Genomic DNA, 57671 nt, shown 5'->3' on the forward strand with positions numbered 1-57671 from the left:
CAGCTGTCCGAAAACAGATTTACTAGAAAAATAATTACTTTTACTCATCGTTATTTGAATTTTTGCAACTCTAAATTACGATTTTAATTGAGAAGCCATTTTTATGGCTTCTTTTTTATTTACTTTTATCGGACAACAATGCAAAATTATATGTCTTAATTGCTTTCGAAATGTTACAAAGAAAGACTTGCTTTTGTACTTTTGCAAAAAAATGCGCGATTTTATCAAGAAATATAGGATTTTCATTGGGACTATGGTGATTTTTTCTATCATAACTATCACGTTGTTTTACAATGTTTTAAACCCAAGTAAAACGCTACCTATTTATAATCCTGCGGATGTCAATCCGGAGTTGGTGGATTCAACTGTACAATATATTGCCCGTGAACACAAAATCGGCAATTTTTCTTTTATCAATCAAAATGGAAAAGTGATTACGCAAAAAGATTACGAAGGCAAAATTTATGTTGCCGATTTTTTCTTCACTACCTGTCGATCCATTTGCCCAATTATGACCACGAATATGGTTGATGTGCAAAACGCCATTTTAAATAATCCAAAAGTGATGTTGCTTTCACATACGGTAACTCCGGAAATTGACAGCGTTCCTGTTTTGAAAAAGTATGCTCATGAAAAAGGCGTCGTTGATAGTAAGTGGAACCTCGTTACCGGCGATAAAAAAGACATTTACAGCATGGCACGAAAATCCTATTTGGCAGTAAAATTGGGCAAACCAAATGAATTATACGATATGGTTCATACCGAAAATTTTGTGCTGGTTGATGCTCAAAAACGTGTTCGTGGTTTTTATGATGGTACAAAAAAAGAAGAAATCAATCGCTTGATTGACGATATCAATTGGCTTTGTGAGAATGACAAAAAGTAGTTAACCGATAATTATCATTCAAAATTCTTTTTTTATGTTACTTTTGCAATCTTAATTCAATCTAAATAAGCATTGAGAACTACTATTGATTTATTGCAAATTGGAGACATTGCCACAATTATTAATGTTGATTTGGACAAAATTCCACTTAAGCTTTTAGAAATGGGTTGTTTCCCGGACAACACCGTAGAAATAATCCAAATTGCACCACTCGGTGATCCAATTTATCTAAATGTAAATAATGGCTCTCATTTGGCTATCAGAAAGGAAACTGCTCGTGAGATTGAAGTTGAAATCCTGAAGAAATAAGTAAACATGAGCATCGAAAATATCAATGTTGCTTTAATTGGAAATCCAAATACCGGAAAAACTTCGGTGTTTAATCAATTGACAGGATTGAAGCAACAGGTTGGAAATTATCCCGGAATAACGGTGGAAAAAAAATTGGGCTTTTGTAAATTAACCAATACAATCAAAGCCAATATTCTGGATTTACCCGGAACTTATAGCCTGAATGCAAGTTCAATTGACGAAAATGTTGTCATCGAATTGCTTCTCAATAAAAACGACAAACTCTTTCCCGATGTCGCGGTTGTAATTACAGATATTGAAAATTTCAAGCGAAATCTTTTACTTTTTACACAAATAAAAGATTTGGAAATTCCGACGATTCTTGTCATTAATATGGCGGATAGAATGAAACCAAAAGGAATTTCACTCAATATTACCCACCTTGAAGAAGAATTAAAAACTAAAATTGTTTTAGTTAGTACCCGAAAAGGATATGGAATTGATGACCTAAAAAATCAAATCGTCGCATATAAATCATTATCAACAGAACCTTGCATGAATGCGTCGAGCATTGATGAAGAGTATTTCAACAAACTACGCCATGCTTTTCCAAATCAATTGTTATATAAACTTTGGCTGGTGATTACGCAAGATGTGAATTTTTTAAATTTGGAACGGAATGAAATCCGGAATTCTTTCACAAAATCGCATTCCGATTTAAAGCGTTTGCAACAAAAGGAAACCATAAAACGATACCAATTTATCAATGACACATTGAAGATTGGTCAAACCATTGACGCGACTAACGCCACCGATTTGCGGTCAAAACTAGATAAAGTGCTGACCCATAAAATCTTTGGTTATGCTATTTTCTTTGGGATTTTACTTTTGATTTTTCAGTCTATTTTTGATTGGTCAAGTATTCCGATGGATTTTATTGATGCCACTTTTGCTGATTTGGCAAATTTTGTAAAAACCCATCTTCCGGCGGGAGAATTAACCAATTTAATTAGTGAAGGGATTATTCCCGGGATTGGCGGGATTGTAATTTTTATTCCACAAATTGCGTTTCTTTTTCTCTTTATTTCTGTGCTTGAAGAAAGCGGTTATATGAGTCGGGTTGTGTTTTTGATGGATAAAATCATGCGCCGTTACGGACTTTCAGGAAAAAGTGTCGTGCCCCTAATTTCGGGAACAGCTTGTGCGATTCCGGCGATTATGAGTGCACGAAACATTGAAAATTGGAAGGAACGATTGATTACAATTTTGGTTACGCCTTTTATAACATGTTCTGCGCGTTTACCGGTTTATGCTATCTTGATTTCTTTGATAATTCCCAATAAACGATTATTAGGGTTTTTCAGTCTTCAGGGCGCAACCTTGATGATTCTGTATCTTTTAGGTTTTGGAATGGCAATTTTTTCGGCCTATATTTTAAATAAAATTTTGAAGGTTAAAACCAAATCCTATTTTGTTGTTGAAATGCCTAATTATAAATTGCCGCTTTTAAAAAATGTAGCGATTAATGTAATTGAAAAAACCAAATCCTTTGTTTTTGGAGCCGGGAAAATTATCTTGGCGATATCAGTAATTCTTTGGTTTTTAGGTTCTCATAGTCCAAATACATCTTTTAAAAATGCAGAAAAAATAGTAATTGACAACGCAAAGAGCGAAGGTAGAAACCTTAATAAAGGTGAGATTGGAAACCTTACAAGCACCTATAAATTGGAGAATTCATACATTGGAATAATTGGAAAATCTATTGAGCCAGCAATAAAACCTTTAGGCTACGATTGGAAAATTGGCATTGCCGTAATTACATCCTTTGCTGCCCGTGAAGTTTTTGTTGGTACATTGGCAACCATTTATAGTGTTGGAAATAATAACGATGACACCACTATAAAAAGTAAAATGCAAGCCGATGTTCGCGCCGATGGAACCAAGATATTTAATTTTGCATCGGGCGTTTCCTTATTGCTTTTTTATGCGTTTGCGATGCAATGTGCCAGCACGCTAGCAGTAACCAAAAAGGAAACCAACACTTGGAAATGGCCAATGGTTCAGCTAATTTTTATGAGTGGATTTGCTTATATAACTGCGTTAATTGCGTATCAATTCCTCAAATAATGGATACACAACACTTTCTTGTTTATCTAGTCGTTGCTGTAGCATTTGTTTTTTTAATCCGAAAGTTTTTTTGGAAGAAAAAGTCAGATAAAAACTGTGGTGATGATGATTGTGGTTGTCACTGAATAATTTTTACAAAGAGATTATTGGCTATCATATTTGAAACTGTAACCAGTTTTTCTTCCACTTTTATTTTTAATGACTGATCAAATTCTTCTTTAGCTAAAACCTGAATTTTAGAACCTAATGTTATTTGATTTTTATCCAAATACTTCAAAAATTGTGTGGACGAATCTTTTACCCCAATGCAAATTCCAATTTGGTTTTCGTGCAGTTCAGACAATACTAATTTCTCTACTTTATTGATTTTACCGCTAGCATCAGGAATTGGATCTCCATGCGGGTCTTCAGTTGGGTTGCCTAAAAAATCATCCAATTTATTGATAAGTTGTTCCGATTTTATGTGTTCCAATTGTTCGGCAATATCGTGGACTTCGTCCCAAGAAAAGTGCAGTTTATCTACCAAAAAAACTTCCCATAAGCGATGCTTTCTAACAATCATCTTAGCCGAAAGTTTTCCTTTTTCTGTTAATAAAACACCTTGGTATTTTTTGTGAATTATTAATTCCTTTTCAGCCAGCTTCCTTAGCATATCAGTTACTGATGAAGCCTTGGTTTCCATTTTTTCAGCAATGGCATTCGTGCTTACCTCAACTCCGGAAGCAGCGGTTATATGGTAAATGGTTTTTAAATAATTTTCTTCTGAAAAAGTCATTTTGCTTTTATGATATTTGTCTTAGATACTCGAATTCTAGCCCAGATAGTAGTGGAAATCCTTTTTGAATTTGTTTTTACAAATTTAAAAAGATTGTAACGAATAGCTGGAAATAGCTTCAAAAAAATTAATTTTTTACAATAAACAAAGGTATGGCGATTTTATGTCGGACGTTGTTCACTGTCGTGCCAAATAACAAATCTTTGAAACCGGTGTGGCCATGAGTTCCCATAATTAATAAATCGTAATTGCCTTCATTAATTATTTTTGGAATAATTTTTCCCGGTTTTCCGAATCCTAATTTGACTTCTATTTGAAATCCTTTTTCTTCCAATAGCTTTTTATAATCCAATAATAATTTCTCGTCTATTGTTGTTTCAAGGTCACTGGTTTTATTCCCATAAACCATTGCTCCCACAGTTTCTACAACATGTATTAATGTATATTTTGTTTCTTTGCTACCTATGTCAAAGGCATGATTTAGTGCTTTTTCATCGGCTAAAGAAAAATCTACTGTAATAGCAATGTTTTTCTTTTCATAATTTCTTTTCGGACTAAGTTTTACAATCATATTGTGAGGTGAATGATTTCCGATTACCTCTTTTGCATCAGTAACAAATGGTTTGAAAACAATATATAAAAGCAAAATTAAGAATCCAAACGCAATGGGAACAACGGTAAACCATAAAACAATTGGGTTTTCTGAAGTTTCGAGCCAACCTTGAATTTCGTTAAAAACTAGCTTGGCATTTAAAGAAACAATTATAATGGCAACAATCCATGAGAAAATTTGAGTAATTGTACTAATTTGAAATCCTTTCATTTTGGTTTTATCACTCACAAAATGAATAAGCGGAATGATGGCAAAACCCAATTGTAGGCTCAAAATCACCTGACTAAAAATCAGCATTTTCCCTGTTACGCTTTCACCATAAACCAAAATGACAATTACAGCAGGAATAATAGCTATCAATCGGGTGATTATTCGTCTTACCCAAGGTTGAATTCTCAAGTTAAGATATCCTTCCATAACGATTTGACCTGCCAAGGTTCCTGTAATTGTGGAGCTTTGTCCTGCCGCAATTAAGGCAACCGCAAATAATATTGGCGCCCACTTTGTACCTAACATTGGTTCCAAAAATTTATGCGCATCCTGAATCTCGGCAACATCAAACATTCCGTTTTGATAAAATACGGCTGCACCGAGGATCAAAATAGCAGCGTTTACAAAAAAAGCCAGGTTCAGGGCAATCGTCGAATCTATAAAATTATATTTCAATGCCTGCTTAATACCCGTTTTACTTCTGTCAAATTTTCGGGTTTGAACTAATGAGGAATGCAGATACAAGTTATGAGGCATAACCGTGGCGCCAATGATCCCAATAGCAATATACAATGCATTTTCATTAGGCAGTGACGGGATTAATCCTGTAAATACTTTGCTCATTTCGGGTTGGGCAAAAATCATTTCAATAATAAAGGAAATCCCAATAATCAGTACTAACGCGATAATAAAAGCTTCCATTTTTCGAATCCCTTTGTTGATTAAAAAAAGTAGTAGGAATGTATCCAAAACGGTTATCATAACGCCCTGAATCAAAGAGATGTCAAAGAGTAAATTTAAACCAATTGCCATTCCCAGAACTTCTGCCAAGTCACAAGCAGCAATGGCAATTTCTGCTAAAAAATATAATATATAATTGATAAAGGGAGAATACGTTTCACGTGATGCCTGCGCCAAATCGCGTTGGGTAACAATGCCTAATCGTGCGCTCAAACTTTGAAGCAGCAATGCCATTATGTTACTCATCAATAAAACCCAAAGCAGCGCATAACCAAACTGACTTCCGCCTGCAATATCGGTTGCCCAGTTTCCCGGATCCATATAACCAACACTAATTAAATATGCCGGTCCAAGAAATGCTAAAATTTTTCTAAAACCGGTTTTTTTATTTTCTGTAGCAACTGATTGATTTACTTCCTCTAAAGACTTGCTCATTTTTTTAAAATATTTACACAAAGATAAAAATATATTTGATTAGAGTAAATAATTTTTTAGTTTTGTCTAAAAATAAACATGAGAAATATTATACTTTGGTTTTGTATTTTAGGATACTCAACAAGTCAGGCACAAACAGAACCTATTCAAGCCGACCGACCGGATCAAACTGAAACGCCGGCGATTGTACCAAAAGGAATGTTTCAAGTAGAAACTGGTTTTACATTTCAAAAAAATGACGAAAATAGTACTTCCATTAGCGTGCCAACCGTGTTATGGAAATATGGTGTAAACGAAAACTTTGAATTGCGGTTGATTACGGAATTCATCTCAGAAAAAATAGATGGTGAAAAGAAATCTGGTCTCACTCCGGTTTTAGTCGGACTAAAAGTCAAACTATGCGATGAAAAAGGAATTATTCCGAAAACTTCTTTTATTGGCCATATTGGGTTGCCAAATGCGGCATCTTCAGGATACAAATCTGATTTCGTGGCGCCGGAATTTAGATTTACCATGCAGCATACGCTTTCAGATAAAATTTCTATAGGCTATAATTTAGGCTGTGAGTGGGATGGAATGACGCCCGAGACTACTTTTGTTTACACTTTGACTACAGGATACTCTATTAGTAAAAAACTTGGCTGTTACGCTGAATTGTTTGGCTTTGCGCCCGAAAAGGATAAGCCCAATCACAATTTTGATGCTGGTTTAACCTATTTGATAAACAACAATTTTATGGTAGATTTGTCTTCAGGAATTGGCATTACGGATAATGCACCGGAGCATTATTTTGCTTTTGGTTTTTCATTCCGGATATAAATGAAACATTATCATTACATTTTTACGGGTTCGGGTTTATCTGCTTTGATGACCGTATATGAAATGGTACTTTCAGGAAAATTTCAAGATAAAACTATTTTATTGATTGATGAGGATTCCAAAAAAAAAAATGACCGAACCTGGTGTTTTTGGGATGAAGATAATCCATTCGATCAAATCGTTTCGAAAAAATGGCAAACGGCACTTTTTGCTGATAAAAACTTCAAAAGAAAATTAGAACTTGAACCTTATCAATACCAAATGATTAAGGGTTTTGATTTTTATACGTTTGTTTTTGAAATGATTTCGAAGCATCCGAACATTCATTTTGCCAAGCAAAAAGTAATTGATTTTCAGGAACTGGGAAATCATTGTGTAGTAAAAACCGATGCCGAAAATTTTACCTGTAACAAAGTTTTCAACTCAATTTTCAATCCCGAAATTGTAAAAAATCAAACAAGATATCCTTTTTTGCACCAGCATTTTATTGGTTGGTTTATCAAAAGCCAAGAAGTTGTTTTCAATCCGGATTGTGCTACGTTCATGGATTTTTCTGTTGAACAGAAAGACAACACTCGATTTATGTATGTCTTGCCAACTTCAGAAACTGAAGCTTTGATTGAGTATACGTTATTTTCCAAAGATTTGTTGCCAAAAGAAGAATACGAAACTGAAATCAAAAACTACATCAATCAATTAGGAATTACAAATTACGAATTACGAGAGAAAGAACACGGAAACATACCAATGACTTGTTATCCATTTTGGAAACACAACACTAAAAACATTATAAATATTGGCTCTGCCGGCGGTTGGACGAAAGCAAGTACAGGCTTTACTTTTAAAAAAACAAGGGGAAAATCAAAAGCTTTGGTTAAATTTCTAAAATACGAAAGCGATTTTAAAAAATTCCACAAAAAAGACAAATTCTGGTTTTATGATTTGTTGTTTTTGGATGTTTTGAATCGAAGAAATGATTTGGGTGCCGAAATTTTTTCATCACTTTTCAAAAAAGGAAACCCAACCTTAATCTTCAAATTCCTTGATGAGGAAACTTCCTTTTTTGAAGATTTACATGTAATCCGGAAATTCCCAAAAGGGCTTTTTATCAGAGCATTATTCCGCAGGATTTTCATTGTTTAAATTTAATGATAAGAAAACTTTATAGTTTCTTTAAAACTTAGCACTGCAATTCTCATTATCTTTGTGTCTGATTTCAATATTATAATATTCTACATCTAATTATTTAAAATTCAAAATATGTATCCAGAACAAATGGTATTACCAATGCGTGCTGAATTAACTGCCGCAGGTTTTCAAGATTTATATAATGCAGAAGCAGTAGAAAACGCCATCAAAGCAGAAGGAACAACACTTGTAGTTGTCAATTCGGTGTGTGGTTGTGCTGCTCGAAACGCCCGCCCGGGAGCAAAAATGAGTTTAGATGGTGCCAAAAAACCTGATCATTTGGTAACGGTTTTTGCCGGTGTTGACAAAGAAGCCGTTGATGCAGCGCGTCAGCATATGTTTCCTTTCCCTCCATCATCGCCAAGTATGGCTTTGTTCAAAAATGGCGAATTGGTTCATATGTTAGAACGTCACCATATTGAGGGCCGACCGGCAGAAATGATTGCTGAAAACCTAAAAGACGCTTACGCGGAATTCTGTTAAAAAGTAATAGCAAGAATCAATAATAGATTTTACCGCAAATTCGCAAATTATAATGGGAAATTAAATTTTCGAATTTGCGGTCCTTTTTTATAAATTTACCCTCAAATTCTTCCACTTAGAATTTACACATATTTCTCACTTAAACGTTTATAGCATGCAACTGTATAACACCTTAAGCGCAGAAGAAAGAGCCGAACTTATTGATCAGGCTGGCAAACAACGACTGACGTTGTCTTTCTATGCGTATGCCAAAATTGAAAACCCTCAACAATTTCGAAACGATTTATTCATTGCTTGGAATGCACTCGATGCGCTTGGCCGAATTTATGTTGCACATGAAGGAATCAATGCCCAAATGAGTGTCCCTGCTGAAAACTTTGAGACTTTCCGAAACACGTTGGAAGTTTATGATTTTATGAAAAGCATCCGATTAAATGTGGCTGTTGAACAAGACGACCATTCCTTTTTGAAGCTGACCATAAAAGTACGTGATAAAATTGTAGCCGATGGATTGAACGATGAAACTTTTGATGTAACAAATATCGGAATTCATTTAAAAGCCAAAGAATTCAACCAAATTCTAGATGATCCAAATACTATTGTAGTCGATTTCAGGAATCATTACGAAAGCGAAATTGGCCATTTCAAAGGCGCGATAACTCCGGATGTGGAAACCTTTAGGGAAAGCTTGCCTATTATCAACGAACACCTTAAAAATCACAAAAACGATAAAAATCTCGTAATGTATTGCACCGGTGGTATTCGTTGCGAAAAAGCTAGTGCGTATTTCAAACATCAGGGTTTTAAAAATGTTTACCAGCTTGAAGGTGGCATTATTCAATACGCCAAGCAAATAAAAGAAGAAGGCTTGGAAAGTAAATTCATCGGTAAAAATTTCGTTTTTGACCATCGTCTTGGCGAAAGAATTACGGATGATATCGTTTCGCAATGCCATCAATGTGGAAAACCGTGCGATAACCACACCAATTGTGAAAACGAAGGCTGTCATTTATTATTTATTCAATGTGACGATTGTAAGGCCGCAATGGAAAACTGCTGTTCGGCCGAATGTCAGGAAATAATCCACATGTCGTTGGTTGATCAGGTGAAATTGCGTCGTGGTGTAAAAAACGGGAATATGATTTTCCGAAAAGGGAAATCGGAAAAACTATTGTTCAAGCATTCGGGTGAACTATCTGATAAATCATTGGCTACAGCCGAAAAGTCGAAAAACATCCGTCAGAAAATAAAAGTCAAAAAAATTCTCATTGGCAAAGCCGAACATTATTACGCAAAACCACAAGTCGGCCTTTTTATTATCGAAAATCAAGAGCTGAATATTGGTGATAAAATATTGATTACGTGACCAACAACAGGAAATCAGGAAATTATTATCGAAAAAATGTTCGTCAACGGAAGCGAAAATAGTGTTGCTAAAGTCGGTGATAAAATCACTATGAACTTACCTTTCAGAATTCGTTTATCTGATAAACTGTATAAAATTTTATCCTGAAATTTTCGAAATTCAATAGTTAAAATCCAAAATCCAAAAAAATAAAGTGGTTTGGAATTTGGAATTTTTTTATTGTAATTTATTTTTTTAAAATACTATCTTTACCAATTAATCGTTTTATGAATTATAAGTTGCTCTTTGCAACACTCTATATATAATTATGGCTTGTCAAAGTTGTTCAACAGCTGATGGTAGTGCACCAAAGGGTTGTAAAAATAATGGGACTTGCGGCACCGATAGCTGCAATAAATTAACGGTTTTTGATTGGTTGGCCAATATGAGTTTGCCCAATGGAGAAACTGCTTTCGACTGCGTTGAAGTTCGCTTCAAAAACGGAAGGAAAGAATTTTTTCGCAATACCGAAAAACTCACGCTCAGTATCGGCGATGTTATAGCTACTGAAGCTTCACCCGGACACGATGTTGGCATTGTGACACTTACTGGCGAATTGGTAAGGATTCAAATGAAGAAAAAAGGTGTAAATCACACCAGCAGCGAAATCCCAAAAATATACCGAAAAGCTTCCCAAAAAGACATCGATATCTGGAGCGATTCCCGCGACAAAGAAGAACCAATGAAGGTGAAAGCGCGTGAATTAGCAATTATTCACAAATTGGAAATGAAAATTTCCGATATCGAATTTCAAGGCGATGGTTCCAAAGTTACTTTCTATTACACTGCAAACGACAGGGTTGATTTCCGGCTTTTAATAAAAGATTATTCTCGTGTATTCAGTACCCGAATTGAGATGAAACAAGTTGGCTTACGACAGGAGGCGTCTCGCCTTGGCGGAATTGGTTCCTGCGGAAGGGAATTATGCTGTTCGACTTGGTTAACTGATTTCCGCAGCGTAAATACTTCTGCAGCGCGTTACCAACAATTGTCCTTAAATCCACAAAAATTGGCCGGGCAATGCGGTAAATTAAAATGCTGTTTGAACTATGAATTGGACACTTATCTAGATGCCTTAAAAGGTTTTCCTGATTTTGAAACCAAATTAAAAACAGAAAAAGGCGACGCCATTTGTCAAAAACAAGATATTTTTAAAGGATTAATGTGGTTTGCTTACATTGATAATTTTGCGAATTGGCACGTTTTAAAGATAGACCAGGTCAAGGAAATAATCGCTGAAAACAAACAAAACAAAAAAGTAAGTTCTCTTGAAGATTTTGCTATTGAAACGGTTGCTGAACCTGAAAAAGATTTTAATAATGCTATGGGGCAAGAAAGCCTGACTCGTTTTGACCAACCTAAGAAGAGCAAAAACAAAAACAGGAACAAAAACAAAAATAAGGTTTCAAGTCTACCGGACCCACAGGCAAACAAGGCGAAGTCAAATCAAAACCAGGCTAAAATTCAGGGTAATGGACAACCTGAGGCAAAGCCGAGCGGAACTAAGCTAAATCCAAATAAAGGACCAAACCAACAACAAAATCAACCCGAGGCGAAGCTAAACCAGCAACCTGCAGATAAAAAACCAATAATTATAAAGAAGAATGAAAATAAAGAATAGCATCCTTTTTATTTTAATCCTTCTTATGGCTATTTCTTGTGATAAAAAAAGGGTTTTTGACGAATATAAATCGGTTGGGAAAACTTGGCATAAAGACAGTATCGTGACTTTCGAGTTGCCAAAATTGGACCAAAAAAAATTCTTTAATTTGTATGTAAATGTTAGGGATAATGACGATTATCCATTCAATAATTTGTTTCTGATTGTTTCTTTGGAACAACCCAACCGAAAAGTAACTGTTGACACATTGGAATATCAGATGACGAATCCTGACGGAACCCTTCTTGGAGATGGCTTTTCGGACATTAAAGAAAGTAAGCTTTTTTACAAAGGAAAAACAAACTTCACTCAAAAAGGAATTTATAAAATTCACATAAAGCAGGCAACGAGACAAACCGGGAAGATTGAAGGCGTAACTGCTCTTCCGGGCATTTCTGATGTTGGCTTCAGAATAGAATCTACAGAATAAATTATGGCAAAAAGAAATAAGACTTCGGACAAAGACATTAACTATTATAAAAATAAATTTTGGAAGTTGTTTTTTTATGGTCTTGGCGTTATGGCTTTGTTTTTCGCTTTGGCTTCATGGGGATTTTTTGGAAGTATGCCTTCTTTTGAAGATTTAGAAAACCCGGAGTCAAATTTGGCTACTGAAATTATTTCTTCTGATGGCATAACACTCGGGAAATTCTACAACGAAAACAGAACACCAATCAAATTCGAAGATTTACCGCCCACCCTCGTAAAAGCATTAGTTGCTACAGAAGATGAGCGTTTCTACGAACATTCCGGGATTGATGCCCGAAGAACTTTTGGAGCTGCTTTAAAATTAGGAGCTAATGGCGGAGCCAGTACATTAACACAGCAATTAGCCAAATTATTATTCCATGGCGAAGGGTCAACATTTAAACTTTTCAGGGTTATTCAAAAAGTAAAAGAATGGATTATTGCTGTCAAATTGGAACGTCAATATACCAAAAACGAAATTATCGCGATGTATCTCAACAAAGCCGATTTTGTAAATACAGCCGTCGGGATTCGTTCCGCTTCCAAAGTGTATTTTGGTAAGGAACCACGCGATTTGACTGTTGACGAAGCGGCAATGTTTGTCGGAATGCTTAAAAATCCATCTTATTTTAACCCTTTACGCCGCATCGAAAAAGTTCGCTCCAGAAGAAATACAGTTTTGGGCCAAATGGTTAGAAATGGTATTTTGGATAAAGCAACCAAAGATAAATTGGCAAGCCAACCAATCGTTTTACACTTTCACCCGGAAAGTCACAAGGAAGGAACGGCTACTTATTTTAGGGAATTCCTTCGTGAATACATGAAAAATTGGGCAAAAGAAAATAAAAAACCCGACGGGAGTGATTATGATATTTACAGTGACGGCTTAAAGATTTACACTACGATAGATTCAAAAATTCAGGAACACGCAGAAGAAGCTGTTCAGGCGCATATGAAAAATCTGCAGAAACAATTCTTTGAAGAGCAAAAAGACAACAAGAATGCACCTTTCCTGAAAATTACTCCGGAAGAAACCAAAAGAATCATGGACAAAGCCATGAAATCATCCGATCGTTGGAGAATCCTTAAGGAGGATGACAAATCAGACGAAGAAATTACGGCTTCGTTTCAAGTGCCAACAAAGATGAAAATATTCTCCTGGAATGGCGAAATCGACACAATAATGAAACCTATTGACTCCATTCGCTATTACAAACATTTTCTGCAAACCGGAGTAATGTCAATGGAACCCAAAACAGGCCACATCAAGGCTTGGGTTGGAGGAATTGATTATAAATATTTTCAATACGATCACGTTGGGCAAGGCGCCCGTCAAGTGGGTTCCACTTTCAAACCTTTTGTTTATGCAACCGCCATCGAACAATTAGGAATGTCGCCATGCGATTCGATTATTGATTCGCCATTTACAATTCCGGTTGGAAGACACCATGTTACCGAAGCCTGGACACCAAAAAACTCAGACAACAAGTATCGCGGAATGGTCACCCTCAAAAAAGCATTAGCAAATTCCATCAACACCGTTTCCGCAAAACTTATGGATAAAGTTGGGCCCGAAGCAGTTGTTGCCTTAACCAAAAAATTAGGCGTAAAGTCAGACATTCCTGTGCAGCCCTCTATCGCGCTGGGCGCTGTTGAAATTACTGTGGAAGATATGGTTGCCGCGTACAGTACATTTGCCAATCAGGGTGTTTATATCAAACCGCAGTTCATTAGCCGAATTGAAGATAAAAATGGTGTGGTGATTTATGAACCAATTCCTGAAACACATGATGTTTTGAATAAGGACATCGCCTATGCTGTTATCAAACTGTTGGAAGGTGTAACCGAAGAAGGTTCCGGTGTTCGGCTTAGAACCCAAGGTGGTGGAAGCGGCGACAATCGCTGGACCGGCTATCCGTATATGTTCACTAATCCAATTGCCGGAAAAACAGGAACTTCCCAAAATCAATCCGATGGCTGGTTTATCGGAATGGTGCCAAACTTAGTCACCGGAGTCTGGGTTGGCTGCGAAGATCGTTCCGCACGTTTCAAAGGAATTACTTATGGCCAGGGCGCGACTGCTGCGCTGCCTATTTGGGGTTATATGATGAAAAAATGTTATGAAGATAAGGATTTGCTGATTTCAAAAGATCCGTTTGAACGTCCTGAAAATCTTTCCATAAAAGTAGATTGCTGGGCACCAAGAAAAGTTGTGGTTGATTCCACGGCGGTTCCAACAGAAGAAGAGGAACAAAACCCGGATGAATTTGGATTGTAAAATTTAGGATTTATTCTGAATTTATTTCAGAAGCTATTCCAGCTTTCCACTCTATCTTTTCCTCGTTAATGAAACGAGAAAAAGGATGTCGTTGCAATCTGGGCTAAAACATAGAATAACGACCAACCATGATTAACAAAAAAGTAAATTCCGTTCACGAAGCACTTCAAGGCATTGAAGACAATATGACCATAATGCTTGGCGGCTTTGGTCTTTGCGGAATTCCCGAAAACAGTATTGCCGAATTAGTAAAAAAAGAAACCACCGGACTTACTTGCATCTCAAACAATGCCGGTGTAGATGATTTTGGACTTGGATTGCTTTTGCAAAAAAGACAAATCAAAAAAATGATTTCCTCCTATGTTGGGGAGAATGCCGAATTTGAACGTCAGATGCTTTCCGGAGAATTAGATGTTGAGTTAACGCCGCAAGGAACATTAGCGGAAAAGTGTCGGGCTGCACAAGCCGGAATTCCTGCTTTCTTCACGCCTGCCGGTTTTGGAACCGAAGTAGCCGAAGGAAAGGAAAGTCGTGAATTCAACGGAAAAATGCACGTAATGGAATTGGCCTATAAAGCTGATTTTTCTATAGTAAAAGCATGGAAAGGTGACGAAGCCGGAAACTTAATCTTTAAAGGAACTGCCCGAAACTTCAACGCCTGCATGGCGGGTGCCGGAAAAATTACGATTGCTGAAGTAGAAGAATTATTACCTGTTGGTTCATTAGATCCAAATCAAATACACATTCCCGGAATTTTGGTTCAAAGGATTTTCAAAGGAGAAAAATTTGAAAAAAGAATCGAGCAACGAACCACAAGAAAAAGAGACTAATCATGGCTTTAGATAAAAATGACATCGCAAAACGAATAGCCAAAGAAGTAAAAGACCGCTATTATGTAAACTTAGGAATCGGAATTCCAACCTTGGTGGCGAACTATGTGCGGAACGATATTTCAGTCGAATTCCAAAGCGAAAATGGCGTTCTCGGAATGGGACCATTCCCATACGAAGGTGAAGAAGATGCTGATATCATCAACGCCGGAAAACAAACTATCACAACTTTGCCAGGAGCAAGTTTCTTTGATTCGGCTTTTAGTTTCGGGATGATTCGCTCACAAAAAGTAGATTTAACAATTCTCGGTGCGATGGAAGTTTCCGAAAATGGCGACATTGCCAACTGGAAAATTCCGGGGAAAATGGTAAAAGGAATGGGCGGCGCGATGGATTTAGTAGCTTCCGCTGAAAATATAATCGTTGCTATGATGCACGTTAATAAAGCAGGCGAAAGCAAAATCCTGAAAAAATGTACGCTGCCTTTAACCGGAGTTGGCTGCGTGAAAAAAGTAGTAACGGAATTAGCTGTTTTAGAAATAACGTCAAAAGGTTTCAAACTTTTAGAACGCGCACCTGGCGTTTCTGTAGAACACATTATAGCTTCGACTGAAGCCGAATTAATTATTGAAGGAGAAATTCCGGAAATGGTTATCGATTAAGATAATCCAATAAAACTTCTGAAGCATTCCCAAAAGTATTCACTTTTTCAGTGATGCTGACCGCTCGTTTTTTATTCAGTTTATATGTCAAATCAAATTTCGTCGTGAACAATATTGCCGACATAAATGGGTTATTAATATATGTAACCAACTTATTACGAGCAGCATCAATTTCGTTAATTTCAACTACTTCTTCCTGCTGGAATTTATATTTGAGTTCCAATTTTAAAACGCCATTTTCAATAATTGGTCGAACATATATATTCATCAAATCAGTGTTTCCAATGGTTTTTGCCAAGGTTAGTTTAGCAAAAGTTCCATCGGCTAAACTCGCTTTGACATTGTTGTAAAAATCGGTGAAGGTTTCGTTAAACGACATTGAATAATTATTAAAATTTAAAAAATAAAAGAATTCCTAAAATTATTAGTCCCAATGAAACGTATCCAATTCGCTTGGTACCATTTTGCTCTAAAATTTCTGAAAAAGGAATTTTGAATCTAAAGTAAATCCATTTTAAAAATGCTCCAAAATATCTTGGAACAAATTCGATTACTACTTCTATTACCAATTCTATTCCTTCACTTGCCATATCTTTATATTAAAAAAACCAACTAGCTACAAAAATCGCGGTAATCACACAAACCAAATCTACCAACAGCATAGTGCCAAGCGTGTATCTCGTATTCTTCACATTAATGCTTCCAAAGTAAACCGCAATTACATAAAAGGTCGTCTCGGCACTGCATTGGAAAATACAACTCAATCTTCCGGAGAAAGAATCGGGTCCAAATGTTCGCATAGAATCTATCATAAAACCTCGTGAACCACCGGAGCTAAAAGGTCTTAACATTGCAACAGGTAACGAATCGGTAATTTGTTTGCTTACGCCAATATGGGAGAACACAAATGAAATTCCGTTGCTTATAATCTCGAACAAACCACTATTTCTAAAAAAGGAAATCGCCACCAACATTCCCATTACATAAGGGAAAATCTTAACTCCTGTTTGTAAACCATTGTTGGCTCCAGTCACAAAAGCATCAAAAATAGTAGTGTCTTTTTCCACGAATTTTTTCTCATGAATGAATGAAAAGATTAATGTAAATCCAATTATAGCAACAAGCATCAGACCGGAAAGATTAGATGTGAAGGCATTTTTACCAATTAAATCAAGTGTGTTTACATAAAACAGCAATCCAACTATGGCGGCAATTATCGTCATTAATGCTACCACTAATGAAGCGCTTTTGAAATTGATTCTTTGTCGGATTCCAACAATTAAAAAAGCAGCAATGGTTCCTATAAAGGATGTAATAATACAAGGCAGCATTACATCTGCAGGATTGCTTGCATTCTCTGCTGCGCGATATCCTATGATTGATGTTGGAATCAATGTTAAACCTGCAGCGTGCAAACACATGAACATAATTTGTGCATCGCTGGCTTTGTCCTTTTCAGGATTGAGTTCCTGTAAGCTTTGCATGGCTTTTAATCCGAATGGTGTGGCAGCAGAATCTAATCCTAAAAAATTAGCTGCGAAATTCAAAGTCATATAAGATATCGATTCGTGGTTTTTTGGGACCGTTGGAAAGACTTTCACAAAAACGGGACTTAACTTTTTTGCTAATTTTTCGGATGCGCCTGAATCAATTAACAATTGCATCAATCCACAAAAAAAGGCCAGATAAGCAATCAAAGGAAGTATTAATTCGAGTAAGCTGTTTTTGCATGTGGGCAGCAATCCATCCGATTTTTGGACACCTGAATAAATTTTAACAGTCTTAGCTTTATAAATATATGTGGTATCAGCATTAATGGTATCTCTGTTGATAATCATGGTTTGTTCAGGCGCTTTTTCTATGCTGTCACTGATAAATTTTGGCACTTGTTCCAAATATTTTTCTGAAATTAAAACAGGATCATCTTTTTTTCCATTCAAAACATTATCAATAGAATAGCTGTTTCCAATGCACAAACTCACTATGACAAAAGCTATGGAAGAAACAAAAATCGCTAGCCAAAATCTACTTAAAACCATAAGTTGTTTTTTTGTAAATATAGCATTTATCAATTTTGAATTAAAAAATTAAAGTCAATTTTAATTTACGAGTTTATATGTAGTAAACAAAAGGTGAATTTTGTTGAATATTTGCTAATAAAATGCGAATATTAATTTAGTGTTTATATATTTGTTGACTTTTAATTATAAAATATTCATTTTTAGTTACACAATATCCACATTAATAAATTATGAAAAAGAAGTTCTTTTTATTGCTAGCCATTTCGTTAGGTACGTGCACGATTTTCGCACAATCACCTGCAGAGGTTAAAAAAATTATTGCCACCTATGATATGGCTAAGCTTAAAAATACAGAAGTTTTTTATAGAAAAAAAGAACAGGCTGATAAACAAAAAGCTGTTGCGGCTGCTCTAATGAAAAATTGGCCACTTATTATTAAAAATGAGGACGGAAATTTTTCTGAATTAATGAGACTTTCTCCTGAAGGATTACCGATTTATTATTCCACACAAAATGTAAATGCGGCTAAATCTACCAGGGCAAATCACTTAAATACCGGCGGTTCATTAGGTTTAAACTTAAATGGCCAGGGAATGGTTGTTAGGGAATGGGACGGTGGAAACGTTAGAACTACGCATACTGCCTTTGGTGGACGTGTGACAGTAATTGACGACCCTTCCAATACAACAACTGTAGCTCATTCAACACATGTTTGTGGCACTATGGTTGCCAGTGCAACGCCAGCTTCAGTAAAAGGAATGGCATACCAAGCCAGCGCGAGAACATTTAACTGGGATTCGGATGATTCGGAGGCTATATCAGAAGCCCAACTTGGAATGCTTATATCCAATCACTCCTACGGTGTCCCAATTACCTCTAATGGAACAACGTTGCCTTCATGGTATATTGGTTCTTATTCTTCTGAAGCCTATATATGGGATGAACTTGCCTATAATGCTCCTTATTTTCTAGCAGTTATGTCGGCAGGAAATGATGGAACAACTAATGATAATCCGGAGCCTATTTTATTTGGATACGATAAACTGACCTCTAATAAAACAGCAAAAAACAATTTAGTTGTCGCCAGCTGCGAAGATGTAACAGTAGCTACAGACGGCACGGTTAATACGGCAAACATTACTATAAGTAGTTTTAGTAGTCAAGGTCCATCGGATGATTATAGAGTAAAACCGGACATTACAGGAAACGGAGCTAATTTAACCTCAACCTCAAATTCTAGTAATACTGCCACGACGGTTATGTCGGGTACATCAATGGCTTCGCCAAATGTTGCGGGCACTTTAGTATTAATACAACAACATTATAAAAATTTAACTAACAGCTTTATGCGTGCTGCAACATTAAAAGGTTTAGCTTGTCACACGGCTGATGATGGAGGAAATGTTGGTCCTGATGCTGTTTTTGGTTGGGGATTGTTAAATGCTAAAAAAGCAGTAGAAACTATTACTGCTAATGGATTGACTTCTTGGATTTCGGAAGAGAATTTAAACACCGGGCAAGTTTTTACAATGAATGTGAATTCCAACGGAACCACTCCCTTAATGGCTTCCATTACATGGACAGATCTTCCTGGGGTGACAAATGATGGAAACTTACCCGCAAACGATACAACGCCTGCGTTGGTAAACGATTTAGATATTAGAATTACAAAAAATACAACTACTTATTTCCCTTGGAAATTAAATCCAGATCCAAGTTCCCCATCAATAAGAACGGGAGATAACTCTGTGGATAATGTAGAGCAAGTAAAAATTGATTTTCCCACTGCCGGACAATATACAATTACAGTTAGCTCGAAAGGTACTTTAGTAACGGGAAGTCAAAAATATTCTCTTGTAATTACCGGTATAAACTCATCTTTTGCGATTAATTCAACTTCAGATAATTTAACTGTTTGCGCTAATCAAAATGCCGTATATACATTTAATTATAAACAAACTGGCGCTGGAACAACAACTTTCTCTTCAGTAGATTTACCGACTGGGGCATCAGCTTCGTTTTCGCCAGCATCATTAAGTGCGAACGGAACAGTTACAATGACAATTAGTGGCTTAGCAAATATTACTCCTAATGAATATTTTGTTGGAATTAGAGGAATTAGTGCTACTGATTCAGAAACAAGATATAAATCATTACGTGTTTTCAATGCAACCTTCCAACAAATTGCTTTGCAAAGCCCAATGAATGGTAAAACGGGAATGTCTACTTCTGCAGATTTATTGTGGGATAGTCAGGTTAATGCTTTAACTTATACAGTTCAGGTATCTTTATCTCCAGATTTTACAAGTTTATTAATTAACGATGTTGTGACAGTTAATAATTATAATCTTACCGGATTAAGTCAGGCTACGAGATATTATTGGAGAGTAATCCCTTCTAATAATTGTGGTGCGGGTTTAGCTGCAAATGCTACTGTTTATTCTTTTGATACCGGTACCTTATCTTGCGACCAGACTTTTACAGCAACAGATTTTTCAAATAACGTTATTGATGTTGTGCCAAATTCACAAGCGACTGTGCCATTAACAATTACTGGTGGATATACTATAGGAGATATTAATGTAAATATGGATATTACACATACGTGGATTGGAGACATAACGGTAACTCTTGAAGGTCCGGCTTCTATTGGAAGTCCCATTATAACTTTATTGGATTTACCATGCGGAGATAATAAAAATATAAGTTGCACTATGGATGATGATGGCGGAGTTCCTGCCTGTAGCGGAATCCCGGCCGTGTCCGGAAGCATTGCGCCGGTTGATTCTTTAAGCGCTTTGAATACTTTACCTGCTGATGGAGATTGGATTTTAAGGGTTTTTGACCATAATAATCAGGATGGGGGAACTATTGATAGCTTCAGCATTAACTTATGTAGAGTTGAAACCGCTTTATCAGTCGTTACAAATCCAATCTTGAATAGTAGCGTTTATCCAAATCCAACTAAAGGTATTGTAAACGTTAGTATTCCTGCTTTAACAGATAAAGCAACCATAAATTTGTATGACCTTCAAGGGAGACAAATACTCTCGAAAGAAACCAACCAGGTGTATACTTCGTTTGGAATTGAAAATCTTCAGGACGGAATTTATTTGGTAAATATCGAAACTGATTTGGGCTCAGTCACTAAAAAAATAATCTTAAGAAGAAATTAAACCTAATAAAAAGTCCCGATTAACTCGGGACTTTTTTATACATGAATAATTTCGTCATCTATCAATAAATCTTCCCGTCGCAGTCGAAGGAAGATTTGTGCCACCGCAATTACATCTTTTTCACAATAAATTACTATTCTGTCAATGTCTTTTTCTACATAAAAAACATGCGCAACCTGGCTTCCGTCGATATCGCCTTTTGGTGAAGGAACTCCAAGAATTTTTGTCAGTAATTTTAAAGAAGTAAAATGTTTATAGTCACCAAATTTCCATAATTCCAAAGTATCCAGATGCGGTATTTCCCATGGCTTTTTGCCAAATAAATTGAGTTTGTTCGGAATTGCAATTTGGTTAATAATCATCCTTCTGGCAATAAACGGAATATCAAATTCTTTAGCATTGTGGCCACACAGAACATGTTGTGCCTGTCCAAAGTGATTGTCCAGCAAATTAGAAAAATCCTTGAGAATCTTCTTCTCTTCCCCAAAAAAAGAGGTAACCCTAAAGTTTCTAATGTCACCTTTATTCACAAAATATCCAACCGAAATACAGATAATTTTTCCAAACTCAGCCCAAATTCCTGCGCGGTCATAAAAATCTTCCGGAGTGAATTCCTCACGTCTTTGATACTGTGTTTTTTGTTCCCACAGTTGTTTCATTTCATCATCCAGAATATTGAAATTCTCTTCTTCGGGAACTGTTTCAATATCAAGAAAAAGGATGTTATTAAGATTTAATTTTTCAATCATTTTAAAAATTTAAGAATTTACCGACTTAAAATTAAGCAATGTAATTTAAATATGAAAGAAAAAGTTTAAAAAAGTGATTGTTGCTGCGAAGGACTTTCATGTTCTAAAAGCCATTTTTTGCGCCACAACCCGCCTGCATAACCGGTTAACGAACCATCTGTTCCAATAACTCGATGACAAGGAACTACAATCCAAAGCGGATTTCTACCATTTGCGGAAGCCACAGCACGAATGGCTTTTACATCGCCTAATTTTTTGGATAAGTCGAGATACGACATGGTTTTTCCGAAAGGAATATTCAATAATTCGTGCCAGACTTTTTGCTGAAAATCGGTGCCTTGCGGATTTAGTTTGAAATCGAAATGATTTCGTTGTCCGCTGAAATATTCCTGAAGTTGTGTGATACATTCTTTAAGTTCATTAGGAATTTTTTTAGAAACTTCTCCTTCACTTAAAATGGATATTATGGAAATCCCGGTTGCATCGCCAACGATTTTGGTGATTCCGAGTGGTGATTGTATAAAAGCTGTTTCCATTTGATAAAGTTATCAAATATTATTTTGAAAAGCTATAAATATAGTCTTCCAACGCTTTCAATTGTTCTTCGCTCATGCTTTTGGTAATGGCGAAATTGGTCTTCATAATGTCGTATTGACTTGGGTCAACAATCGGAACACTTTGCGCCTGGAGAAAGGAAACAATGCTTCCTTTTTTAGCTTTATAGACTTTGCCTATTTCCTGTAAACTTGGCCCTATGATTTTTTGGTCGGGTTTGTGGCAGGCGATGCAATTTCCTTCTCCTTCAAAGAGTTCCTGTCCTGAAACTATTACCGCTGTTTCGTCAATGGAAGTTGTTTTTTTTTCTTCTTTGTTTTGACACCCAATTAAAGAAAAGAATGACAATAGTATTACTAAGTTTTTCATGGTTTACAAAAATTCAATACGTTTTTCTTATAGCCCCGATTGGAGTGGTATCTTTTATACCTGTCAGGTTTTAAAAACCTGACAGGTATAAAAATATAACGGAAAGCGGGAACCTGCCTGCCGGCAGGCAGGCATGGACAACTGATAAAGCCCAAGCCAACCGCTCATAATTTTACCGCAAATTCAAAGTTTTATAAAATTTTTAATTTGCGAATTTGCGGTCTATTTGTTTAACAATATAGCTGCTTCCTTAGCAAAATAAGTCGAAATCAAACTTGCTCCTGCACGCTTGATACACATTAATTGCTCCATCATAATTTTGTCGTGGTCAAGCCAGCCTCTTTCGGAAGCCGCTTTAATCATGGCATATTCGCCGGAAACATGAAAAACCGTTACGGGGACATTTACTGCATTTCGAACCTCGCGAACAATGTCTAAATAAGCAATTCCGGGTTTCACCATAACCATATCCGCACCTTCCTCAACATCCATAAGTGCTTCTTTGACGGCTTCGATGCGGTTAGCGTAATCCATTTGGTAGGTTTTTTTGTCTTTTGGAACCTCAACATCCGCTTCTCGTGGAGCGCTATCCAAAGCATCGCGGAACGGGCCATAAAACGCTGAAGCATATTTAGCGGAATAACTCATAATGCCAACATTAGAAAAACCGGCTGCATCCAAACCTTGGCGTAAACGTAAAACACGTCCGTCCATCATATCGCTTGGCGCTACGAAATCGGCTCCCGCCTGGGCATGTGAAACGGCCATTTTTACTAAGGCATCATTCGTTGCATCGTTGGCAATATCACCGTTTTCTATAATACCGTCGTGACCATAAATGGAATAGGGATCGAGAGCTACATCCGGCATTACAATCATTTCAGGACAAGCTGCTTTGATAGCTTTGATAGCCTGCTGCATTAATCCGTTTGGATTCCAGGCTTCTTTCCCAGTGTTGTCTTTTAGACTTTCGTCTACTTTTACGTAGATGTTTACAGCGCGAATTCCTAGTGTATATATTTCTTTTACTTCTTCCACTGTTAAATCAATCGAGCGACGGAAAATTCCCGGCATCGATGAAATTTCAGACTGATAGTTTTCACCTTCTGTGATAAACATTGGGAACATGAAATCTGCCGGACTTAAGCTGGTTTCACGCACTAAGGAACGAATGCTTTCGTTTACTCGTAATCTTCTGCCTCTTTGTAATGGGAACATATTTTTTTGTTTTTTAACCATTAAGATGTTAAGTTTCATTAAGAGTTTACTTAATTTTTCTTAGTTTCGTAATGGTATATTAAATCCAATCAATCGGATTTTCTAATACTTTAATTAATCTTTCTTCTGCGCTGTTTGGCTGTGGATGATGGTCGTAGACCCATTGCACGTGTGGAGGTAAACTCATCAAAATCGACTCAATTCGACCGTTGGTTTTTAATCCGAAAAGTGTTCCTTTATCGTGAACCAAATTGAATTCGACATATCTTCCTCTACGGATTTCCTGCCAGGTTTTTTGTGCTTCTGTGTATTCTAAATCTTTTCTTTTTTCGACAATTGGAACGTATGCTTCGAGGAAACTATTGCCGACTTCTGAAACAAAGTTAAACCAATTTTCCATTGACATTTCCTCTGTTGCTTTGCAGTAATCGAAAAATAATCCGCCAATTCCGCGGGCTTCATTGCGGTGGGCGTTCCAAAAATAGTCGTCACATTGTTTCTTAAATTTTGGATAGAACTCAGGGTTGTGTTTATCGCAGGCTGTTTTGCATGTTTGGTGAAAATGCTTTGCGTCTTCCTCAAACAAATAATAAGGCGTTAAATCCTGACCGCCGCCAAACCAGGAATTTATTACTTTTCCATTGCTATCATACATTTCGAAATAGCGCCAATTGGCATGAACTGTTGGCACCATCGGGCTTTTTGGATGGATAACCAAACTAATTCCGCAAGCGAAAAAATCGGCTTCGCCTACGTTGAATAGTTGACGCATTGCTTCCGGTAACTTTCCGTGAACGGCAGAAATGTTTACGCCTCCTTTTTCAATAATTTTTCCGTTTTCAATCACACGCGTTCTTCCGCCACCGCCTTCCGGGCGTTCCCAAATATCTTCACGAAATTTGGAAGTGCAATCTACTGCTTCTAATCCAGAAGTTATTTGGTCTTGGAGGTTTAGTATGTATTGATAGAATTTGTCTTTCACTACTTTCGTGTTTTGCGTGAGGGATTGCAGTGGAAATCCTTTTTTAGGATTGCCCTGTAGCGAAGCGAAAGGGAAATCATAATAAAAGATTGCAACGGAAAGCCCGACCCTAAGGGGCACGCCCTATTTATATTCTTTAACTGCTTCTATAAAAGCTTTCGCATGATCAACCGGAATGTTTGGTAAGATGCCGTGACCAAGATTTACTATATAATTGTCTTTCCCGAATTCGTTTATCATTTCGTGCACCATTTTTTTAATGGTTGGAATTGGAGATAATAATCTTGACGGATCAAAGTTTCCTTGTAAAGTAATTTTTCCGCCAGATAAATAACGGGCATTCCTTGCAGAACATGTCCAGTCAACACCAAGAGCCGATGCTTTTGATTTTGCCATGTCATTCAAAGCAAACCAACAGCCTTTACCAAAGACAATAACTTTAGTGTCTTCGGCTAATGCTTCAACAATCTGGTTAATGTATTTCCACGAGAATTCCTGATAATCAACTGGAGATAACATTCCACCCCAGGAATCAAATATCTGAATCGCGTTGCAACCAGCCTTTACTTTTTCTTTTAAATATAAAATTGTTGTATCTGTGATTTTCTGTAATAAAGTATGTGCCGCAACCGGATTTGAAAAGCAAAATCCTTTAGCAGTATCAAAGCTTTTCGAGCCTTTTCCTTCAACAGCATAACAGAAAATCGTCCATGGTGAACCAGCAAAACCAATCAGTGGAACCTCATCGTTCAGCATTTCTTTGGTTAATTTTATGGCGTCAAAAACGTAGCCTAATGTTTCATGAACATCGGGAACAAAGGTTTTATTTACATCCTCCATCGAGCGGATTGGATTTGGAATAATCGGGCCCAAATTGTCTTTCAATTCTACGTGAATTCCCATTGCGCGTGGCACAACCAAGATATCGGAAAACAAAATAGCAGCATCCGGTTTTACGATTCTGATGGGTTGGACAGTAATTTCTGCTGCCAGTTCCGGAGTTTCACAACGGGTGAAGAAATCGTATTTATCGCGCAAAGCTCTGAATTCCGGTAAATATCTTCCTGCCTGACGCATCATCCAAACTGGCGGACGCTCTACTGTTTCGTTATTTAGGGCTCTTAAAAAAAGGTCGTTTTTAATCATTTTATTGTCTATAATTTTCTATACATTTCATTACTATACTTTCAATTGTCGGCTGGTTGGCAATGATTCTGTTTGGTGTTTCATATTTCAATGCTTCGGCGGTTGTGTTGCCAATGCAAAAACAATCTGCTTCTTCAATTTTGTTTTCCTGCAAATAACTTTTAACGCCTGACGGACTGAAAAACAAGATTCCATTAGGTGTAAAATCAATTTTATGCGGTGTCAGAATTGTTTCATAAACTTTTATTTCTTCCAAACTAATATTAGCAAACGTCAAAGCATCGGGCAAAAAGTTTCTTCGCATATTTCCGCAAAAAAATGTAAAACTGCTTTTTGAATATTGGTTACATATAATAGATGCCAATTCGGAAGCGTACTCAGAATATACGTTAACTTCAAACCCATTATCTTCAAGCAATGCTTTGGTTTTTTCGCCCACACAAAAGCACTTTTTTATTTTAATATCGACTATTTTACTATTTAAAAGAACGCTTTCTACGGCATTTTGACTTGAAAAAATTAAATATTCATTTGTTTTTTCAATTTCAAAATTCTTGATTTGAATTGCGATAAAATCTTCATCAAAAACTAAAAAATTAGCACTCAACAATTGCTGCTTTTGTCTTTCTGAAAGCTTCTTAGTTGATACTATGCTAATTTGGTTTTGCATTATTTTTTCAATTCGTTTTTGATTTTTGTCATCAACTTTGCGCCACCATTTTCTAAGATTTCTTGAGCGGAGTTAAATCCCAATTTTTTCCACTGTGAAATGTCAACTTTTTTATCAATTTCCAGTTTTTGTTTTCCGTCAATAGAGAGCAAAACACCCTTGAAATCTATCGTATCGTCTTCTTCATTATATGTTGCCAACGCTCCGATTGGTGCTGTACAGCCTCCTTCGAGTGTTCTCAGAAACTGACGTTCTATATAAGTACATATTTCCGTTTCAATATCATTTAGTTGAGAAACCGCATCAATGGTAAAGCTGTCATTTTCCATAGCCAAAACTACCATTGCGCCTTGAGCCGGTGCAGAAATCATCCAGTCGAGGTTGATAAAAGTGTCGGGTTTGAGATTAATTCGCTCCAAACCAGCAGCAGCAAAAACAGCTCCGTTCCAGTGGTTTTCTTTCAGTTTTTGCATTCTGGTGTTTACATTTCCACGTAAATCTACAACCGTATGATTTGGATATTTATTCCACCATTGCGCCTGACGACGTAGACTTCCTGTGGCAATTGTACCTTCGGAATTAAGAAAATTGAGATTTTTTTTAAAAACCAGGATATCTAAAACATTCGCACGCTCTAAAACTGCTGCCTGCACAATTCCTTTTGGCAAAGCCGTGGGAACATCTTTCATTGAATGTACGGCAATATCGACTTGCCCATTTATCATGGCAATGTCTAAGGTTTTGGTAAAAATTCCGGTGATTCCAAGTTCGTAAAGAGGTTTATCGAGAATGATATCGCCATCCGATTTGACAGCAATAATTTCCGTTTTATATCCTAAATCCTGGAGTTGTTTTTGGACCGTGTGTGCCTGCCAAAGTGCTAGTTGGCTATCACGGGTTCCGATACGAATGGTTTTATTGGTCACTTTGTTTTATTTTTTCCCGTAAAGTAACGTGTTTAAAAAAATGATTTCTCTTGTTCTAATTGAAATACTTTTTCAATCCACTCAATTCCTTCATCCATTGAATCACCGTCCTTTAGATGATTCACAAAATGATTGGTGATTTTTTGGATGATTCGGTTGCTGATTAATTCGGCTTGTTCTTCGTCAAAATTGAAGTTCTTTTTACGTTGCACATTCAACTCGCTTTCCTTAATTGAATTCAATTTCTCTTTTAACGCCTGAATGGTTGGTGCAAACTTTCTGTTTTTTGTCCAAGCTGTAAATTCTTCCTTGATTTCCTCAATAATTGCTTCGGCAGCGGGTATATGACGCTTTCTGTTTTCTAATGTCTCATCGGTTATTTGAGAAAGAAGATCAAGGTGAATAAGCGTCACGCCTTCTACTTCCTGAACATTTTCGTTTACATTTTTCGGAATCGATAAATCTAAAATCAATAACGGTTTTTTTAGATTCAATATTGCTTTGTCAATCGTCGGATTTTGTGCGCCAGTAGCCACAACAACAACGTCTGCTTTTTGTAATTCTAACTGTAAATCAGCATAATCTTTTACAACTACATCCAGTTTTTGAGCCAATTTTTCGGCTTTGTCTTTTGTTCTGTTGATTAAAGTTATGTGGTCATGTTTGGTATGTTTAACCAAATTTTCGCAAGTGTTTCTACCAATTTTTCCTGTTCCGAAAAGAAGAATGTTTTTATTGGAAATGTCTTCTACATTTCTGATAATGTATTGTACAGAGGCAAATGAAACCGAAGTAGCACCAGTAGAAATCTCCGTATCCGTTTTGATTTTTTTGCTAGCCTGGATAACAGAATTTACTAGTCTTTCCATAAAGGAATTAGCTAATCCGTTTGACTTACTTTGATTGAAAGCAATTTTTAATTGACTGATAATCTCGAAATCTCCAAGAATTTGGCTATCTAAACCCGTTCCGACACGGAACATATGACTAACAGCATCCTGATTTTTGTAGATGTAAGCTACTTCCTGGAACTCTTCAACTGTTCCCTGGCTGTTCTCACAAAGCAATTTGATTAACTCGTAAGGATGATTGGCAAAACCGTAAATTTCCGTTCTGTTACAAGTAGACGTAACGATTAACGATTCAATTCCTTCCGCTTCCGCTTGCATTAACAAAGTTGATTTAGCATTGGTATCCAAACTAAATTTACCTCTTACCGCAGCATCTGCTTTCTTATAACTCAATCCAACGGCGTAAAAAGAAGTGTGCTTCGTCATATTAAAATTTTCCATATTATACTTTCCTTAAAAAGTTCAACAAAAATATTACTATCCAATTTATAAAAGTAACGCTGAAAGGACTTTTTGTGTCGCTCTGAGATATTTTAAACCAAAATGCTCCTATCAACGTAAATTCTATTAAATTTGTACTGAAATCAAGTGCTCAAAACTCATTTATGTAGACTCGTTCTAAATAATATTTTTGCTTGACTTCAACAACATATACGGAAAAATATCGCTATGGGTTCTCAAGAAGAGATAAAAATAGAAAATGACTTTATTTTAATTCGATTTCAAAATGATGGAAACGAAAGTTTTCATGTGAAAAGACCTATAACACAAGGACTTATTCAATTTCACTTTGGCATAAAAGGAAAAGCAAAATTTATTTTTAATGAAGGAACCTATGCCTTAGAATTGAAAGATGAAAAGTCACTTTTATTCTATAACCCACAAAAAGAATTGCCTCTGAATTTTGAATTGGCACCTAATTCCTGGGTTATTTCATTGATAATTTCTATTCAGAAATTCCACGGATTATTTTCAGATGACGCCAATCATATTCCTTTTTTGAGTGAAGAAAATAAGGATAGAAAATATTATAAGGAGAACGATATAAGTCCATCGATGGCAATTGTTTTGAGCCAACTTTTTCATTATAATTTAAATCCACAGATAAAAAATCTGTATTATAAAGGAAAAGGCTACGAATTGTTGAGTTTGTATTTCAATCGTTCTGAAGACCCAAATGCTGAGCAGTGCCCATTTTTGATTGATGAAGAGAATGTTTTGAAAATCAGAAAAGCCAAAGAAATTATTATCAGTAACATGGCTGAACCGCCAGGTTTGGAAGAATTGGCAGATAAAGTTGGTTTGAGTCTTAAAAAACTGAAAATGGGTTTCAAACAAATTTATGGCGATACTGTTTATGGCTATTTATTCGATCATAAAATGGATTACGCCAGACAATTATTAGACAGTGGTTCGTATAATGTCAACGAAGTTGGCCTAAAAATCGGTTATAGTACCGGAAGCCATTTTATTGCGGCGTTCAAAAAAAAGTTTTCCACAACACCAAAGAAATATTTGATGTCGCTTAATCAAAATATATAACAATAAATAAAATATCGCAATGAAAGGAGTATTATTAGTAAACCTGGGTTCGCCGGAAAGCCCCACGGCAAAAGATGTAAAACCTTATTTAGATGAATTTTTAATGGATAAATATGTAATTGACGTGCCGTTTTTATTACGTGCGCTGCTTGTCCGTGGAATAATTCTTCAAACGCGGCCAAAAAAATCTGCTGCTGCTTATGCAAAAATATGGACTGATGGAGGTTCGCCGTTAATTGTTATTTCTAAAAAAATGCACGAAAAAGTGCAGCAACAAGTAGATATTCCTGTTGCTTTATCAATGCGTTACGGAACCATGACCATTCAAAAAGGGCTGCAGGAATTAAAAGATAAAGGTGTTACCGAAGTTATGCTTTTCCCTTTGTATCCGCAGCATGCAATGGCCTCCACGGTTACCATTTTAGAATTGGCTGAAGAGTTGAGAAAGAAACACTTTCCAGAAATGAAATTCACGATTGTTCCCGCTTTTTATAACAAACCAGATTATGTGAAAGCTTTGGCAAATTCGATTAAAAAACATCTTGATACATTTGAATATGATCATTTGTTGTTTTCCTATCACGGAATCCCGGAACGTCATATCCGCAAAACTGACATTACAAAATCACATTGCAAAATTGATGGTAGCTGCTGCAATACACCATCGCCAGCACATGAATTTTGTTATCGTCATCAATGTTACGAAACCACAAAACAAGTTGTTGAATTATTAAATATTCCCAATGATAAATATAGTCAGACATTCCAGTCTAGATTGGCTGGTGACAAATGGCTTACACCTTACACCGATGTTGAAGTTAACAAAATGCCCGAAAATGGTATTAAGAAACTGGCTGTCGTAACTCCGGCTTTCGTTTCAGATTGCTTGGAAACTTTAGAAGAAATTGCAATGGAAGCCAATCATGAATTTAAAGTACATGGCGGCGATGAGTTTTTGGCAATTCCGTGTATGAATGATGGCGATGAATGGTGTGGCGTTGTAGCGAACTGGATTAAAGATTGGGCTAAATAGCATAAAATGGAACTCTACAACTATATAAAATCTCTCCATCTCATCTTTGTCATTACTTGGTTTGCAGGTTTATTTTACATTGTTCGTTTGTTTGTGTATCAAATTGAAGCCAATGATAAACCTTCGCCGGAAAAAGAAATCCTCCTAAACCAATACAAAATAATGACGTACCGTTTGTGGTACATCATCACATGGCCTAGTGCAGTTTTAACTGTGGCTTTTGCAATTTGGTTGCTGATTTTAATGCCGGTATGGCTTCAAATGCCTTGGATGCATGTCAAATTAGGATTTGTAATTTTACTGGTTGCCTATCAAATAAAATGTCATTTAATTTATAAAGAATTACAAAACAATATTTTCAGATATAGTTCGAATTTCATGAGGTTGTGGAATGAAGGCGCAACGATTATTCTTTTTGCCGTTGTTTTTTTAGTAATTTTAAAAAATGCTTTTAACTGGATTTACGGCGTCATCGGAATTGTTTTGTTTTCGGTTTTAATTATGTTAGGATTTAAGTTCTACAAGAAAATTCGTGAAAATAAATAAACCACAAGAACACTAAGAAGGCACAAAGCCACAAAGGAAAATAGCGTGCTTTGTGATAGCTTTGTGCACTTCGTGGTTAAATAAATTATAATGCTGAGAAACTTCAAAATGTCAATGCTTTCGCTTCGGATTAGGATTTTCCTATCGATGATTATATTGATATTAATTGCTTCCATTTTGATGGCTTCCATTTCCATTATCCAGTTTAAAAATGAAGCCAAAGATTACCATCAAAAACGTTTGGATCAAAAAGAGTTTGCTATAAAAGAACATATAAATTATGTGCTTTCCAATACAACTTATCCGCTTACAGAAAAAAATCTTTCCTTGATTTTTAAGGATAAAATTCACGAATTAGCCGACATTCACAACCTGGAAATCAATATTTATGGTTTGAACGGAAAACTGCTGAAGTCTTCCAAAGCCTCATTTTCGGTTGATAAAGTGGCGCCGCCAATTCCAACCTATGTGCTGAAACTCGTTCAATCCTCCGTGGAAAAAAGATATGTTGACATCAAAAATGTAAATGGCGTCAAAAACCGCTCTTCTTTTAGCCAGATAAAAGATGATAAATTCAAACCCTTGGGCATTTTGAATATTCCCTATGTGGAAGATGATGGTTTTTATGAAACAGAATTGCAACAATTTTTGTTACGCTTGAGCCAGGTTTATTCTTTTATGCTGATTATAGCCTTCGCTTTGGCGTATTTCCTAGCGAGTTATATTACCAAATCATTAAAGACAATCTCAGATAAAATCAATGAAACGAGCCTGAATCAAAAGAATGAGAAAATTGTTATTGAAGCCAACAGCAGGGAAATCAATTCGTTGATAAATGCCTATAATCAAATGGTGGATAAACTGGAAGAAAGTGCCACGATGCTTGCTCAAAGCGAACGTGAACAAGCTTGGCGCGAAATGGCGAAACAGGTAGCGCACGAAATTAAAAATCCATTGACGCCAATGCGGTTGACAGTCCAAAGTTTTCAGCGAAAATTTGATGCCAATGATCCCGAATTAAAACAAAAACTGAATGATTATTCAAAAACATTGATTCAGCAAATTGACACGATGAGTGCTGTGGCGTCAGCTTTTTCAAACTTTGCTTCGATGCCGGCACAGCAAAACGAAACATTAAATGTGGTGCAAGTAGTGGAGTTGGCTTTGGATATTTTTAACGAAGATTTTATCATTTTTGAAAGCAATGAAGAATATGTGATTTCAAAATTAGACCGAACACAATTGATTCGGATTATTACTAATCTGGTAAAAAATGCCATTCAATCCATTCCTGAAGAACAAGAAGAGAAGCGCGTTTTAGTTTCGGTAGATAAGGAAGAAGACAACGTAATTATTTCTGTAAAAGATAACGGAATTGGCATTGATGCTGAAAACAGGCAGCGTGTATTTGAACCCAAATTCACAACTAAAACCAGCGGAATGGGCTTAGGTTTAGGAATTATAAAAAATATTATAGAAAATTACAAAGGAACGATTATATTTGAAACTGAACCCGGAAAAGGATCAACATTTATTGTTTCGCTTCCCATTGTTAAATAAAATTTACCTTCATGAACTTTGAAAACATAATCGTTACCATAGAAAACGGGATTGGTCAAATTACCATCAATCGCCCTTCAAAATTAAACGCACTCAATGTAGCGACCATACAAGAATTGCACAACGCTTTTGAAAGTCTGGAGAGTAACGCTGAGGTCAGGGTTATTATCATTACCGGCGAAGGCGAAAAAGCTTTTGTTGCAGGCGCTGATATTTCAGAGTTTTCGAATTTTTCGATTGAAGAAGGCGCCCAACTGGCAGCTCAAGGACAGGAATTGTTGTTTGATTTTGTCGAAAACCTAAGAAAGCCCACGATTGCGGCCGTTAACGGATTTGCGCTTGGCGGCGGATTAGAATTAGCAATGGCGTGTCATTTCAGAATAGCGTCGGACAATGCCAAGATGGGTTTGCCTGAAGTTTCTCTTGGAGTAATTCCGGGTTATGGCGGAACACAGCGTTTGCCACAATTAATCGGAAAAGGACGCGCTATGGAAATGATTATGACTGCCGGAATGATATCTGCGGAAGAAGCCTTTCGTGCAGGTTTAGTAAATCATGTTGTGCCACAGGCGGAACTTTTGGATTTTACAAAAGGTATTGCCGCCAAAATCATGCGGAATTCTCCTTATGCTATTGGCAGAGCCATAAAATGCATCAATGCAAATTACAAAGAAGGCATAAATGGTTTTGAAACCGAAATCAGAAACTTTGGGAAATGTTTTGGAACCGAAGATTTTAAGGAAGGAACAACCGCTTTTTTAGAAAAGAGAAAGGCTGAATTTAAAGGGAAATAAACATAAAAAATCGAGCCGGTATTTTTTTTATCGCTCACCTTCCCATTCCGCAAAGAACTGCGAAAGAAAATCTTCCATATATTGATGTCGGGCTTCCGCAATTTTTTTGCCTGTTGGTGTATTCATTTTGTCTTTTAGCAACAGTAACTTTTCGTAGAAATGATTCAATGTTGGCGATTTAGAATTTTTATATTCTTCTTTGCTCATATTCAAATTTGGCAAGATATCCGGATTGTATAACGCTCTATTTTTAAAGCCTCCATAATTGAAGCATCTCGCAATTCCGATAGCGCCAATAGCATCGAGTCTATCGGCATCCTGAACAATTTCCAGTTCTATAGAATTGAACTTCTTTTCGAAATTTCCTCCTTTAAATGAAATATTTTCAATAATGTTTATTACGTGAATGGTGATTTCTTCTGAAACATTTTGGCTTTCTAAAAATGTCCGGGCTGTTTTTGGCCCAACAGTTTCGTCTCCCTCATGAAATTTGCTATCGGCAATATCATGAAGTAAAGCGCCAAGCTGAACAACAGTTAAATCGCAATCTTCTTCCTTTGCAATTAAGAGTGAATTTTTGTAAACGCGTTCAATGTGAAACCAATCGTGGCCGCCTTCGGCATTTTGAAGTTTTTCTTTTACGAAAACTATTGTTCTATCAATTAGTGACATTATTATTAATTTAAAAATCCTCTCTTTTCAGAAAGGATTTAGTCTGTTTTTCTATTCTCTTTTATCTTTATCTAATCAAAGCAGGTTCAACCCACTTAAAAAGCGTCGATTCCTCAGGAATCACTAATCTTTCGGAAACCTTTGCCATTCGGGCCGGGAGTTTCATTAGATAATCTCTGGCTTTCTCTGCTTCATCCGTCAAACCTGAAAGCTTATCAATTTCCCATTTTTCAATCAGCTTTTGCATAATGTCAACATAATCAGCGGCAGTGTAAACTCCAATTCTTTGGGCAGAATCTGAAAAATTTAAAAAGGCAGCGCCTATTTTTTCGCCTGATTCTCTTAAAAACTGAGCTGGCATTACAATTTTTTGCTTCATCATATAGTTGAAAGCCAAAAGCATTTCGCTTGGGTCAACTTTAAAAATTTGAGTTACAAATTCGCTGTAAGCATGATGATGGCGCATTTCGTCACCGGCAATCATTTTGCATATTTTTGATAATTTCTTATCACCATATTGTTTTGCTATTTGTGAAACCCTGTTGTGTGAAATATAAGTTGCTAATTCCTGAAAACTTGTGTAAACAAAATTCTTATAAGGATCACGACCTGTACCAATATCAAAACCATCAGCAATTAAATGTTGCGTAGTGATTTCGATTTCACGCATGTTTACACGGCCCGATAAATACAAATATTTGTTCAATAAATCACCATGACGGTTTTCTTCTCCTGTCCATTGACGTACCCACCTACTCCATGGATTATTTTCAACTTGACCAACGCCATCAACATCCATCAGCCAGGATTCATAAGTTGGCAAAGCTTCTTCGGTAATGGTATCACCAACAAGCGTTACCCAGAAATCATAAGGTAAATCTTTGGCAATTTCACGTAATTCTTTTACTTCTTCAAAAAAGTTTTCGTCTTCAGAATTGGGTAAAAAGTCTGATGGCTGCCATATATTTTCAACAGGAATCAGGAATTCTTCCATGAAACCTTCTACTTTATTTTCCAGAAATTGCATTACTTCCAGACGAATATTGCTTATCGACATTGTTTAAATTTTAATAGATTGTATCACCGCTTTTTCTGTTTTCTCCATTAACACTTCAAAAGGAAATTCTTTTACAGCAATAGCTTCGTGAATTATAAATTGCAAATGATTCCCTAAACCCATTGGGAACGCTCCAAATTTAACCATTTTCCACGAATTATTAATAGTAATTGGCACAACATATGCGGATGGCGCATATTTACATAAGATTTTTAAGCCACTTTTGGCAAATTCTTTAGGCTTCCCGTTCTTACTTCGGGTGCCTTCAGGAAAAATAACGGCTGCGCGATTATACTGTTCTATGTATTCTGACAATCCTTTTATCAAAGGGATAGCTTGTTTTGGATCTTTTCTGTCGATAAGAATAGAGCCTCCGTGTCTAAGATTATACGAAACACTTGGAATGCCATCTCCTAATTCTTTCTTGCTGACAAACTTGGCGTGAAAACGTCGCAAATACCAAATAATTCCAACAATATCATAAAGGCTTTGATGGTTAGAAACAAAGATTATTGGAACATTCTTTGGGATAGTATCCCTGTTTTCAAAAGAATACCTTGTCCCTAAAATATTGGTGCATTTAGATAGAAAAAAGTTCAAATAATCCACGCTTTTTTTGTGCGCCTGATAGCCAAAAATATTGATACATATCCACTGAATAGGATGAAAAATAACCAAACACAATCCAAAACAAAGATAAAAAACTATTGAAATTGGATACGAAATAAGCTTTTCCATGATTTAAGAATAGATGACAAAAATAAGGAAAAATCAAAGCATGGAATATAAAACAAGGGTAAAAACATTTTAAAAAAGTACACTTTTTGTATACCATTTCAAAATTTGGTAATCGTATCTTTAACTGATTATAATTGTTATTTGAAAGGGCGTAATAATTTGTTCAAAACTCCTCCGATTTGTATCCTATAACATCAAAAAAAGCATTATTTTTATGCCACAAAAATTATAAAAAATGAGTTCAGAAAAAGAAGCCAAATTAAAAGCATTACAATTAACGCTGGATAAATTAGACAAGGCATACGGCAAGGGAACCGTAATGAAAATGGGAGACAAAGCGGTTGAAGAGGTAGAAACAATTCCTTCTGGTTCGCTTGGTCTAGATTTAGCATTGGGTGTAAATGGTTACCCAAGAGGAAGGGTTATTGAAATATATGGTCCGGAATCTTCCGGAAAAACAACCTTAACACTTCATGCCATTGCTGAGGCACAAAAAGCAGGTGGAATTGCAGCTTTTATTGATGCAGAGCATGCCTTTGATAGAAATTATGCAGAGAAATTAGGTGTAGATATTGAGAATTTAATTATTTCACAGCCAGATAACGGTGAACAGGCTTTGGAAATTGCAGAGAATCTAATTCGTTCCGGAGCCATTGACATTGTTGTTATTGACTCGGTTGCAGCATTGACTCCAAAAAGCGAAATAGAAGGAGAAATGGGTGATTCTAAAATGGGATTACACGCTCGATTGATGTCGCAGGCGCTGAGAAAATTAACTGGAACTATCAGCAAAACAAATTGTACCGTATTTTTCATCAATCAGTTGAGAGAGAAAATTGGTGTTATGTTTGGAAACCCAGAAACAACAACTGGTGGAAATGCTTTAAAATTCTACGCTTCTATTCGTTTAGACATTCGTCGCTCTTCACAAATTAAAGATGGTGAAAACGTAATTGGAAACAGAACCAAAGTTAAGGTGGTAAAAAATAAAGTAGCTCCACCATTTAAAACTGCTGAGTTCGACATCATGTATGGCGAAGGGGTTTCAAAAACCGGAGAAATTCTTGATTTAGCTGTTGAATTTGAAATCATCAAAAAAGCCGGTTCCTGGTTCAGTTATGGCGAAACAAAACTTGGGCAAGGAAGAGACGCTGTGAAAGTCTTGATAAAAGACAATCCGGAATTAGCCGATGAATTAGAACAAAAAATTAAAGATTATATCAAAGAAAGCAATGCTTAATAAACTAACTAAATCACGCCATGAGCGTGATTTTTTTATTACCTTAACGCAACCATTTTTATAAAAAAGTATCCTAACAACAAAATCAATTGTAATATGAGAAAAATAATCCCCCTTTTAGCCCTCTTTTTTTTGTTCAATGCTTGTTCACCAGGCGATGACACCCAATATTTATTTGAATTAAGACCAATACAAAGTGTTGATATCCCGACTGAATTTACTTTAGGGCAAACCTATCCTATAACTGTTCATTATACAGTTCCTACAAGTTGCTATTACTTCAGCACTTTGTATTATGATAAAGATTTAAACGTAAGAACTATTGCTGTTGAAAATGCGATTGCACAAAGAAATAATTGTCAGGAATTAACTCCTGAAATGGGCGCAAGTACATATACTTTCAACTTTTACGTGACTAGTAATGGCTCTTATATATTTAAATTTTATCAGGGAAAAGATGACCAGGGAAATAATGTATTTCTAGAATATGAAGTGCCTGTGACGAATTAAATAACAATCAATTTTGGAAAATTGGATTTAAATCAACTCATAAATGATTGCAAAAAAAATGATAGAAAGGCACAGGAACAGTTGTACAACTTGTATTCGCCAAAACTGTTTGCAGCTTGCTTGAAATATTCACGTAATTATACTGAGGCGCAAGATAATTTACAAGATGGATTTATACTGATTTTTAATAAAATTGAGCAGTATGCGTTTAAAGGTTCTTTTGATGGCTGGTTAAAGCGAGTTATGATTAACAATGTTTTACAGCAATATCGGACGCAGACGTTTTTAAGTTTAGTAAAAGAAGATATTCCTGAGGATTGTGAAATTGAAATAGATGACGAAAATATATCTTTAGATTATTTGCTAAAGATTATTCAGGAATTGCCCGACAGGTATAGATTAGTATTCAATCTTTATGTAAATGATGATTATTCGCATGCTGAAATTGCCGAAATGCTTTCGATAAATATCGGAACATCTAAATCGAATTTATCTCGTGCCCGAATGATTTTAAAAGAAAAAATAGAACGTTATAAAAACGATTCAAACAAAACATTTCCTTCTGCAAAATGAGTGAAAGAAAAAACATAGACCGTCTGTTTCAGGAAAAATTCAAAGATTTTGAGGTAAAGCCACCTAAAGAAACTTGGGCAAATATTGCAACAAAACTCGATGAAAAAAAGAAAAGAAGAATAATTCCATTTTGGTGGAAATTATCGGGCGTTGCTGCTTTGTTTTTAATTGGTTTTTTAATCTCTAAATCTATTTATAATCCGGAAGTTAAAACTGAAAATTCGGTTGTAAACGAGACAAATTCTGGCAAAACAAACCAAATAAACAAAAGCGATATAAATAAAAAAGATTTGAATGTGACCAATTCAACTTCTGATGCTGTTGTAACCAATTCTGACAAAGTTAAAAAAGAAGAATATAAAGCTAAAGTAGCTACCTATTCTTCAGAATCAAGCGTTGCCAAAAGAAATTCTTCAAATCATCGTTCTTTGAAAAACAAATCAAATTCTGAAAAAAATAAAACTGCTGTAGCCCAATCTGTTTTTGAAAAATCACAAAAACAACTAGCTCAAACAAAAAACGGGAATAATCAATCAAAAGCCTCAGGAGGCTTAAGCCATAGCGAACAGGCTAAGCAAATTGCTCAAACAGATCTGAAAGCGGGTAATAACAAAAAAAATCAATCTGCCTTTGACAATTCTTCCGAAGCAGAACAGAGCGGAGCTAAAACACCTATCAATCTTAATGATTTGAAAGGGAATGGTATTTCAAAAACTGTAACAAAAGAAATTGAAAATAAGGTAAACGACACAGCTTCCAAAAAAAGTGTCGCTAACAATGAATTGGAAGAATTGCTTAATGAAAAAGAAAGCAAATTAAAGCAGGAATCTAAAAGAAATAGGTGGCAACTTACCTCAAATGTTGCCCCTGTTTTTTTAGGTTCAATTTCTAATGGTTCGCCAATCGATTCAACGCTTGCCAAAAATTCTAAATCATATAATACAAATGTAGGTTTCGGACTTGGCTTGAGTTATGAGGTAAATAAAAAATTAACGGTCAGAGCCGGATTAAACAAAGTCAATATTAGCTACGACACCAATAACATTGTGTTCTTTACCGGAATCCAAGCCAAAGTGTTGGCTAATGTTTCCCCGACGGCTTCGAGTGCAATGATTCAGATACAAAACAATGCTGCTAACAATTCAAATTCGATATCCGAAAACGGATTGCTGCCTTTTGAAAACTCCTTTGCAAACAAAAACACCGGTCAACTCAATCAGGAAATAGGTTATTTAGAAATGCCTTTCGAAATGACTTATGCGCTTTTCGATAAAAAATTTGGTTTACGAATTATTGGTGGATTTAGCACGCTTTTTCTTCAGGACAATAGCATTACGATTGTATCAGAAGGCAGAGAAACGTTGCTTGGAAAAGCAAATAATTTAAACAACGTTCATTTCAGCACCAATTTTGGAATGGGAATAAAATATGGTTTTATGAGATCGTTTGAATTCAATTTGGAACCAACAATAAAATATCAATTGAATACATTTAGCTCAAATGCGGGGAATTTCAAACCATTCATTTTTGGAGTTTACAGCGGAATCAGCTACAGGTTTTAGTTAGGTTTGTTTTAAAATTAGTTAGGAAGTGTTATTACTTCTTGGTAATAACAGAAAGAGTCACAAAATTTGTGGCTCTTTCTTTATGGATTAAATGCTTGAAGCTGCTTAAAAATGACTTCCCGGACTGATGCTTTTAGTGTTTTTTTATATTCTGAAGAGTTATCTTTAGTATCGAAAAAACGTTGAATTTTTACACGCATCAAACCCGGACTTCCACTGAAAAAAGTATAGGAAAAACGTTTTTTGTTATCGGCGAAAGTTATCGGAACAATTGGAATATGATGGTCAATCGCCAATCGGAAAGCACCGTCTTTAAATTCATCCAACACAATTGATTCATCGAGTGGGACACCGCCTTCGGGGAAAATACAAATGCTAAATCCTTGGTTTATCTTTTTTTGTGCTCTTTCAAAAACTTCCATTCTGCTTTTTGAACTGCTTCTGTCAACCAAAATACAGGTTCTTTTATAGAAAAATCCAAAAAGTGGAATCTTGGTCAATTCCTTTTTTCCAACGAAAACAAAAGGGTTTTTCACCACCGAAAGCATCAACATAATATCTGTCATAGAAGTATGATTGGCAACAAACATATAGCTTTTTCCTTCAATGATTTCTTCTTCTGTTTCCAATTCAACTCTGAATCCCATACCAAACAATATGATTTTTGCCCAAATTCTGGCCATCACAAAAAAATAAGGATACCATTTTTCTTTAAGAATTGAAATAAAAAGAAATGGGAACATAACAATTATGGGAATCGCCATTAAAATGTAAAACCAAATGCGATAAAGTGTCCAAAAAACAATTTTCAATGCTCTCATATTGTCAAATGTAATGAAAGGTATGCAATTTTTGATACAAACGTTTAACTTTGCGATTAGAAAAAAAATTGAAAATGTCAAAAATACTAACCGGAATTCAAAGCACTGGCACACCGCATTTAGGAAACTTATTGGGAGCTATTTTGCCCGCCATTGCATTGTCAAAAAAACCAGGTAATGAATCGTTTCTTTTTATTGCGGATTTGCATTCAATTACCCAAATAAAGAATGGAGACGAACTTCGTCAAAATACCTATAGCACGGCGGCAGTTTGGCTCGCTTGCGGATTAGATGTTGATAAAGTGATTTTTTATCGTCAGAGTGATTTAGTGCAAACAGCTGAATTATCATGGTACCTGAGCTGCTTTTTCCCTTTTCAGCGTTTGACATTAGCACATTCTTTCAAAGACAAAGCCGACAGATTAGAAGACGTTAATGCTGGTTTATTTTCATACCCAATGCTTATGGCTGCTGATATTTTATTGTATGAGGCTGATTTTGTTCCCGTTGGAAAAGATCAGTTACAACATATTGAGATTACTCGTGATGTTGCATCCCGCTTTAATCATCAAATGGGAGAAACCTTTGTAATTCCTGAAGCCAAAGTTCAGGAAGACACGATGTATGTACCCGGAACTGATGGTCAAAAAATGAGTAAATCCCGTGGTAACATAATCAACATTTTCTTGGATGATAAAGGATTGCGTAAGCAAATTATGAGCATTGAGACCGATAGCACACCACTTGAAGAACCGAAAAATCCTGATACCTGCAAAATATTTGGCCTCTATAAATTATTGGCAGATGCAACTCAAATTGCAGAAATGAGAATAAAATATTCCAACATTAATAGGAACTTTGGTTATGGTCATGCAAAGCAGGAACTGTTTGAGTTAATCGTTGCCAACTTCAAGACCGAAAGAGAAAAATACAATTACTACATGAGCAATCTGTCCGAAGTGGATGCGTTGCTCAAACAAGGTGCAATTAAAGCAGGAGCAATTGCAAATGATGTCTTAAAAAGGGTACGTGAAAAATTGGGGTTTGAATAAAATTTATACATTTGATAAAAATTTATTTCACATGAAAAATATTGTTTTCACTATGCTTCTCGCATTAGTATCTTGTACTGCTTTTTCACAAATTAAATACACTGAAGAAAAAAACCCTGATTTGAGTAAAATGCTTGCCAAAGTTCACACCAACAGTGCCTTTGGTTTCAAAAATTATTTGGTGAAAACTTTTGTTATTAATCCTGATTTAGGTTATTCCAAAAACGAAGACCCTGAAGGAGCTAATCAAAATGCTTATATTTCTGTTAGTTTTTTAGAGAAACTAATTACAACAAAGTTGTATAAAGTTGATACACTTATTAACCCTGAGGTTATTGGTGTTGGTGAAGTTCCAAATGGGTTTGAAATTACCATCGACCATGGTTTGCCAGAAGATAGAATAGAAGAGGTATTTACTTTAGTAATGCCAAAAAGATAATCTTCTTATATCGCTTCAAATAATTTTCCTGGTAAAGGCCGAATAACGCCTTTTAATTCCATAGTTAAGAGCAGAGATGAAATTCTAAAAATTGGGAAATCGCAGTCAAGGGCAATTATGTCTAATAATTGCTTCCCGTTTTGTTCCAAATAATCGTAGACTTTTTGTTCCTCATTATTAAGAACAACGAAAAGTTGTTTTTGAACTGGTTTGATTGCTTTATTCTCTAATTCCCAATTCAAAATATAAAACAAATCCGCTGCCGAAGTCATCAAGTTGGCCCGTTGGGTTTTAATTAGATTATTGCATCCCTGGCTTAATTTATCTGAAGTTCTCCCCGGCACGGCGAATACATCCCGATTGTACTCATTTGCCATTATTGCCGTGATTAATGAACCTCCTTTTTCAGCGCTTTCGATTACTACGGTTGCTTCGCTCATTCCGGCAACAATGCGATTTCGGCGTACAAAATTTTCTTTATCGGGATTTGAATTACTCCAGAACTCAGTTAAAAAACCGCCGTTTCCTTCCATCCTTGCAACATATTTTTTGTGTGTTTTGGGATAAACCTGATTTAAACCGTGAGCCAGAACGCCGATAGTTTGCAAGTTGTTCTCCATAGCTGCCTGATGAGCAACAATGTCAACGCCGTATGCAAATCCGCTCACAATTATCGGATTGAAAATCGCCAAATCTTCTATCAGTTGTTTACAAAAGTTTGATCCATACGATGTGATTTCACGCGTACCAACGATGCTAATTATTTTTCTGTTTTTGAAATTTAAATTCCCTGAAGCAAAAAGCAAAATTGGTCCGTCAATACAATGTTTTAATTTGTCCGGATAATCATTATCTTGGTAGTAAAGAATAGTTACTTTTTCTTTCTCTACAAATCGAAGCTCCTGTTCAGCTTTTTCAAAAATTGTTTTATCGGCTAGTTTTTTAACCAAAACATCGCCTACTCCGTCTATTGATTTTAATGATCGCAATTTGGAATTGAAGACATTTTCAGCTGAACCGCAGTGATTTATGAGTTTTTTAGCAACAATATCTCCAACGCCTTCTACTTTTAATAGTGCCAAAAGGTGAAAAAGTTCGTTTGTATCCATGTGCTTATTTTACTACAAAAATAAATCTTTTTCTTGGGATTGTTAATAAATTTTGTGAATAATTATTTGTTAGTGTCATTGTTTATCTAAATTTGTCAATATGAAGATTGAACAATACATTTCCCAATTATTATATCGTTATCAATGTGTCACCGTACCAGGATTTGGTGCATTTCTTAGTGAATTTCAGTCGGCGCAACTGGACGAAAATTCACATTCGTTTTACCCTCCAAAAAAGATAATTTCCTTCAATGCGTTTATTAAAAATAACGACGGATTGCTGGCGAACCATTTGGCGCAAGCCGAAAAAATATCTTATGAGGTTGCTGTAAATGTTATTCAAAACGAAGTAACGGATTGGAAAAATAAGATGCAGGAAATAGGAAATTATTCTGTGAAAAATATAGGTAACTTTTCACTGAATCCGGAGATGAATATTGTTTTTGTTCCCATCGATCAAATCAATTATCTCAAAGAATCTTTCGGATTGAGCTCGTTTGTTTCTCCTTTGGTAAAACGAGAAGTTTATAAAGAAGAAGTTGCTCAATTGGAAGAAAAAGCACCAATCGTATTCACACCGGAGAAAAGAAGAAATTATTCGGCTTTGAAATATGCTGCTGTTTTCTTGTTATCGGCAGGAATTACGGGACCATTTGGTTACAAGTATTATGAAAGCAAAATTGCTCAGGAAACGCTTATCGTAGAAACAAATGTTCAGAAAAAGATAAATCAAAAAATTCAGGAAGCTACTTTTTATATTTCAAATCCATTACCTGCGGTTACACTAACGGTTCCCGCAGAAAAAATGCCATATTGCGTAGTTGCAGGTGCATTTAGAATAGAAAACAATGCAGAAGAACAATATCAAAGGCTGCTTAAATTAGGATTTAAAAAAGCCAAAAGATTAGCCCCAAACAAGCATGGATTATTTCCTGTTTTATACGGAAGTTATTCGACTTATTCTGAAGCACATGAAGCCATGAAAAACATTCAAAAATTAGACAACAAAGACGCTTGGCTTTTGGTTGAAGAATTATAAAATTATCTCGAGAAATCGGGATTTTTTGTTTTCAGTAAGTACCTTTGCAAAAAAAATATGAACCCAAAACATCCTTCTGAATCGTTAACCATTTTAACCGATTTAGTATTACCTGGCGAAACCAACCCTTTAAACAATCTTTTTGGGGGCGAATTACTGGCCCGAATGGACAGAGCTGCAAGTATTGCTGCCAGAAGGCATTCCCGAAGAATTACTGTTACTGCTTCTGTAAATCACGTGGCTTTTAATCGCGCCATTCCGTTGGGTAGTGTGGTAACTGTAGAAGCTAAAGTTTCACGTGCTTTTACATCGTCTATGGAAATCTTTTTGGATGTTTGGATAGAGGATAGAGAATCCGGAATTAGAACTAAAGCGAACGAAGCAATTTATACTTTTGTGGCTGTTGACGAAAGCGGAAATCCAGTGCCGGTGCCACAAATTGAACCAGAAACAGAAGAGGAAAAAATTAGGTATGAGGCTGCTTTACGCAGAAAACAATTAAGTTTAGTCTTGGCCGGAAAAATGAATCCACACGATGCAAGCGAATTAAAAGCATTGTTTTTATAGCTGATACATATTCAATATGTTGCTTATTTTTAACCGCAAATTATATAATTGCTATAATTTGCGAATTTGCGGTTATTTTTTCTATCTGTTTTTACATATTAAACAACCAACTGGCAGGATTATTATAGGTGGTGTTTTGAAGAATCAGGAATTTTAAAATCGTTTTTCCTGTGTCGCCATTAGTACGGATTTTGCCTAAAATTTGTTTGGTAGAAACTTTATCTCCAACTCCAACACTAACGCTGCTTAAGTTTTGATAAACCGTAAAATAATCGCCATGCTGGATGAAAACAGCAATATTTAAAGGCGACAATTTTATTACTTTAGTCACTTCGCCACCAAAAACTGATCTGGCCGAAGCGCCATTTTCTGTTGTAATCTCGACTCCGCTATTATGAACCATAAGCGTTTTATATATCGGATGAGGCTGATCACCATAAGCTAAAGAAACAGCTCCTTTTTCAACAGGCCAAGGCAATTTTCCTTTATTGGCTCTGAAATTGTTAGCTACCAATTGCCCTTCAGAAGTTAATACAATTTTCGCTGAAGATTCCAAAGCCTTTGTTGATTCTGCAGTTGTTGTTTTTGGATTAGCTTTCGCTTTTGCAGCTGCTGTTTTTTTATTGGCTGCGGCAATGGTTTCACGTATTAATCGTTGAATTTGAGCATCAATCTTTCTGGTTTCCTGTTGCTTCTTCTTAATCTCTGCAACTATTTTTCCTTTTTCCTTATGGATTTGATTGGCTATTTTTTCCTGCTCCTGTTTCTCTTTTACTAATTCTTTCTTTTCATTCTCGTTTTCTGTAATTAGCTTTTCCTTTACCGTTTTCTGAACAAGAATCTTATTGGTAAATCCAACAAGCTGCTTTGTTTTTCCTTCAATTTCCTGCCCTTGCATTTTTCTGTAGCTTGCATATTGTTTCATATACTGAGCTCTTTTATAGGCTTGCAGAAAATTTTCTGAGGACAATAAAAACATCGCCCGGCTTTGTTCCGACCGACTTTTGTATGACTTTAAAATCATCGCAGCATAATCTTTTCTCAGCTGCTCCAAATCCCGATTGAGTTGGTTTATCTTTATTTGATTTACATAAATGTCATTGCCTAACAATTTGGTTTGTTTTTCGGTTGTATTTATGAGTTTTTCTTTTAAGCCGATTTTTTCCTGTTGTAGCAACAATTGGGTCACCACCGATTTTTCTTTGCTTTTTACGGATTGCAGCAATTGTTCTTTCTCTTGAATCTCTAACTGAATTTTGGCTTTGCGTTCTTCAAGTTGTTCCTGTGTGGGCGGTTGTCCCCACATCTGAATAGAGCAACATAAAAATAATAAAGAGAAAAATAGTTTTGGCATAGGTTTTAGTTTTGGCTAATCGTGTTTGATAAAAATTCTATCGTAACCATCAGGAACACTGTAAGGAAAAGATAACTCTTCATTAAAGGTCATCGAATTATAGTCTACAAGGATGGTTGTTTTTCCCTTCTTTTGAAACGCATTTATTGTGAGGCCCGCAGGAAAAATCCCTGAAGTAAAATCCTGAAAATTGGGATAATTAACTTCAAAACTTCTTTCTTTTTCAGGCTGGCTAATTTCCTGTTTTTTAAGTAAGAAATGCTCTGCTTCAAATGAAAAAGATTTTTCGGTTTTATCTTCAACGCTATTCAATTTGTAAAATTTATCTGTTTGTGTAAACGAATAATTTCCTTTTGTCAGATCGTCTATTGGTTGCCCAATCAGCATGTTTTGTATTTTGTCAAAATCTAAATCAGTTCCCAACCATTGGCTCAACGCTTCATAATCTCCTTCAAAATAATTCCCGCCTAGCTTTTCATAATACTTTACTTCGGTCGGAGTGATCAACGCTTTTGCCATTGTTATTCCTAATACGCGAATGCTTACTAAAATCTTCTCATCCTTCTTTATTTTGATTTCCGCAGAAACACTTTGCGAATCATCTTCGTGTTTGTATTTGGCATTTGCCCTGATGTATAACGTCGAAAAATCACTTTTATTATTGTAATGTTTTTGAATTACTGTTTTAAAAGTCGGGATGCTGTCAGCTTGAACGCCTGCTATTGGGGTATTTGTGCCAACAACAACCGCTTTGGATTTGCAGGATACCAGAAAAATAACGGCGAAAACGCACAATGCTTTTTTCATTATTTCTTTTGTTTTTTTATGAGCTCATCGGCTTTGGCAAAATACTTTTCTTTCTTATTTGCATCTCCCAATCCTGTATAGGCTTCGCCTAATTGAATGTTAAAATTGGTTTCCAATGCCATATCATCAAGAACAAAGTCCAAACCCGATTCTAAGATGTCGGCAGCTTTTTTATAGTTCTTCAGTTGATTATTAGCGAGACCCGCATAATAATAAAATTGTGGTTGAGTAGGAAAAAGTTGGGATAGGTCATCCGCTTTTTTGGCCACAAGAATAAACGCACTCTTCTCCGTATAGGCTTGTAAAAGCAATTGTTGCGTGTCTATATCCTCTTGATTATTTTTTAGATACATTTCAAAATAGTTTATGGCTTTGTCCCAATCGGCTTTTGAATAATAAAATTTACCTATTTCTTTAGCCACCTTTATCTCTTTGTCATTGTCAAAATAAGAAATGGCTTTATCAAAATCGGGTTCGTATTTTGGATTGTTTTTAGTAAAAATCAGAAATTCATTGAGCATTCTGTGTTTAATTTTAGAATCTATTTTTTTGCTTTGAAAGACAATATTCATGGCTTTCACCGCATTATCGCCGTCATTATTATTTAAATGAAATTTGAACAAACTCACTTGCGCCCAATCAGAAGTTGGAATTTCCCTTTCTAATTTCTGGGCAATTTCCAATGCTTTTTCTTCCTGATTGCTTTGTGAATACATATAAATCAAAGCGATGTAATTGGATTCATCTTTCGGGAATTTTTTAATCTGGTCCAGTAAATTGAACTTTTCAGCCGATTGGTATTTGGCATCTTTTAGAATGTCTGCTTTATACAATTCTCGCTTCTCTGTTTTGCCGAACCTTGCGTTCAATTCATTAATGAGTTCCAGCGCTTTGTCAAATTGCTGCGTATTCATGTATAGCGAAGTCAGGTCTTCTTTATAATCTTCCTTGAATTTTATTAATTTCTCAACAAGTGGAATCGCTGCATTATAGTCACGGGTTTCATAACAAACATCATACATACCCACCAAAGCCCAACGGTTTTTTGGATCCATTTTGGCAGCTTTTTCAAAGTTATCATAGGCTTCTTTATACTTTTTTTGCGCTAAATAATTCTTGCCCAACTCGAAATAAATTACGGGATTTTCAGGTTCAATTGCCTTGCCTTTTTGCAAGGCTTCAATCGCCTTGTCATAGTTTTCCATGCTTTTTTGTTGGATTGCTTCATAGAATAAATCTTCAAACCCGTCGTCAATTACAACAACATCGTTTGGTTCGTTTTGAGCAAAAACAACACTGGGAACACAAAACATTCCAAAAAACAACAGACTATAAATGGCAATTTTTTTCATTTTTTTATTCTAAAACCGAGTAATCTCCGATACTAATGCTAGTGAAATCACCGTCAAAACTCACGTGATTTCCAATCATCGCATTCTCTAAATTCGCATTTTTGATATGAGCATGGGTTTGAACCAGGCTATTTTTAATTGTTGAATCTGTAACGTGTGTTCCTCTTCCTAAAGATACATTAGGGCCAACCGTTGCATTTATCAAAACCACATCGGCACCAATATAACATGGTGGAATAATGGTAGCGTTTTCTTGTTTTACATCATAGTCAACTAAATGTTCCCCATCGTTGTGTAAAAACCCCAGCATCCTTGAATTGGTCTCCACCGTTACGTCTTTGTTACCACAATCCATCCATTCATCGACGCGCCCCGGTACAAATTTCATGCCCTTTGCCATCATTTGTTTGATTCCGTCATTAATTTGGTATTCGCCGCCATGAATTATATTATTATCCAAAACCAACTGCAACTCTTCTTTTAAAACGGAAATATCCTTAAAATAGTATATTCCGATTACAGCTAAATCAGAAACAAATTCCTTTGGCTTTTCTACCAGCTCGACTATCTCGTTGTTTTCATTCAAATTGATTACGCCAAACGCTTCCGGTTGATCCACTTGTTTTACCCAAATAACGCTATCTGCGGTTTTGTCTAAATCGAAATCGGCACGGATTAAAGTATCTGCATAAGCGATTACCGCCGGTCCGGTTAATGAATCTTTCGCACACATAATGGCATGACCTGTTCCCAGTGCCTCATTTTGATAATAAATAGTTCCTTTTGCTCCTAATTTTTGGGCAATGGCAATCAGATCTTCTTCTACTTTTTTACCAAAACTTTCGTGAATGATAAAAGCAACTTCGTCAATTTCCTGATTCAAAACTCCGGCAATATCTTCTACCAATCGATGCACAATTGGCTTTCCTGCAATTGGAATTAATGGTTTCGGAATGGTTAATGTATGTGGGCGAAGACGTGAACCGCGACCTGCCATTGGCACTATTATTTTCATTTTTATGTCATTGCGAGGTACGAAGCAATCTCATCCTCTTATTATTATATCTATTTTACTCCTGTACTGCCAAATCCACCTTCACCACGATGCGTTTCAGAAAGTGTTTCTACTGAAATCCATTCGGCTCGTTCGTGTTTGGCGATGATTAATTGGGCAATCCTTTCGCCGTTTTCAACGATAAAATTTTCATTGGATAAATTTACTAAAATCACTCCAATTTCGCCACGATAATCCGCATCAACTGTTCCCGGAGAATTAAGGACGGTTACTCCTTTTTTGGCCGCCAAACCACTTCTGGGACGAACCTGTGCTTCGTAACCAATAGGAAGCTCAATGAAAAGGCCTGTTTTTATTATGGCTCTTTCTAAAGGTTTTAGTTCTATTGACTCGGATAAATTAGCTCTTAAATCCATTCCTGCCGAAGCAATAGTTTCATAATTAGGCAAATCATGTTGTGATTTATTGATGATTTTTATGGTCATTTTATTTTGCTTTTCTTTTTATGATTCTTAGTAATGTTTCTTTTTCACTATAATAGATGAAATATAAAAATAGCGCTAACAAACCGAATTTCACAAGATAATTTTCTCTTAAGTAGGGAATATAAAATGATATTGCCGAGAATAAAATCGTTAATCCCAGATAACTGAAAATCTTATTAAAATCGTAGGGTATTGGATAATACTTCTGACCTAATTTATAAGAAATAATCATCATGCTTCCATAAGCGGCAATGGTTGCAATTGCTGAACCGTAATAGCTTCCAAAAGGCCCTTTTAACGGAATTAAAAAATAGTTCAATGTTAGTGTTACCGAAGCCCCTATAATTGATATATAGGCGCCGATTTTAGTCTTATCTATCAGTTTGTACCAAACCGAAAGATTTGTATATATGCCGAGGAAGAAGTTTGCCAAAACAATCAGCGGTACCACTTTCATAGCATCCCAATACGACGGATTTGGCACTAAAACCTGTTTCAATAAATCGGCAAAAACAATGACAAACAAACAAATAAACGAACCAAAAATCACAAAATATTTGGTTATGGTAGCGTAGGTTTGCTGTGCGTTTTCATTGCTGGCATGACTGAAGAAAAACGGTTCGATGCCCAATGTGTAGGCCGTTCTAAAAAGCACCATGAACATTCCTATTTTATAGCAAGCGGAATACGCTCCAATTTCTGACAATGGAACATGCATCCAGTCTAAGAGTATTTTATCAAAATGTTCGTTGATGGCAAAAGCAATTCCGGCAAAAAGGATTGGCAATCCATACGTCATCATTTTTTTCCAAAGTACTTTATCAAAGTGCCAGGAAATGCGGGTATAATTTGGAATTAACACAATCAAAGTAAAGAAACTTGCCACTAAATTAGCAACAAAGATGTAGCCTATTTGGAAGTTTTCGAAATAAATAGTGCTAAAAAAACCATTCGGATTACCGGCAACTAATTTTGGTAAGAAAGCCAGAAAGAAAACGTTGAGCAATAGGTTTATAGAAACGTTCGCCATTTTTATCGCGGCGTACTTTATTGGTTTTTTCTCGGCACGCAGCTTTGAAAATGGAATGATTGCCAAGGCATCAAGCGTTAAAATCCAAATGGTATAGGTGATATATTCTACACTAATATCTGACCAGCCCGCCAATGCATTTCGGAATAACAACGCTAAAACTAAAAATCCTAAAGTGGACCAAAACAGTGAAACAGTAGCAGTTGAAATGACATTTTTCTTGTTGTCTTCTGAATTATAAAATCTAAAAAAAGCCGTTTCCATTCCGTAAGACAAAACAACATTAAAGAAAACCAAATAGGCAAAAATAATAGATACCTCACCCATTTTGCTTTTATCCGGCAAATAGTAAACAAACAAAGGATTGAGGATAAAGCTGATTATCCTTGGGAAAACGGTAGCTAATCCGTAAATTAATGTTTGTTTGAAGAGATTTTTATATAAACTCAAGGTGTTGACTATTGCTTAGGAATTGAAACAAAAGTAACCATTTCTTCTGTTTATGTCAGGCCGTTTTCGTCTAAAATTTTGACGAAATGAAAACCTTTGGGTCCAAATCCCTGATTGTAGTAAAAACGATGCGCAGGGAAGTTGGAAGTATAAGCATCAAGCACAATATTGGTGCAGCCCAATGCTTTTGCTTTGGCCTCGATAAAGTCACAAATCATATTGCCAATTCCTTTGGAGCGATGGTCAGGGTGAACGATGAAATTGTCAATTTCCAGGGCTTTTCCGCACCAAAGTTTTGTTTGGAGCCAAATTCCGGTTACGCCAAGGCATTCGTTATTTTCAAACACGGCAACTTGAGAATAATGGTTTGGAATCATAACTTCGAGAAAGGATTTGTACATCTCCGGTGTCATTTTGGAATACATCAAATGCATTAAATCAAAGTGAGGCAGCATTTCTTCTAATGTGGTAAGTTCCTTGATTTCCATTGGAATTTTTATTTAAAAGTATAAAAAAAGAGCCAACTGTTGTTGGCTCTTTTTTATAATTATTTTTCTATTGCAAGTTGCCTTTTAAATCTTTGGTCATATTGCCGATAGTGATAACCTTGGTAAGGTTTGACACACTACTCCTTCACAAACCTCTTAGCCACTATAGTTTTGTCATTTGCCTGTAAGCTTACTATATAAGTACCACTTTGCAGCATACCCACAGGTAGTGTTGCCTGTAGCGTATTGCCCGCAACAGGAGTGGTTTTATACACCGCTCTGCCGGTAAGGTCATAAATCACTAAACCCGTAACCACCTGCTGACCCTGATAGCGGATGTTGATTTCATTTTGTGCCGGGTTGGGATATAAGGTAAAAGGTTCCTGCTCAAATGTTTCCTCTCCCAAGGTACAGCCCGCTACCGGAATAGCGGTAGGCACTATGGTTGCCGTAGTGGTACCATTGCCCAACTGCCCATAGTCGTTGCTCCCCCAAACCCATAGCGCGCCGTTGAATTTTATGGCTACTGCATGCTGAAAACCTCCTGCTACCTCTGCCCAGTCAGTATCTGTACCGATTTGTACCGATTTGTACCGGTTGCATCCTGTTGGTGGTGGTACCGTCTCCAAGTTGCCCTGCATCGTTAAGCCCCCATGCCCACAGCGTGCCGTCACTCCTGATGCCATAGGAACTGCGAAAACCAGCGGCTACTTTTAGCCAGGTGAAGGTGCCTATATGAACAGGAGCATCCCTAAAATAGGTGGGAGGTAGCGTATCTCCGTTTTCACCATATCCCCCTCCTCCCCAGGACCAAAGACTGCCATCGGTTTTGAGTGCCAGAATATAAGCAATGCCTAGGCTCATGGTTTCCCAATCAGTATCAGTACCTATCTGTGTCGGGGTTTGAACACCACTAAGGGTTGAAGGCCCCAATAAACCCGAGATATTGTTATTTCCCCAACCCCATAGCGTACCGTTGGTTTTAATTGCCATACCAGTACCGGCACCGGCGGCGGCGGCCATCTTCCAGTTGGTGGCCGTACCTATCTGCCCCGGGCTTAAACGGTCTGCGCAACAGCTGCCGTCACCCATCTGGCTTTGATGATTCTGCCCCCAACCCCATAGGGTACCGTCCGTTTTTACTGCTATATTGAAAAAATCCCCAGTGCCCACCTGCTTCCAGTTGGTGGCTGTACCTACCTGAATCAATGTATTGGAATATATAGCCGATGAACCTATTCCAAGCTGCCCGGTGCTGTTATCACCGGCAGCCCATAAGGTTCCGTTAGCCTTGATGGCTAAAACATAATATGTGCCACAGGTAAAACTCTGCCAGTTGGTAGCGGTAGTGAGTTGGGTAGGGACATGGTGGTCCGCTTCCATACCATCACCCAATTGCCCAAAAGCAGCTCCAGAGCCCCAGTTCCACAAAGTGCCGTTAGGTTTTAACCCATAATTAAAATAATTGCCGGAATCGAGTTTAGTAAGGCACTGTGCCTTCATGGTACAGACACCAACCAAAGCCAATATTGTATAAAGTATTGTTTTTTTCATGTTGTTTAAGGTTTTAATAGGTATGAGCAATGGCATTAACTGCCATTGCCCATACAAATATAAGTAATTCTATACAGAGTTTTTAGTGCTGCTTTACAGCGGCACCAAAAACAATTTAATCCTTAATCAGTTTCTTCTGCAGTACTACCTGACCGTGCTCAAAGAGCACCACCACATAAACTCCTGCAGCATAATTGTTTAAAGACAACGTCCAATCGCCCTTTGGCTCCTTAGCCGCATAACTGATTATTAACCGCCCGGTTAAATCATAAATCGCTATTTCCGAGTCATTGCTTACCGCGGTAAAGGCAATATGCAGTTCATTTTGGGCAGGATTTGGATACAGCGCCATGCTATTGATTAATTCATCCGGCAATACAGCCTTGGATCGTCCCTCATTGCTTTCCCCACCACAATTAAGCAGCGTAATTTTAAAAGGAGTCTGGCATATTTTGTCCTTATCCGTTATGGTCAGCAACAAATCGATATCTCCACCCATAAACCCATTAATGGGCACAAAAGTAAAGTTATAATCGTTAGGTCCCGGATTAAGCGTAAATGTAGCAGGCGAAATAATTGCCCGATCACTATAGGACGAGAGTACTGCTGTTACGGGGCTGGTAAAATTACTTACTATGGTAAGTTCGCTTCGCCGCTATTGCTGGTATTTTCCTCGAAATGCCAGTACTAAAAACCCAGACAATACATCCTAATACGGTAAATAAAAAAATCCTGCATTAGGATCATTATAATCCTAATGCGTAATCAAAACAATCTTAATGCGAAATCATCTTGTCGACAATGCGTAATTTTTTTGTTTACCGTATTGGTGGAGAAGAAAATCCTGCATTAGAATTTTTTTGATTACCGTATTGGAAAACAAAAAAATGATGCATTGAAAAACAAACTATACCCGTTATTAGCCATAAAAAAACCCGAACGGGAAACCATTCGGGCTTTTAACTAAAAAAGGACTAGCTTAACTCACCTGCAAAGTATCCTGCAGGCTTCCGGAACGAATGACAATGTTTGTTGTGCCATACGCCTTTGCGTACTTCGAGGGTGTAACTTCCTGCTACTAAGGTGTCCGGAATGCTAAACATTAGTTTGCCTTCTGTCCTGCTGGCAATAATGACCACTTTGGTTGCGGTGCCGTCTGTTGCAATAAAATAAATGCCCTCGGCAGCATTCGCTGGGTTGAACTTTAATTCTTCTCCTACTACCTGCGCAATACCACCCGGAGTAAGTATGCTGTTCGTGTTTTGGGTGTTTATATCAGTAAACTGAATTAAAGCGGGTGCTGCCGTTGCCTGGGTTACTTTTTCAACTTTGGCAAAGTTCAGTTTTTGGGTCAATAAAATACCCGAAGAGACATTCGCTTTTTTGATGTGTCTCGACGGGTCAAAACTGTCGATGGCGTTAGTGAAAACACCATTAATTCCGGGTTTGATGTTAACCAACGGAAGGTTCACATTGTTCCCTTCGGCTACTTCATCAGTAACCACATCAAAGAACACTTTTAGTACTGCACGAACATCGGCTTCGGTGATGGTACTTCCACGCTTTAGCATTTCTCTTGTAATGCTGTCTACATCATGGATCTGATTGCTGATTACTCTGGCTGACTGATCGTTTGGGTCAGGGGTAATCGGGTTCGGCTGTAAATAATACTTAATAGACATAATAATAAAAATTAAAGTTACTAATGTTTTAATAACGATAAGATTTTTCTTTTATTATGCCTTAACAAAAGTTTAACTTGTTGTTTTATAAAAAGTTAGCATTAAAACCACAAAAAAAGAGCCAACATTCGTTGGCTCTTTTACTAAATATTTTGACCCGAGTCATTAATGCCGAACGGAACGAAGTTAATTATAAATTATCCTTTCAAAGCTTCCGCCCCACCAACAATTTCTAAAATCTCATTAGTAATGGCAGCCTGGCGTGCTTTATTGTAAGTTAATTTCAATTGGTTTCTTAACTCGGTTGCGTTGTCGGTTGCTTTATGCATTGCCGTCATACGCGCTCCGTGCTCTGATGCAAATGAATCCCGGATTGCTTTGTACAATTGTGTTTTCAATGATTTTGGAATCAATGTCAGTACAATTTCTTCTTTTGATGGTTCAAAAATATAATCTCCGGTTGAAGCCGGGACATCGGATGCAATTGGTGCTAATGGCAAAAATTGTTCTGTTTGAACGATTTGTGTTGCGGCATTTTTAAATTGGTTGTACACAATCACGATTTTGTCATATTCGCCAGTAGTAAACATTTCAATTAGAACATTTGCAATGTTGGCTACATTATCAAAAGTCAGATTATCATAAATTGCATTATGATGCGCGTGTACCGTAAATGTTTTTGCTAAAACATCATTTCCTTTCTTCCCAATCGGGAAAATATCAACTTGTTTTCCGGCATAACTTTCTGCAACTTCTTTGGCTGCTTTGATAGCGTTGGTATTAAATGCGCCGGCTAAACCTCTGTTAGAAGTTATAACAACAATTAAAACCTTATTTACCTCACGTTGCGTTGTATATTCCCCACCGGCATCGCCTTCTAAAGTCGAGCTAACATTCTGTAAAAGTTCGGTTAATTTTTCAGCATAAGGTCGCATCGCCGTAATAGCATCCTGAGCTTTTTTCAGCTTTGCAGCAGAAACCATTTTCATAGCCGATGTAATTTGCATCGTAGATGAAACTGAACTAATCCGATTACGTATTTCCTTTAGGTTTGCCATTTTATGAGTATTAAGATTTAAGTATCAAGTAGTAAGAGTCTTTGTACTTACTAATTGATACTTAATACTTCTTTAGTTATATTTCGCTGAAAGTTCTTTAGCTGTTTTTTCTAAAACGTCGGTAATAGTGTCGTCCAATTTACCGGCTTTTAAAGCATCTAAAATATCTCTGTGTTTGCTGTTCAAAAAGTTAATATATTCTCTTTCGAATTCTTTTACTTTGTTTACAGGAACGCTTTTCAACAAGTTTTTGGAACCTGCATAGATAATAGCAACCTGATCTTCAACTGTGTACGGATCGTTAACCACCTGTTTCAGGATTTCAACGTTTCTTCTTCCTTTTTCAATTACGTTTAAGGTAACCGCGTCAAGGTCAGAACCAAATTTTGCAAACGCTTCCAATTCACGGAATTGCGCTTGGTCTAACTTTAATGTACCAGCTACTTTTTTCATCGATTTAATCTGAGCATTTCCTCCAACACGAGATACCGAAATACCTACGTTAATTGCCGGACGAACCCCTGAGTTAAACAAATCTCCGTCAAGGAAAATCTGTCCGTCAGTAATCGAAATTACGTTAGTTGGAATATACGCAGATACGTCACCTGCCTGTGTTTCGATAATTGGTAAAGCTGTTAATGAACCGCCACCTTTTACGATTGGTTTCAATGAATCCGGTAAGTCGTTCATGTCTTTTGCAATTCCATCATCGGCAATCACTTTACAAGCTCTTTCCAATAAACGGGAGTGTAAGTAAAATACGTCTCCAGGATAAGCTTCACGACCCGGTGGTCTTCTTAACAAAAGGGACACCTCACGATAAGCAACCGCTTGTTTTGATAAATCATCATAGATAATCAAGGCAGGACGACCTGAATCTCTGAAATATTCTCCGATTGCAGCCCCGGCCATTGGTGCATAAACCTGCATTGGTGCCGGATCGGAAGCATTAGCAGCTACAATTGTAGTATAAGCCATTGCTCCTTTTTCCTCTAATGTCTTAGC

The 57671-nt window shown here is 36.5% G+C and carries 58 protein-coding genes and 1 pseudogene (1 of these 59 running past the window's edge); 27 read left to right on the forward strand and 32 right to left on the reverse strand.

The features are described 5' to 3' along the window. The first annotated feature begins 211 nt into the window (after window positions 1-211). From Q0Q99_RS05010 to Q0Q99_RS05025, 4 genes are all read left to right on the forward strand, one after another. Window positions 212-886, forward strand: coding sequence for an SCO family protein (locus Q0Q99_RS05010; RefSeq protein ID WP_293892356.1), 675 nt, complete (start codon window positions 212-214; stop codon window positions 884-886). Window positions 887-958: 72 nt separating this feature from the next. Beyond that, window positions 959-1195 carry a FeoA family protein gene (locus Q0Q99_RS05015; RefSeq protein WP_293892359.1) on the forward strand — a complete coding sequence of 79 codons (237 nt, stop codon included), beginning with the start codon at window positions 959-961 and terminating at the stop codon, window positions 1193-1195. Between the two features lie 6 nt (window positions 1196-1201). Further along, complete coding sequence (gene feoB / locus Q0Q99_RS05020; RefSeq protein ID WP_293892362.1) at window positions 1202-3304, forward strand: ferrous iron transport protein B; 2103 nt, start codon at window positions 1202-1204, stop codon at window positions 3302-3304. After that, window positions 3304-3429, forward strand: coding sequence for a FeoB-associated Cys-rich membrane protein (locus Q0Q99_RS05025; protein ID WP_293892365.1), 126 nt, complete (start codon window positions 3304-3306; stop codon window positions 3427-3429). The genes feoB and Q0Q99_RS05025 overlap by 1 nt, the downstream gene beginning before the upstream one ends. Here the strand turns inward: Q0Q99_RS05025 and Q0Q99_RS05030 are convergent. Next, window positions 3423-4079, reverse strand: a complete 657-nt coding sequence (locus tag Q0Q99_RS05030; protein WP_293892368.1) for a metal-dependent transcriptional regulator — start codon at window positions 4077-4079, stop codon at window positions 3423-3425. The genes Q0Q99_RS05025 and Q0Q99_RS05030 overlap by 7 nt on opposite strands. A gap of 127 nt (window positions 4080-4206) precedes the next feature. Beyond that, entirely contained in the window at window positions 4207-6078 is a 1872-nt protein-coding gene (locus tag Q0Q99_RS05035; protein ID WP_293892371.1) for an Nramp family divalent metal transporter, read from the reverse strand. 78 nt (window positions 6079-6156) lie between these two features. Here Q0Q99_RS05035 and Q0Q99_RS05040 point away from each other — a divergent pair, with 78 nt between their 5' ends. The 9 genes and pseudogenes from Q0Q99_RS05040 (at window position 6157) to Q0Q99_RS05080 (ending at window position 15871) form a co-directional block, all read left to right on the forward strand. After that, window positions 6157-6897, forward strand: a complete 741-nt coding sequence (locus tag Q0Q99_RS05040) for a transporter (protein ID WP_293892374.1) — start codon at window positions 6157-6159, stop codon at window positions 6895-6897. Next, window positions 6898-8040 carry a lycopene cyclase family protein gene (locus Q0Q99_RS05045; RefSeq protein WP_293892377.1) on the forward strand — a complete coding sequence of 381 codons (1143 nt, stop codon included), beginning with the start codon at window positions 6898-6900 and terminating at the stop codon, window positions 8038-8040. A 117-nt stretch (window positions 8041-8157) separates the two neighbouring features. Then, window positions 8158-8568 carry a BrxA/BrxB family bacilliredoxin gene (locus tag Q0Q99_RS05050; protein ID WP_293892380.1) on the forward strand — a complete coding sequence of 137 codons (411 nt, stop codon included), beginning with the start codon at window positions 8158-8160 and terminating at the stop codon, window positions 8566-8568. A 154-nt stretch (window positions 8569-8722) separates the two neighbouring features. Continuing rightward, window positions 8723-10081: pseudogene (locus Q0Q99_RS05055) on the forward strand (rhodanese-related sulfurtransferase). Between the two features lie 160 nt (window positions 10082-10241). Next, entirely contained in the window at window positions 10242-11594 is a 1353-nt protein-coding gene (locus Q0Q99_RS05060) for a regulatory iron-sulfur-containing complex subunit RicT (protein ID WP_293892383.1), read from the forward strand. After that, window positions 11578-12063, forward strand: a complete 486-nt coding sequence (locus Q0Q99_RS05065) for a gliding motility lipoprotein GldH (protein ID WP_293892386.1) — start codon at window positions 11578-11580, stop codon at window positions 12061-12063. The genes Q0Q99_RS05060 and Q0Q99_RS05065 overlap by 17 nt, the downstream gene beginning before the upstream one ends. 3 nt (window positions 12064-12066) lie before the next feature. After that, entirely contained in the window at window positions 12067-14379 is a 2313-nt protein-coding gene (locus Q0Q99_RS05070) for a penicillin-binding protein 1A (RefSeq protein ID WP_293892389.1), read from the forward strand. Between the two features lie 128 nt (window positions 14380-14507). Continuing rightward, window positions 14508-15209: a CoA transferase subunit A gene (locus Q0Q99_RS05075; RefSeq protein ID WP_293892392.1), complete on the forward strand. Its 702-nt coding sequence runs from the start codon at window positions 14508-14510 to the stop codon at window positions 15207-15209. A 2-nt stretch (window positions 15210-15211) separates the two neighbouring features. Continuing rightward, window positions 15212-15871, forward strand: a complete 660-nt coding sequence (locus tag Q0Q99_RS05080) for a CoA transferase subunit B (protein WP_293892395.1) — start codon at window positions 15212-15214, stop codon at window positions 15869-15871. On the opposite strand, the gene Q0Q99_RS05085 is transcribed toward Q0Q99_RS05080, so the two are convergent. The 3 genes from Q0Q99_RS05085 to Q0Q99_RS05095 are packed head-to-tail and all read right to left on the reverse strand — an operon-like array spanning window position 15861 to window position 17910. After that, complete coding sequence (locus tag Q0Q99_RS05085) at window positions 15861-16250, reverse strand: hypothetical protein (RefSeq protein WP_293892398.1); 390 nt, start codon at window positions 16248-16250, stop codon at window positions 15861-15863. The two genes, Q0Q99_RS05080 and Q0Q99_RS05085, sit on opposite strands and share 11 nt — an antisense overlap. Before the next feature lie 10 nt (window positions 16251-16260). Next, a complete protein-coding gene (locus Q0Q99_RS05090; RefSeq protein WP_293875762.1) occupies window positions 16261-16461 on the reverse strand; it encodes a hypothetical protein in 201 nt (66 codons plus the stop codon). Between the two features lie 9 nt (window positions 16462-16470). Continuing rightward, window positions 16471-17910 (reverse strand): nucleoside recognition domain-containing protein, encoded by a 1440-nt coding sequence (locus Q0Q99_RS05095; RefSeq protein ID WP_293892401.1) that lies wholly within the window; start codon window positions 17908-17910, stop codon window positions 16471-16473. Window positions 17911-18122: 212 nt separating this feature from the next. Here Q0Q99_RS05095 and Q0Q99_RS05100 point away from each other — a divergent pair, with 212 nt between their 5' ends. Then, the gene (locus Q0Q99_RS05100) at window positions 18123-21068 is read left to right on the forward strand and encodes a S8 family serine peptidase (RefSeq protein WP_293892404.1); all 2946 of its coding nucleotides are present in this window, start codon (window positions 18123-18125) and stop codon (window positions 21066-21068) included. 35 nt (window positions 21069-21103) lie between these two features. On the opposite strand, the gene Q0Q99_RS05105 is transcribed toward Q0Q99_RS05100, so the two are convergent. The 9 genes from Q0Q99_RS05105 to hemA all read right to left on the reverse strand — a co-directional run bounded on the left by Q0Q99_RS05105 (window position 21104) and on the right by hemA (window position 28975). Continuing rightward, entirely contained in the window at window positions 21104-21817 is a 714-nt protein-coding gene (locus tag Q0Q99_RS05105) for a 3'-5' exonuclease (protein ID WP_293892407.1), read from the reverse strand. A gap of 65 nt (window positions 21818-21882) precedes the next feature. Beyond that, on the reverse strand, window positions 21883-22353 hold the full coding sequence (locus Q0Q99_RS05110; RefSeq protein ID WP_293892410.1) for a methylated-DNA--[protein]-cysteine S-methyltransferase: 471 nt from the start codon (window positions 22351-22353) through the stop codon (window positions 21883-21885). Between the two features lie 19 nt (window positions 22354-22372). Continuing rightward, complete coding sequence (locus Q0Q99_RS05115) at window positions 22373-22741, reverse strand: c-type cytochrome (RefSeq protein WP_293892413.1); 369 nt, start codon at window positions 22739-22741, stop codon at window positions 22373-22375. A 222-nt stretch (window positions 22742-22963) separates the two neighbouring features. Beyond that, window positions 22964-23959, reverse strand: a complete 996-nt coding sequence (gene hemB / locus Q0Q99_RS05120) for a porphobilinogen synthase (protein WP_293892548.1) — start codon at window positions 23957-23959, stop codon at window positions 22964-22966. A gap of 79 nt (window positions 23960-24038) precedes the next feature. Further along, window positions 24039-24941, reverse strand: a complete 903-nt coding sequence (hemF, locus tag Q0Q99_RS05125) for an oxygen-dependent coproporphyrinogen oxidase (RefSeq protein ID WP_293892416.1) — start codon at window positions 24939-24941, stop codon at window positions 24039-24041. Window positions 24942-25064: 123 nt separating this feature from the next. Then, entirely contained in the window at window positions 25065-26087 is a 1023-nt protein-coding gene (gene hemE, locus Q0Q99_RS05130) for a uroporphyrinogen decarboxylase (protein WP_293892420.1), read from the reverse strand. Window position 26088: 1 nt separating this feature from the next. Next, window positions 26089-26757: a uroporphyrinogen-III synthase gene (locus tag Q0Q99_RS05135; RefSeq protein WP_293892423.1), complete on the reverse strand. Its 669-nt coding sequence runs from the start codon at window positions 26755-26757 to the stop codon at window positions 26089-26091. Next, complete coding sequence (hemC, locus tag Q0Q99_RS05140; protein ID WP_293892426.1) at window positions 26757-27683, reverse strand: hydroxymethylbilane synthase; 927 nt, start codon at window positions 27681-27683, stop codon at window positions 26757-26759. The genes Q0Q99_RS05135 and hemC overlap by 1 nt, the downstream gene beginning before the upstream one ends. Before the next feature lie 32 nt (window positions 27684-27715). Next, window positions 27716-28975: a glutamyl-tRNA reductase gene (gene hemA / locus Q0Q99_RS05145; protein WP_293892429.1), complete on the reverse strand. Its 1260-nt coding sequence runs from the start codon at window positions 28973-28975 to the stop codon at window positions 27716-27718. 228 nt (window positions 28976-29203) lie between these two features. On the opposite strand from hemA, the gene Q0Q99_RS05150 reads away from it, so the two are divergent. From Q0Q99_RS05150 to Q0Q99_RS05170, 5 genes are all read left to right on the forward strand, one after another. Then, window positions 29204-30076: an AraC family transcriptional regulator gene (locus tag Q0Q99_RS05150; protein WP_293892432.1), complete on the forward strand. Its 873-nt coding sequence runs from the start codon at window positions 29204-29206 to the stop codon at window positions 30074-30076. A 19-nt stretch (window positions 30077-30095) separates the two neighbouring features. Continuing rightward, a complete protein-coding gene (gene hemH / locus Q0Q99_RS05155; RefSeq protein ID WP_293892435.1) occupies window positions 30096-31109 on the forward strand; it encodes a ferrochelatase in 1014 nt (337 codons plus the stop codon). A 6-nt stretch (window positions 31110-31115) separates the two neighbouring features. Beyond that, complete coding sequence (locus tag Q0Q99_RS05160) at window positions 31116-31655, forward strand: CopD family protein (RefSeq protein WP_293892438.1); 540 nt, start codon at window positions 31116-31118, stop codon at window positions 31653-31655. 90 nt (window positions 31656-31745) lie between these two features. Next, the gene (locus tag Q0Q99_RS05165; RefSeq protein ID WP_293892441.1) at window positions 31746-33215 is read left to right on the forward strand and encodes an ATP-binding protein; all 1470 of its coding nucleotides are present in this window, start codon (window positions 31746-31748) and stop codon (window positions 33213-33215) included. Between the two features lie 11 nt (window positions 33216-33226). After that, window positions 33227-34009 carry an enoyl-CoA hydratase-related protein gene (locus Q0Q99_RS05170; RefSeq protein WP_293892444.1) on the forward strand — a complete coding sequence of 261 codons (783 nt, stop codon included), beginning with the start codon at window positions 33227-33229 and terminating at the stop codon, window positions 34007-34009. Window positions 34010-34036: 27 nt separating this feature from the next. Here Q0Q99_RS05170 and Q0Q99_RS05175 read toward each other — a convergent pair whose 3' ends face one another. The 3 genes from Q0Q99_RS05175 to Q0Q99_RS05185 form a co-directional block, all read right to left on the reverse strand. Continuing rightward, complete coding sequence (locus Q0Q99_RS05175; RefSeq protein ID WP_293892447.1) at window positions 34037-34681, reverse strand: HD domain-containing protein; 645 nt, start codon at window positions 34679-34681, stop codon at window positions 34037-34039. 67 nt (window positions 34682-34748) lie between these two features. Continuing rightward, window positions 34749-35738: an acyl-ACP desaturase gene (locus Q0Q99_RS05180; protein WP_293892450.1), complete on the reverse strand. Its 990-nt coding sequence runs from the start codon at window positions 35736-35738 to the stop codon at window positions 34749-34751. 3 nt (window positions 35739-35741) lie between these two features. Beyond that, on the reverse strand, window positions 35742-36476 hold the full coding sequence (locus Q0Q99_RS05185; protein WP_293892453.1) for a 1-acyl-sn-glycerol-3-phosphate acyltransferase: 735 nt from the start codon (window positions 36474-36476) through the stop codon (window positions 35742-35744). A 235-nt stretch (window positions 36477-36711) separates the two neighbouring features. On the opposite strand from Q0Q99_RS05185, the gene recA reads away from it, so the two are divergent. The 4 genes from recA (at window position 36712) to Q0Q99_RS05205 (ending at window position 40361) form a co-directional block, all read left to right on the forward strand. Then, complete coding sequence (gene recA / locus Q0Q99_RS05190) at window positions 36712-37716, forward strand: recombinase RecA (RefSeq protein ID WP_293892456.1); 1005 nt, start codon at window positions 36712-36714, stop codon at window positions 37714-37716. Window positions 37717-37812: 96 nt separating this feature from the next. Next, on the forward strand, window positions 37813-38226 hold the full coding sequence (locus Q0Q99_RS05195; RefSeq protein WP_293892459.1) for a hypothetical protein: 414 nt from the start codon (window positions 37813-37815) through the stop codon (window positions 38224-38226). A 21-nt stretch (window positions 38227-38247) separates the two neighbouring features. Continuing rightward, window positions 38248-38799: a sigma-70 family RNA polymerase sigma factor gene (locus Q0Q99_RS05200; protein ID WP_293892462.1), complete on the forward strand. Its 552-nt coding sequence runs from the start codon at window positions 38248-38250 to the stop codon at window positions 38797-38799. Next, window positions 38796-40361, forward strand: coding sequence for a hypothetical protein (locus tag Q0Q99_RS05205; protein ID WP_293892465.1), 1566 nt, complete (start codon window positions 38796-38798; stop codon window positions 40359-40361). Before Q0Q99_RS05200 ends, Q0Q99_RS05205 begins: the two co-directional genes overlap by 4 nt. Before the next feature lie 83 nt (window positions 40362-40444). Here Q0Q99_RS05205 and Q0Q99_RS05210 read toward each other — a convergent pair whose 3' ends face one another. Beyond that, a complete protein-coding gene (locus tag Q0Q99_RS05210; RefSeq protein ID WP_293892468.1) occupies window positions 40445-41185 on the reverse strand; it encodes a 1-acyl-sn-glycerol-3-phosphate acyltransferase in 741 nt (246 codons plus the stop codon). Between the two features lie 74 nt (window positions 41186-41259). Here Q0Q99_RS05210 and trpS point away from each other — a divergent pair, with 74 nt between their 5' ends. Both trpS and Q0Q99_RS05220 read left to right on the forward strand, forming a co-directional pair. Next, the gene (gene trpS / locus Q0Q99_RS05215; protein ID WP_293892471.1) at window positions 41260-42237 is read left to right on the forward strand and encodes a tryptophan--tRNA ligase; all 978 of its coding nucleotides are present in this window, start codon (window positions 41260-41262) and stop codon (window positions 42235-42237) included. A gap of 31 nt (window positions 42238-42268) precedes the next feature. Beyond that, window positions 42269-42676, forward strand: a complete 408-nt coding sequence (locus Q0Q99_RS05220) for a hypothetical protein (protein WP_293892474.1) — start codon at window positions 42269-42271, stop codon at window positions 42674-42676. Between the two features lie 5 nt (window positions 42677-42681). Here the strand turns inward: Q0Q99_RS05220 and dprA are convergent, their stop codons facing one another. Continuing rightward, window positions 42682-43785, reverse strand: coding sequence for a DNA-processing protein DprA (gene dprA / locus Q0Q99_RS05225; protein WP_293892477.1), 1104 nt, complete (start codon window positions 43783-43785; stop codon window positions 42682-42684). A 100-nt stretch (window positions 43786-43885) separates the two neighbouring features. Between dprA and Q0Q99_RS05230 the strand changes: the two genes are divergently transcribed. Continuing rightward, window positions 43886-44824, forward strand: coding sequence for an SPOR domain-containing protein (locus Q0Q99_RS05230; protein ID WP_293892480.1), 939 nt, complete (start codon window positions 43886-43888; stop codon window positions 44822-44824). 57 nt (window positions 44825-44881) lie between these two features. Beyond that, entirely contained in the window at window positions 44882-45391 is a 510-nt protein-coding gene (locus Q0Q99_RS05235) for an acyl-CoA thioesterase (protein ID WP_293892483.1), read from the forward strand. 91 nt (window positions 45392-45482) lie between these two features. Here Q0Q99_RS05235 and Q0Q99_RS05240 read toward each other — a convergent pair whose 3' ends face one another. The 13 genes from Q0Q99_RS05240 to atpA form a co-directional block, all read right to left on the reverse strand. Next, window positions 45483-46745 (reverse strand): peptidoglycan DD-metalloendopeptidase family protein, encoded by a 1263-nt coding sequence (locus tag Q0Q99_RS05240; RefSeq protein WP_293892486.1) that lies wholly within the window; start codon window positions 46743-46745, stop codon window positions 45483-45485. 15 nt (window positions 46746-46760) lie between these two features. After that, on the reverse strand, window positions 46761-47552 hold the full coding sequence (locus tag Q0Q99_RS05245; protein ID WP_293892489.1) for a DUF4292 domain-containing protein: 792 nt from the start codon (window positions 47550-47552) through the stop codon (window positions 46761-46763). Beyond that, window positions 47552-48904, reverse strand: coding sequence for a tetratricopeptide repeat protein (locus Q0Q99_RS05250; RefSeq protein WP_293892491.1), 1353 nt, complete (start codon window positions 48902-48904; stop codon window positions 47552-47554). Before Q0Q99_RS05250 ends, Q0Q99_RS05245 begins: the two co-directional genes overlap by 1 nt. Window positions 48905-48908: 4 nt before the next feature. Then, window positions 48909-49919 carry a sugar phosphate nucleotidyltransferase gene (locus Q0Q99_RS05255; RefSeq protein ID WP_293892493.1) on the reverse strand — a complete coding sequence of 337 codons (1011 nt, stop codon included), beginning with the start codon at window positions 49917-49919 and terminating at the stop codon, window positions 48909-48911. A gap of 50 nt (window positions 49920-49969) precedes the next feature. Beyond that, window positions 49970-50404, reverse strand: coding sequence for a dUTP diphosphatase (gene dut / locus Q0Q99_RS05260; protein ID WP_293892495.1), 435 nt, complete (start codon window positions 50402-50404; stop codon window positions 49970-49972). Window position 50405: 1 nt separating this feature from the next. Next, window positions 50406-51884 carry a lipopolysaccharide biosynthesis protein gene (locus tag Q0Q99_RS05265; protein WP_293892498.1) on the reverse strand — a complete coding sequence of 493 codons (1479 nt, stop codon included), beginning with the start codon at window positions 51882-51884 and terminating at the stop codon, window positions 50406-50408. A 50-nt stretch (window positions 51885-51934) separates the two neighbouring features. Beyond that, window positions 51935-52372, reverse strand: coding sequence for a GNAT family N-acetyltransferase (locus Q0Q99_RS05270; protein ID WP_367174994.1), 438 nt, complete (start codon window positions 52370-52372; stop codon window positions 51935-51937). Between the two features lie 137 nt (window positions 52373-52509). Further along, the gene (locus Q0Q99_RS05275; protein WP_293892500.1) at window positions 52510-53001 is read right to left on the reverse strand and encodes a T9SS type A sorting domain-containing protein; all 492 of its coding nucleotides are present in this window, start codon (window positions 52999-53001) and stop codon (window positions 52510-52512) included. Next, the gene (locus tag Q0Q99_RS05280) at window positions 52934-53926 is read right to left on the reverse strand and encodes an RCC1 domain-containing protein (protein WP_293892502.1); all 993 of its coding nucleotides are present in this window, start codon (window positions 53924-53926) and stop codon (window positions 52934-52936) included. The genes Q0Q99_RS05275 and Q0Q99_RS05280 overlap by 68 nt, the downstream gene beginning before the upstream one ends. 115 nt (window positions 53927-54041) lie before the next feature. Beyond that, a complete protein-coding gene (locus Q0Q99_RS05285; protein ID WP_293892505.1) occupies window positions 54042-54425 on the reverse strand; it encodes a T9SS type A sorting domain-containing protein in 384 nt (127 codons plus the stop codon). A 475-nt stretch (window positions 54426-54900) separates the two neighbouring features. After that, entirely contained in the window at window positions 54901-55608 is a 708-nt protein-coding gene (locus Q0Q99_RS05290) for a DNA-binding domain-containing protein (RefSeq protein ID WP_293892509.1), read from the reverse strand. Window positions 55609-55805: 197 nt separating this feature from the next. Continuing rightward, window positions 55806-56666: an ATP synthase F1 subunit gamma gene (atpG, locus tag Q0Q99_RS05295; protein WP_293892512.1), complete on the reverse strand. Its 861-nt coding sequence runs from the start codon at window positions 56664-56666 to the stop codon at window positions 55806-55808. Window positions 56667-56738: 72 nt separating this feature from the next. After that, window positions 56739-57671: the 3' portion of a F0F1 ATP synthase subunit alpha gene (gene atpA, locus Q0Q99_RS05300; RefSeq protein WP_293892515.1), read on the reverse strand. Its footprint extends 645 nt past the window's final position; the window shows 933 of its 1578 coding nt (coding positions 646-1578); the start codon falls outside the window, past its right edge; the stop codon is at window positions 56739-56741.

Source organism: Flavobacterium sp. (genome assembly GCF_025352425.1).
Classification (GTDB): Bacteria; Bacteroidota; Bacteroidia; order Flavobacteriales; family Flavobacteriaceae; genus Flavobacterium.

Excerpts from the sequence above, each read along its gene's own strand:
- Q0Q99_RS05010 (WP_293892356.1), top strand. The coding sequence starts at position 212 with ATGCGCGATTTTATCAAGAAATATAGGATTTTCATTGGGACTATGGTG.
- feoB (WP_293892362.1), top strand. The coding sequence starts at position 1,202 with ATGAGCATCGAAAATATCAATGTTGCTTTAATTGGAAATCCAAATACC.
- Q0Q99_RS05025 (WP_293892365.1), top strand. The coding sequence starts at position 3,304 with ATGGATACACAACACTTTCTTGTTTATCTAGTCGTTGCTGTAGCATTT.
- Q0Q99_RS05030 (WP_293892368.1), bottom strand. The coding sequence starts at position 4,079 with ATGACTTTTTCAGAAGAAAATTATTTAAAAACCATTTACCATATAACC.
- Q0Q99_RS05035 (WP_293892371.1), bottom strand. The coding sequence starts at position 6,078 with ATGAGCAAGTCTTTAGAGGAAGTAAATCAATCAGTTGCTACAGAAAAT.
- Q0Q99_RS05040 (WP_293892374.1), top strand. The coding sequence starts at position 6,157 with ATGAGAAATATTATACTTTGGTTTTGTATTTTAGGATACTCAACAAGT.
- Q0Q99_RS05045 (WP_293892377.1), top strand. The coding sequence starts at position 6,898 with ATGAAACATTATCATTACATTTTTACGGGTTCGGGTTTATCTGCTTTG.
- Q0Q99_RS05050 (WP_293892380.1), top strand. The coding sequence starts at position 8,158 with ATGTATCCAGAACAAATGGTATTACCAATGCGTGCTGAATTAACTGCC.
- Q0Q99_RS05060 (WP_293892383.1), top strand. The coding sequence starts at position 10,242 with ATGGCTTGTCAAAGTTGTTCAACAGCTGATGGTAGTGCACCAAAGGGT.
- Q0Q99_RS05065 (WP_293892386.1), top strand. The coding sequence starts at position 11,578 with ATGAAAATAAAGAATAGCATCCTTTTTATTTTAATCCTTCTTATGGCT.
- Q0Q99_RS05070 (WP_293892389.1), top strand. The coding sequence starts at position 12,067 with ATGGCAAAAAGAAATAAGACTTCGGACAAAGACATTAACTATTATAAA.
- Q0Q99_RS05075 (WP_293892392.1), top strand. The coding sequence starts at position 14,508 with ATGATTAACAAAAAAGTAAATTCCGTTCACGAAGCACTTCAAGGCATT.
- Q0Q99_RS05080 (WP_293892395.1), top strand. The coding sequence starts at position 15,212 with ATGGCTTTAGATAAAAATGACATCGCAAAACGAATAGCCAAAGAAGTA.
- Q0Q99_RS05085 (WP_293892398.1), bottom strand. The coding sequence starts at position 16,250 with ATGTCGTTTAACGAAACCTTCACCGATTTTTACAACAATGTCAAAGCG.
- Q0Q99_RS05090 (WP_293875762.1), bottom strand. The coding sequence starts at position 16,461 with ATGGCAAGTGAAGGAATAGAATTGGTAATAGAAGTAGTAATCGAATTT.
- Q0Q99_RS05095 (WP_293892401.1), bottom strand. The coding sequence starts at position 17,910 with ATGGTTTTAAGTAGATTTTGGCTAGCGATTTTTGTTTCTTCCATAGCT.
- Q0Q99_RS05100 (WP_293892404.1), top strand. The coding sequence starts at position 18,123 with ATGAAAAAGAAGTTCTTTTTATTGCTAGCCATTTCGTTAGGTACGTGC.
- Q0Q99_RS05105 (WP_293892407.1), bottom strand. The coding sequence starts at position 21,817 with ATGATTGAAAAATTAAATCTTAATAACATCCTTTTTCTTGATATTGAA.
- Q0Q99_RS05110 (WP_293892410.1), bottom strand. The coding sequence starts at position 22,353 with ATGGAAACAGCTTTTATACAATCACCACTCGGAATCACCAAAATCGTT.
- Q0Q99_RS05115 (WP_293892413.1), bottom strand. The coding sequence starts at position 22,741 with ATGAAAAACTTAGTAATACTATTGTCATTCTTTTCTTTAATTGGGTGT.
- hemB (WP_293892548.1), bottom strand. The coding sequence starts at position 23,959 with ATGTTCCCATTACAAAGAGGCAGAAGATTACGAGTAAACGAAAGCATT.
- hemE (WP_293892420.1), bottom strand. The coding sequence starts at position 26,087 with ATGATTAAAAACGACCTTTTTTTAAGAGCCCTAAATAACGAAACAGTA.
- Q0Q99_RS05135 (WP_293892423.1), bottom strand. The coding sequence starts at position 26,757 with ATGCAAAACCAAATTAGCATAGTATCAACTAAGAAGCTTTCAGAAAGA.
- hemA (WP_293892429.1), bottom strand. The coding sequence starts at position 28,975 with ATGGAAAATTTTAATATGACGAAGCACACTTCTTTTTACGCCGTTGGA.
- Q0Q99_RS05150 (WP_293892432.1), top strand. The coding sequence starts at position 29,204 with ATGGGTTCTCAAGAAGAGATAAAAATAGAAAATGACTTTATTTTAATT.
- hemH (WP_293892435.1), top strand. The coding sequence starts at position 30,096 with ATGAAAGGAGTATTATTAGTAAACCTGGGTTCGCCGGAAAGCCCCACG.
- Q0Q99_RS05160 (WP_293892438.1), top strand. The coding sequence starts at position 31,116 with ATGGAACTCTACAACTATATAAAATCTCTCCATCTCATCTTTGTCATT.
- Q0Q99_RS05165 (WP_293892441.1), top strand. The coding sequence starts at position 31,746 with ATGCTGAGAAACTTCAAAATGTCAATGCTTTCGCTTCGGATTAGGATT.
- Q0Q99_RS05170 (WP_293892444.1), top strand. The coding sequence starts at position 33,227 with ATGAACTTTGAAAACATAATCGTTACCATAGAAAACGGGATTGGTCAA.
- Q0Q99_RS05175 (WP_293892447.1), bottom strand. The coding sequence starts at position 34,681 with ATGTCACTAATTGATAGAACAATAGTTTTCGTAAAAGAAAAACTTCAA.
- Q0Q99_RS05180 (WP_293892450.1), bottom strand. The coding sequence starts at position 35,738 with ATGTCGATAAGCAATATTCGTCTGGAAGTAATGCAATTTCTGGAAAAT.
- Q0Q99_RS05185 (WP_293892453.1), bottom strand. The coding sequence starts at position 36,476 with ATGGAAAAGCTTATTTCGTATCCAATTTCAATAGTTTTTTATCTTTGT.
- recA (WP_293892456.1), top strand. The coding sequence starts at position 36,712 with ATGAGTTCAGAAAAAGAAGCCAAATTAAAAGCATTACAATTAACGCTG.
- Q0Q99_RS05195 (WP_293892459.1), top strand. The coding sequence starts at position 37,813 with ATGAGAAAAATAATCCCCCTTTTAGCCCTCTTTTTTTTGTTCAATGCT.
- Q0Q99_RS05205 (WP_293892465.1), top strand. The coding sequence starts at position 38,796 with ATGAGTGAAAGAAAAAACATAGACCGTCTGTTTCAGGAAAAATTCAAA.
- Q0Q99_RS05210 (WP_293892468.1), bottom strand. The coding sequence starts at position 41,185 with ATGAGAGCATTGAAAATTGTTTTTTGGACACTTTATCGCATTTGGTTT.
- trpS (WP_293892471.1), top strand. The coding sequence starts at position 41,260 with ATGTCAAAAATACTAACCGGAATTCAAAGCACTGGCACACCGCATTTA.
- Q0Q99_RS05220 (WP_293892474.1), top strand. The coding sequence starts at position 42,269 with ATGAAAAATATTGTTTTCACTATGCTTCTCGCATTAGTATCTTGTACT.
- dprA (WP_293892477.1), bottom strand. The coding sequence starts at position 43,785 with ATGGATACAAACGAACTTTTTCACCTTTTGGCACTATTAAAAGTAGAA.
- Q0Q99_RS05230 (WP_293892480.1), top strand. The coding sequence starts at position 43,886 with ATGAAGATTGAACAATACATTTCCCAATTATTATATCGTTATCAATGT.
- Q0Q99_RS05235 (WP_293892483.1), top strand. The coding sequence starts at position 44,882 with ATGAACCCAAAACATCCTTCTGAATCGTTAACCATTTTAACCGATTTA.
- Q0Q99_RS05240 (WP_293892486.1), bottom strand. The coding sequence starts at position 46,745 with ATGCCAAAACTATTTTTCTCTTTATTATTTTTATGTTGCTCTATTCAG.
- Q0Q99_RS05245 (WP_293892489.1), bottom strand. The coding sequence starts at position 47,552 with ATGAAAAAAGCATTGTGCGTTTTCGCCGTTATTTTTCTGGTATCCTGC.
- Q0Q99_RS05250 (WP_293892491.1), bottom strand. The coding sequence starts at position 48,904 with ATGAAAAAAATTGCCATTTATAGTCTGTTGTTTTTTGGAATGTTTTGT.
- Q0Q99_RS05255 (WP_293892493.1), bottom strand. The coding sequence starts at position 49,919 with ATGAAAATAATAGTGCCAATGGCAGGTCGCGGTTCACGTCTTCGCCCA.
- dut (WP_293892495.1), bottom strand. The coding sequence starts at position 50,404 with ATGACCATAAAAATCATCAATAAATCACAACATGATTTGCCTAATTAT.
- Q0Q99_RS05270 (WP_367174994.1), bottom strand. The coding sequence starts at position 52,372 with ATGGAAATCAAGGAACTTACCACATTAGAAGAAATGCTGCCTCACTTT.
- Q0Q99_RS05280 (WP_293892502.1), bottom strand. The coding sequence starts at position 53,926 with ATGAAAAAAACAATACTTTATACAATATTGGCTTTGGTTGGTGTCTGT.
- Q0Q99_RS05285 (WP_293892505.1), bottom strand. The coding sequence starts at position 54,425 with ATGGGTGGAGATATCGATTTGTTGCTGACCATAACGGATAAGGACAAA.
- Q0Q99_RS05290 (WP_293892509.1), bottom strand. The coding sequence starts at position 55,608 with ATGTCTATTAAGTATTATTTACAGCCGAACCCGATTACCCCTGACCCA.
- atpG (WP_293892512.1), bottom strand. The coding sequence starts at position 56,666 with ATGGCAAACCTAAAGGAAATACGTAATCGGATTAGTTCAGTTTCATCT.